Below are 52,608 nucleotides of genomic sequence, written 5' to 3'. Positions count from 1 at the left end.
ATCGAATATCGCTCGCCGTAAACAAAAACGGTAGAATCGCGACTAAATCAATCAAAGACGCAAGACTGAAGAAAAAGCGAACGCGATGCTCGGCACTCCAGAGGCGCAACAGATACTCGATCGTAAACAGAATCAGGATCGCCGTGTTAAGGAAATTCAGCTTTAGCCGCACCGGTTGGGGAATTGGATAGGTTTCTGCCACAAAGCAGGCGGAAGACAACAGCACTAGCCCCACGATCGTCAAATTAATTGCTTTACCGATCGCGGTTTCAATGTCTTCTAGATAAAAGCGAACCGTTTTTCGCAGTTCCGTTATTTGCAGTTTCATGGAACAGAGGCATCACTGGCAGAAGCTGGCGTTTCAGGATCTTTTGCAGATTTGCAGTCCAGCATCACCCCAAATCAATACAGCGAATGAATGCAGACTGATAATACCAGTTCTGATGACGATCAAGACGATCGCCCTTGCAGATGGCAATTTCATTGTTTCTGATTAAATGATGTCTTTTTACTTATCCGTTACTCATCTGTTACTTATCCGCAGGTTGCCACGTAGCTTACCTGACAGCCTGCCCTAGTCTGCTGTTCAAAGAGCGCGTCATCATCGATCGCCGATTCGAGCCAACTGCGCCTCACCAAAAATCGCAGAAGGATGAACATAATACTTAAATTCCATCAGATTATGAAAGGGATCTTGCAAAAAGAAAGTGCGATGCTCTAGGAGCGAATCTCGAAAACGGTGCTTTGGCTGCTGATAAAACATGAGCCCCTGCTGCTGTGACCGTGCTAGCAAGGCTTCCCAGTCAGACTCCTGCATGAAGACCAAGCCAAAGTGTCGTGGATAAATACCCTTCTGCGGAGTCAGCGGTTCTTCAGTGAGATGAGCAACAAGCTGATGTCCATAAAGGTTCAAAATGATCGATTGAGCATTCTCGCGTCCGGCAGTGCAGCCCAGACCCCTGACATAAAACGCTTTCGTTTGGGCAAGATTACCGACAGGGAATGCCAGGTGAAATAAGACAGAATCCATCGGGTTAACTCCTGATTAAAAGGGTGGGAAATTCAGGCAATCAGATTGCTTACTCTGCTGTTCTTGACTCTGCTGTTCTAAAGAGCACAAGCTGCCTTACATTTCTTTAGAACAGAAAACTCACTCAAAAAATTATTCTAAGCTTATTCATCAGGTCATTCTGTAGCCAAAATAAGTCTGATAATCCCGTTAGGCGATCGACCAAAAGAAGCACTCAAGGAAACAACTCATGGCAATTTCCCCTGTTCTGCTCAATACGCTAATGCCCTGGCTGGTCGCAATCCTGATCAACACGCTGCTACTCGGTGTGGCATGGCTGCTGCCCAAAAAATTGCTCACGCCTGCGGGATACGTTCATGCTTGGGTGCTGGGGGTTGCGCTATGGGGCACGCTAGGCTGGCGCGGCTATGGGCTAATGCTGTTTTACTTCCTGGTGGGGTCAGCCGTCACACGTATTGGCATGGCAGAAAAAGAAGCCGCCGGAATTGCCGAAAAGCGATCGGGCGCAAGAGGACCCGAAAACGTTTGGGGATCGGCTCTGGTGGCAACCCTCTGCGCACTAGGAACTTACGCGATGACAACCTTTTATGCCGGTCACAGCGATTTGTGGGTTAGAAATACCGTGCTGCTGCTGTATTTGGGCTACGTTGCCAGCATGAGTACCAAACTGTCAGACACCTGCGCCAGTGAAGTCGGTAAGGCTTATGGGAAGCGCACCTTTCTCATTACCACCTTTCAGCCCGTTGCTCGTGGAACCGAAGGAGCCGTCAGCTTGGAAGGAACGATCGCCGGAATTCTGGGTGCTGCTGCGATCGCAACAGTCGGTTGGGGCTTATCGCTGATTCCGCTGATTGGCATCCCGATCTGCTTGGTTGCTGCCCTGATTGCAACTAATCTAGAAAGCGTGATCGGCGCAACGCTGCAAACTAAATTTGACTGGCTCACCAATGAACTGGTGAACATTCTCAATACGCTCATTGGCGCAGTTGTGGCGATCGGTCTGGCGTTGCTGATTCAATGGGCAGGATTGTAACGCCAGGCAAAATTATGATGCCAGGCAAAATGGTCATGCTAAGCAGAATGATCATGCGATGCTGATTCGGTAAACTGCCATTCCCCTGAATTCGTCTTTTCCCCTGCACAAACCGAATTTTGTGTCTCGTCTGGATTTCCATCCTTCTTTGTGAATAGAGCAGCCTTCCCCACCCCGTTATTACTCAGTGTTTTGATAGAGAACGGACTCACTGCAACTATCCCTCTTGTGGGAAGGGTTTTATTTCTTCCGATAGTTCAGACAGCACTCGGTAGCTGTTAAATTTATGTGTAATGAAACGCAAAAGTTCAATCTTTCATTACTCGTTTTCACAAGGAGAATCAAGATGAATATTCTGGCTTGGATCGTATTAGGTTTGATCGCTGGCGCACTGGCTAAAGCAATTTATCCCGGTCATCAGGGCGGCGGCATTCTGGGAACCATGATTTTGGGAATTATTGGTGCTTTTGTTGGCGGCAGCGTCTACAATCTGCTCACGACTGGATCGCTTTCCCTTACCGCAGCAGGTTTGAGTATCCCTGGTGTCATTGTTGCAATCATCGGCGCGATTATTGCTCTGTTCATCTACTACTCGATCGCTCGTCGTGGTGCTTACTAAGCGAAATTGAGCTTTACCACTCAAATGCTGAATCGGACTGAATAAAAACGAACCAGAACATCATGCGTAACAATTACGCAGCATATCCTGCAGATGTCAAGGGTTAGCAGTCTACTTCAGCCGCATTCAGTAACAGCTTAGATAAATAATAGTTCAGCAATAATATAACTGGAGCCTCTGCAACTGCAGGGGCTTTTGCTTTGAATTGTTCCTTTATTTTGTTTATATTTTTGTGCTCCAGATAAGAGTAGATAATTTTTTAGGCTTAACACAATGCCAATGTATGCAATGTCGCGAGCTCAATAACTTAGAAACAATTAATATTGTGGTTGATTTTTTATAATGATTGTTTTTATAACAATTGCTTTTTCCATAAAAATTTAGCCCCCACCTACAGGCAGAGGCTAAAACATGAATATAACCTGGCTTGGTTTATTCGGTGTTCCTATAAACTAAAGGCTAGTAGTAAAACAATACCTCTATCCATAGTTAGGGAATAGGCAGAAAAAAACTTCTCTAGAAGGACTCAGAATTTCGATCGCGATTTTACTGTCTCAAGTGCGATCAAATGATTTATCCAAACATTTATCGTTCCTAGAATCACTCAAGACCGATCGATACGTCTTAACCCTTTCCTTTGTTCTACCTTTCTTCTAAAAGTTCAGCGATTCAGCAAGCAATCCACCAATCGGAGAGAAATCATGAAAGCTATTGCTTTGCCTTCAGGTCAATCGATTCCCGTTTTAGGCATGGGAACCTGGCAGATGGGAGAGCGATCGCGCGATCGCCAAACCGAAATAAATGCCCTGAAGCACGGCATAGAGCTGGGAATTACGCTGATTGATACGGCTGAAATGTATGGCGAAGGTAGCGCAGAGGAAGTGATTGCAGAAGCGTTCACGTCGTGGAGCAAAGCTAACGCGGGTCGTCGGGAGCAGGTTTTTCTAGTGAGCAAAGTCTACCCGCACAACGCCAGCCGTCAAGGAACGATCGCTGCCTGTGAACGCAGTTTGCGCCGTCTCAAAACTGATTATTTAGACCTTTACTTACTCCACTGGCGCGGTTCAGTTCCCTTGTTTGAAACCCTGGCCGCATTGCAGACGCTTCAGCAAGCCGGAAAAATCCGAGATTACGGCGTGAGCAATTTTGATCTGTCTGATATGCAAGAAGCTCGATCGCTGCCGGGTGGAGAATCGATTGCCACCAATCAAGTGCTGTACAACCTGATGCGACGCGGCATTGAATGGGATCTGTTGCCCTGGTGTCAGCAGCACGGCGTTCCGATCATGGCATATTCGCCTGTTGAGCAGGGTCGCTTGCTGAAAAACCGACAGCTTGCGGCAATTGCGGAACGGTTAGGCGTTACGTCTGCTCAAGTGGCAATCGCGTGGCTACTGCACCAGGATAATGTGATCGTCATTCCCAAAGCCAGCGATCTCGCCCACGTTGAGCAAAATCGAGCCGCACTTGACCTGAAGCTATCTGCCGCAAATTTGCACGAACTCGATGCCCTCTTTCCGCCGCCGTCTCGTCCAGTGGCTCTGGAAATGCTGTGATCTTTGGAAGCATTACTGCTCCGATTGCCCAGATTTTGCGGTCTGACCAAACAAAATCTTTTTGCTTTCTTCGGTCATTGCGCTCGGATTGCTGAAGGGTTGCCCTTTTTCGTAGGCACGCACCACCGCCGCTCGATCGCGAATTGCGTTAAACCATCGCTGCACGTTGGGGAACTCTTCCAGGTTTTGCTGCTGTCGCTCGTGGGGCACAATCCACGGATAGCAAGCCATATCGGCGATCGAGTAAGCCCCCGCCACAAATTCGTGCTGCGCCAACTGACGATCGAGAACCCCATACAGCCGATGCGTTTCTTTCACATAACGATCGATCGCGTAGGGCAACTTTTCCGGGGCATACTGTACAAAGTGATGGTTTTGACCTGCCATTGGGCCCAATCCGCCCATTTGCCAGAATAGCCATTCTAAAACTGCCTTTCGTCCGCGCAGCTCTGCCGGAATAAACTGTCCGGTTTTCTCTGCGAGATACAGCAAAATTGCCCCGGACTCAAATAAAGAAATCGGTTCACCGCCGTCTACAGGAGCGTGATCCACGATCGCAGGCATTCGGTTATTGGGCGCAATTTTGAGAAAGTCTGGCTGAAACTGATCGCCCGCACCAATATTAATTGGAATAATGCGATACTCCAATCCTGCTTCTTCTAAAAAGATAGTGATTTTGTGACCGTTGGGAGTGGGCCAGTAATACAAATCGATCATGGCAATGCCTGATAGAAAATTATCTTCACCTTAGATCATGGAGATAAAAAGCAGGATAAGGTGACAAGGTGACTTTGAAAGCCGTGTATCTAGAAGGCTGTTTAAGCAGGCTTTCAGTTGGAGTTTAAAGGCTTGAGCTCCCCCTAAATCCCCCCTTCCACCAGGGAACTTTGAGCCGTTAGAACGTTCTGTTGCCACGGGAATGCCTGCATCAATTCGGTTTCCTTTTTTAAGGGAGGGTAGGGGGAGTTCCCAGCACTTCTCACGCTCATCCACTCCTTCCCCACCCTTTCTTAAACCACCCCTAACGCTGACGCACCGCCCCAGCCGGAACTCGATCGGTTCTCTCGCGCTGGGCACGTCTACGGGCAACAGGATTCATTGCTCGCTCGATATAGCTGAACGCTTGCGACGACAGCAGCGTCAGCAACAGATAAATCAGCGCAACGGCGGCATAAATCTCAAACGGACGATAGGTGGTCGCTACGATGAGCTGTCCTTCCCGGAAGAGTTCCTCGAAACCAATCACGGCGACTAAGCTGGTGTCCTTGAGCAAGGTAATAAATTCGTTGCCTAGTGGAGGCAGCATCCGCCGCAGCGCTTGCGGGAAGATAATGTGGCGCATAGTTTGAGTTGAGTTTAGCCCCAGCGATTGTGCCGCCTCGGTTTGACCCACCTCGATCGACTGAATGCCACCGCGCACAATTTCAGCCATATAAGCTGCCGCGTTGAGACTCAGGGCTACGACCGCCGCTAGGAATCGATCGAACGAAAACTGAATGCCCAAGCCCTGAAGCACTGCCGGGATGCCAAAGTACACCATAAAAAGCTGCACCAGCAACGGTGTGCCCCGGAAGAAATCGATATATGCTCTGGCGAGCCAGCGAATCGGCTTCACCTTCGAGAGACGAGCGATCGCAATCAGCGACCCCAACCCTAGCCCTACAACCACTGAAATAGCAGCCAGCGCAACCGTCACCACCGCACCTGCCAGCAGCGTCGGCATCGCATTCAGGATTGTCCCGAGCCAACCGATCGATCGGGTGGTCTGCTGCTGTGACCCACCCTGCTGCTGGGAACCTGCCTGCTGCGCGGCGGCAAGAACAGGAGCTACTTGCGGCAATTGGGGCGGCGCGGTGTTAAACCATTTGCGATAGACTCGCTCATAGGCTCCGTTCTGAAGAATTTTGCCTAATCCCTGGTTAATGAGCTGAAGGTTTTCTGATCCTTTCGGTGTGGGAATACCGTAAAACTCCTCACTGAGCAAATCGCCCGTCAGTTTTAGTCCATTGATATTCCCTGTATTCAGAGCAAAGAGCATAATCGGCGCATCCGCTACCACCGCATCCACGTTGCCATTACTCAACTCTTGTAGAGCCAGAGCAGAGCCATTAAACGTGCTGACCCGTGCCCCTGGCACTTTCTTGATTTCCTCGGCTCCGGTTGTGCCAATTTGCACGGCTACTTTTTTGCCGTCTAAATCTTCAAGACGGGTGATATCCTGCGTGCCTTCTTTGACGGCAATTGCCAAACCTGCCTTAAAGTAAGGGCGAGAAAAATCAACGGATTCCGCCCGTTTTTGCGTAATCGTCATTGCCCCAATCGCGGCATCAACTGATTTAGCTTGTAGAGCCGGAATCATGCCGTCAAAGGCAATATTTTGAAACTCGACATCAAATCCTGATGCCTTTCCAATTTCCCGAATCACATCAACATCAAATCCCTGAAGTTCACCGGATTGTGATGTGAATTCAAACGGAGCATAAACAGGTTCAATGGCAACGGTTAAGGAGCGTGGCGCAGTTGCATGAGCCGTTCCTACAACTAAAATGAGCAGGAAACAGCACAACCCTGAGAGAAGCGATCGCCAGCGATTCAATCCTTTAATTTTCATAGAATTCGTTTTGTTTAATTTGATACAGAGTAGAGGTACAGCAACGGTTTCAACCGATCCTCAATCGCCCTTTAGACCAAAACAGGCAACGACAAAATCGTCATCATTACCTGAAAAACTGATCAAAATCCTCTCAAAATCCTCCTTCCAGAAGATCGAAATCATCAGTTACTTCTTCTATAAATGGTCTAATAGCAAAAAACTTTACTCCGTCTAAAGTCCAAATTGCTTCTGCCGTAGGTTTGAGTGAACCCATTTGAGTAATTGTTATGACAAATAGCCTGACAGCTACCCGCGCAATTCAATTCGACCAAGTTGAAAAAAACTTTGGTGCTCTTCAAGTTCTCAAAAGCATTAGTGGATATGTCAACCGAGGCGAAGTCCTTGCTGTGATCGGGTCTTCGGGCTGCGGCAAAAGTACACTGCTACGCTGTCTCAACCGTTTAGAAACCATTAACGGCGGACGAATTGAGATCAACGGCATGGATCTTTCCCATCCCAACCTGAGCAGTAGCCAGCTTCGGCAGCTTCGCTCGCAGGTCGGCATGGTGTTTCAGCAGTTCAACCTGTTTCCGCACCTGTCGGTGGTTCACAACCTGACGCTGGCTCCGCAGCAAGTTTTAGGACGACCCAAGCGCGAGTGCGTGGAGCGGGCGCACTATTACCTGGAAGAAGTCGGACTGTCGGAGAAAGCAGACGCCTATCCCGACGAACTTTCTGGCGGACAGAAGCAGCGCGTTGCCATCGCCCGATCGCTTTGTATGGAACCCAGCGTTATGCTATTTGACGAACCAACTTCTGCTCTCGACCCAGAACTGGTCGGCGAAGTGCTTGCCGTAATGCAGCAGCTTGCCGAAAATGGCATGACAATGGTGGTCGTGACGCACGAAATTCAATTCGCCCGCGAAGTCGCTCATCGCGTCATGTTCCTGGATAAGGGACGAGTTGCCGAAGAAGGCGATGCCAGAGCCGTGCTGACCAACCCCCAAAGCGATCGACTCAAGACCTTCCTGCAGAGGATGCGCCAGGATCAGATGCAAACTGTTTCTTGAAGATTTCAGGTGTTTTAGCCCCCCAAATCCCCCAATTATGGGGGACTTTGAGTTCTGCAAGCCTTCAAAGTCTGGAGTTTGATATAGATTTAGATCGTGATTCAGCGATGAAAATTTCTGGGGCGCTTAATGAGCAGTTGTCTACAACAATGATTGTGACGCGCTATCAATGTCCTCTTGCTTCTTCGCTGGGCAAATCAGAGTTTGGTGGATAGTCGTGATTCAAAGTGCATCAGATTCCTGGCTTAGCATCCCGCAGTTATAAAAGTGCATATAGTTCTTTGCCATCGCATCAGAAAGGCGAGTATCGCGCAAATCACGCCGCATTGCCAGGAAAATCTCTGCCATGCCCTGTTCGATATCGCGCCGCACAGTTTCGTCTTCGCGAATCAGCTTCTGGATGTCTCCTGATGCTGTTGTCCAGTGGCGATCGTAGGTCTCCATATACTTAAATAGGGCTGCCAGCACTTCATCAGAAGCAAACAGCCAGCCCTTTTCGATTTCTGCCAGAATGCGTCGCCGGTCCTCGATCGCCTTTGCCAGGATCAGCCCAAACAGCGCACTGTTCAGATCCTCATACAGCTTCTGTCGCCGCTCTACCAGTTCCGACTTGCGTTTGGTATTTTCCTGCCAAGAGTAGGTTGCTAGACCGATCGCCCCTGTCAGCAAAACTCCTAGCAGCGATCCGGCAAGAGGCAGTAACAGCTTCAGCGTTTCCAGATTGCCTGCGCTAAATAATTCTGCGGCCAAAAATACCATGCTACGCTGCTGAGGGAAGCGAATGCGCGGCTAACACTGATCGATAAAAGCCCTGAAGTTGTCTAGTCGCGGCCGCCCAACCCCAGCGTTCTGCCTCCTGGCGGGCATTTTGGCGCAGCAGTTCCCGTTCTTCCCGGTTGGCGAGAAGGCGTTGCGTGGCGACGATCGCCCCCTGATCATCGGTTGGGTCAAATAGATAGCCATTTACCCCGTCAGTAACGATATCGGGGATGCCGCCTGCGTTTGCTGCAATCACGGGACAGCCTGCCGCCATTGCTTCCAGTAAAACCAGTCCTAATGTCTCAGTGCGGGAAGGGAAGATAAACGCATCCGATGAAGCGAACGCTGCTCCCAGAGATTCGCCCGTGAGATATCCCACAAAATGAGTTGGCGTGTCGGCAAAAATTCGCTCTAAATCCTGCCGATAAGGGCCGTCGCCCACCAGAGCCAGTCTTGCGTTGGGAATTGCTTCCAGAATGGGTTTAATGCGATCGATTTCTTTCTCCGCCGACAGTCGCCCCACATAGAGCAGCAAAGGCGCGTCCGGGTTTCCTTGTGAGAGGTGCGATCGCATTTCCTGGCTAGCAAGATCTGGGCGAAAGAGTTCAGTATCGACGCCGCGCTGCCAGACTTCCACCCGCTCAATGTCATGACTGGTGAGGGCTTCTTCCATTGCAGTCGAGGTGCAGAGGTTGATTTGTGCCTGGTTGTGCACCATTTTCAGCAGCTCCCACATTAACCCTTCCAGCATTCCCAGCCCGTAATGCTCCAGATATTTTGGTAGGTGGGTGTGGTAGGAAGCAACAAGCGGTACTTCCAGCGATTTGGCATAGTACAAGCCACCCAGTCCCAGCACTGCGGGATTAACAATGTGAATCAGATCAGGCTGAAAGTCTTCTAACGCCTGCCGAATCGAGGGACGGGGCAGAGCCAGCTTCAATTCGGGGTAAAGGGGGAGAGGGAAGCCCGGAACACCGCAGATCCTGGCGCCCCGATATTCAGAGAGCCCGCCTTCGGGGGAAAACACCAGCACCCGATCGCCCATCCGTTGCAGGTGGTCAACCGTGTGGCTGAGGCGCGTCACAATGCCGTCAACTTTGGGTAGAAACGTTTCGGTGAAGAGGGCGATCTTCATAGGGTGATGATGTGAAGACAGGACTCAGGGAACAGAAATTTATCGCGATCGATCGGGCAAGGTACAAATTCCGTGAATGCCGATCGCCAAAATTGTACTGCCTAACAACACTCCAACGCCCTCAGCAAAGCAGTTGATGCGGTGTCGGTTTTCGGCGGCCTCGGCAATCATGAGATCTGTTGCAGTCACAGCAGGGCGATTTGCAAGTTCGGCATAGCGTTTTTGGCTTACCTGAAGCTGTGCCCAGTCGGGAAACAGCCAATAGGCACTTATACCAGCAAAGAATACACCGGGCAGTACCGCAAACAGCAGCAGTACCCAAACTCGCAAACCCATGCGGTTAGCCTTTCCACTTCACCTTGGGCAGGATTTGATTTTCGTCTACACGCTGCTTGTACTTGATGCTGAAGTTAAGCAGTGAATCGAGCAACGAATCGGAAAGGAAGTGCGGCTGCAAGCCCAGATCCAGCAGGTTGGTATTTTTGGCGTTGAAGTAGTGTTCTTCTTTTTCGACTCTGGGGTTTTCCAGGTGGTTGATTTCGACCTTCAAGCCCACTGAGGTTCCGGCCTTTTGCACCATGTTTGCCAGATCGCCAACGCTAAAGAGTTCTGTGAACTGGTTGAACACGCGAAACTCACCGCGATCGGCAGGATTGTTCACCGCCAATTCAATACAGCGCACGGTATCGCGAATATCCAGGAAGCCGCGTGTCTGTCCGCCCTTGCCGTAGACCGTGAGCGGATGTCCGATCGCCGCCTGAATGCAGAAGCGGTTCAGTGCCGTTCCAAATACGCCGTCATAGTCGAGGCGGTTGATCAGCATTTCGTCCATGCCCGTTTCGTCGGTCAGCACACCGTAGACCACCCCCTGGTTCAGGTCAGTCGCACGCAGACCCCAAATCCGGCAGGCAAAATGGATATTGTGCGAATCGTGAACCTTGCTGAGGTGGTAGAACGAGCCGGGCTGCTTCGGATAAGGCAGGGTATCTTTGCGACCGTTGTGCTCGATCGTGATGTAGCCTTCCTCGATATCAATATTGGGGGTTCCGTATTCGCCCATTGTGCCCAGTTTCACCAGGTGGCAGTCGGGGAAATGGTCGTGCATCACGTAGAGCAGATTCAGCGTGCCGACAACGTTATTCACCTGAGTCAACACGGCGTGTTCGCGATCGATCATTGAGAAAGGAGCCGACCGCTGTTCGCCAAAGTGAACGACCGAGTCTGGCTCAAACCGCAGCATGGCGTTCTTGAGAAACTCGTAGTTGTTGATGTCGCCAATGAAGAGATCGATCGTTTTGCCTGTGAGGTCTTTCCAGCGTTGAATACGTTGTTGGATGGAGGCGATCGGGGTCAGGGTTTCGATGCAAAGCTCATTGTCCCAATGCCGACGAATCAAGTTGTCGAGGATAGCGACTTCGTAGCCGCGATTTGACAGATAGAGCGCGGTTGCCCAACCGCAATAGCCATCGCCACCAATAACTAGGACTTTCATGCTGAGTTGATCTGCTTACGGATACTCCGCTAAATCTACCATTCTTGGTGACAGAATTCGACACTAATCTTCACCTGGTCTTTATACAGAAGGCAAATCCAATCAGTTCATCCGCCTGGGGGAAGTAGGAATCAGGGCAGGTGAGCCACGCTAGGCAAAGATGCAGAACTTCAGAAATTTGAGCACTCACTGAAGCATCATTAGCATCATTCCAGCGGCACGATCAGCGTTAGCAGAAACAGATGCAAACCTGCCCATCAGCAATGGATGCGTTTGAGGTGGTAGATATTACGGCAAGCTCTTCCCATCGTTTTTATCACTTGTTGAGATGGAATTTTTGGCTAGTGATTGGGTCGATCGCCCTGCTTTATTGCTGGACGGCTCAACTCTGCCTTGGACTTTTAAATCTGCAAGTCGATGCCTCACCGCTTTGGATTCCAGCTGGAATTGCCCTAGCCGCACTGCTGTGGTTTGGCGAACGAGTTTGGCTTGGGGTTGCGCTAGGTGCTTTGCTGCTGAATTACTCGCTGTCGGCTCCCTGGCTGCTGTCGCTGGGGTCGATTGCTGGAAGCACCCTGGAAGCTCTGGTCGGCGTTTACCTGCTGCGTCGCTTTAGGGTGAGCTTAACCCTTGATCGATCGCGAGATGCACTCCATTTTGTGGCGCAGGGCGTTCTGATTCCACCGCTGGTTAATGCGACGATCGGCTCCTTGATGGCTTACAGTGTGGGTTATCTTGACTGGAGCCAGGTTAGCCGCAACTGGTGGACGGTTTGGCTGGGGGATGGAATGGGCATTTTGGTCTTTACACCGCTATTGCTAAACGTCGCGCACTGCCTTACCGCAAGACCGCCGCTTCACAGTCTTTCCGCAGAGCCGCTTCAGAGGAATGACCTTCGCAGAGCAACCGATCGAATTCAGAAGTTTTTTGCGGCGGAGTCTGCGCTAGAGCAAAGTATCTGGGCAGGGCTGCTGATTTTGATCAGTGCCTTTGTGTTTTATTCCCGTCCGACCGAGGCGATTGCTCAATATCCTCTGGAATACGCGCCGTTTCCGCTCGTGGTCTGGGCAGCATTGCGGCTGGGGCAGACCTACACTATCATTGCCAGTTTGCTGCTGTCTGCGATTGCAATCGGGGGCACGGTGTCCGGGTTGGGTCCGTTTGTGACCAAGGCACAGGATTCGAGTCAGGTGGTATTGCTGCTTCAGGCGTTTATGGGCGTCGTCACAATTACTGCCCTGATTCTGGCGGCAGCAATGGCAGAGCGGCGACAGACAGAGGCACAGTTGCAGCTCACCGCAGAACGAAATCGATTGATTGGCGAAATGGCCCTCCGAATTCGTCGATCGCTGGATTTAAGCACCATTCTCAATACCACCGTGCAGGAAGTGCGGCAGTTTCTTCAAGCCGATCGCGTCTTTATTTGTCGGTTTGACTCCGATGGCGGCGGACGAGTAGTTGCCGAATCAGTTATCCCTGGCTGGGCATCCGCAGAGCAATGGACGACTGCACCAAGCACTTATGCCGAACTGCAAGACCTGTTTGAACGATGCCCGATCAGCGTGATAGATGATACCCGATCGATTAACGCCTCTCCGTTTATTCAGAGCTATCACGATCGCTATCGGGTGAAAGCTGGAATTGCCGTGCCGCTGTTTGTAGATGCACAGTCTAGCGTTTGCCCTCAGTCTTCTCCAGGGCAGATTCCCCCGAATAAGTCTGTGGCTCAAAATCAACCCTGTCTGTTTGGCATTTTGATTGTGAATCAGTGCAGTTTTCCGCGCCACTGGGAGCAGACCGAAATTGATTTGATCGAACAGCTTGGAACGCAGGTCACGATCGCGATTCAGCAGTCCCAGCTTTATGAACAGGTGCAGTCGCTCAACGCCACCCTGGAGCAGCAAGTCACGGAAAGAACGCTTCAGCTTCAGGACAACATGGCAGAACTGGAGCAGCTCAACCAGTTACGCGATGTGCTGATTCACGCTGTATCGCACGACCTGCGAACCACCGTGATGGGAACACTGATGGTGCTGCAAACGCTGCAAAAACAGCCCGGAGATGCCATTTCAGTGAGCCGATCGCTGTTAGAGCGCATGATTCAGTCGGGTGAGGTGCAGTTAAGCAAGCTGAATATGCTGCTGGAGGTCTACCAGAACCAGACGCAGGACGTGGTGCTGCACTGGGAGCAGGTCGATCTAGCGGATCTGGTGCGATCGGTTATCGAAGAAAGCGAACCCATCCTGCTGCAAAATCAGGTAACGCTGTGCCAACACATTCCCTCCGATCTGCCTGCTGTGAAAATCGATCGCGATAAGATGCGGCGCGTCCTGCATCAGCTTGTCACCAACGCTGCAAAACACAATCCGCCCGGAATCAAAGTGGTCATTCAGGCGGGCATCGAAGCCGGACACCTGCTCTGCACCGTGACCGACAACGGCAAGGGAATTCCCTTAGACCAGGGCAATCGACTGTTTGACCTGCGGCTGGGTCGCTGCGACGAGCGCAAGCGGATCGGGCTAAGTTTGGGACTACCCTTTTGTCAGCAAATCATCCAGGCACATCAAGGAAAAATGGGCGTAACCAGCTGTCCGGGAACCGGATCACAGTTTTGGTTTACTCTGCCAATTCAAGGCAGTTCGCTCTAGGCAGTTCATCCCAAGAAGTTAATCCTCAGAAAAGGTTTGAGGAGTAGCGATCGTTGCCCAACCTGTCTCCCTGCTCTCCAGGCTGGCGTATCCACGGTTTCTGATGGGGGCTTTAGGGGGCAATGCTTTAGGAGGCACCGTAGGAGATTTGTCGCTTCTCTAACAGGCTCCAACAAAACAGGCTCTGATCAGAACAAGAACCAGGGCAAGTAAAGTGCAGGTTCAGTCTCTCTATTCGTATTTTCACTGAGAATTCCGCCTTTATCCCTCATTGAATCTACGGACGATCGCCCAACCTTGATTAAAATTTCATACAAATAACCGAAAATAGTTTTGTATCATCAAATACCTTTCATAAAATCGGAGTCATAATAGGGGCATCCAAACCGTTCTGCCTTAGAACAGTAAGCAATCCAATTCAGGAGGTTGACCGATGCTTGATTCAATTCGTTCGGTTTCCATTCCACAAACCCTTCAGGAACTCGAACAGGCGATCGATCGCTACCGTAACAGCGAATGGAATCAGGACTTGTTTCAACAGTGGCAAGCAATCCGAATCGCGGCTCTTGCTCAAAGCACTGAATCTCAATCTGGCGATCGCATTGCCGGAGACGATAGTTACTAAATTGCCAGGAAAAACTGTGTTTAGTAACGTGGGAATGGTCGTTGATTACTGGGAAAGAACGTCCATTTTCCAGTCAATTCGATAAGATTAGACGGCAGATAGAATTATTATCGGTTACTCGCCACGAGTTACCGCCTGTTCAAACGGCTCATGACCAATAACCAAGCCAAATTCCATTTCTGCCACCCTAACTCATCGCGTCTATTTGTATTCCCTACATGACTCAGCTTCAGCGTCTTGCTGTTTCTCCAAGTCAGATTGAAGCCAATCGAATTCTATTAACCGATCGTCAGCAGCATTATTTGGGGCGGGTGCTCCGCTTGCAGGCTGGCGATCGTTTTATTGCAATGGATGGGGCAGGTCATGGGTGGCTTGCGGCTCTACGAGGAGCGGGTTCAGAAGCCGATTTGCTGGAGCCAATTTCAGTACAAACCGAGCTGCCGATCGCTGTAACGCTGCTGATTGCCTTGCCCAAAACTGGAATGGATGACATTGTTCGCCAAACGACTGAACTGGGCGTAAGCCAGATTGTTCCGATCCTGAGTGCTCGTAGCCTGCTCAATCCCAGTCCGCAAAAGCTCGATCGCTGGCAGCGCATTGCCCAGGAAGCCGCCGAACAGTCTGAACGACAGATCGTTCCCGCCATTTTGCCGCCCCATCGCTGGCAAGAAGCTTTACAACAGTGGCAGAAGGCAGGCTGCTACCTCTGCGAACCGCGAGGCGATTCCCCCTCTGGGGAACTGCAAAGCAACCGTCCTCATTTGCTCTCCTACCTGGAATCTCAACTAATCAATCAACTCAATCCGCTCCCGGCTGTGACGCTGGCGATCGGTCCCGAAGGCGGATGGACTGAAGCTGAAGTGCAGGAGGCGGTCGGGGCAGGGTATCAGCCCGTGTCGCTGGGGGCACGAATTCTGCGGGCAGTCACCGCGCCGATCGTGGCTTTATCGCTGGTGGGGGCTGTGATAGAAGCAAACGAGTTGGTTGTAAGAGATTTAGAGAAGGATGATCACCCAAACCGCTCCCTTGACGAGTCAATTCTGGACGGAATCTAGCTCTCTTTTAGGCTTTAAAGCTCATTATGAATGAGGGATTGACTGCAAAACCTGGAACGTTAGCACGATCGACTTGTGAATGCCCCGTAGCCCTAATACGTCCGCTACACTGCTAAAGAAGGGATTTTCCCATTAGATCTAAAGGGATTATTGCTCATGCTCGATCAGGTGGCTGCTGCCTTTGCCCGTCAGGATTATGAAACGGCTGCCCGTTTGGTGAAGCAACTGCAACAGCAGTCTCCCGATCACCCCTGGGTGAAGCTTTATGTAGCGCGGCTTCAGGAAGTGAGCGGTCAGTTTGCCTCGGCAGAGCAGATTTATCGTACACTGCTGCGAGACACTACCCATCCCAAAATTGCGCTTCAGGCGCGGCAGGGCTTACACCGTTTAGAAGCCGAGGCTCATCAGACTCCGTCTCATCCGACGATCGCAGAAGCAAAAGCTGATTTAGCGAATCCAGTGAACGGAGCACTGGTGCTAGAAGCCATTTCCCCAGAGGCACGACAAACCGCTGCCCAAAACTTTGCCCGCATTATGCGGCTGGATACTTATGCGGCACGTTTACTGTTGCCCAGTCGCGGCTGGCGGCTTTATCGGCTGGGGGTGATCGACCAGTTAGAAGAATGGGGTCAACAGCTCGTTGCCGCCGAAATTCCCGTATTTTGGCTTCCGCTGACTGCCATTCAAAGAATTCGCGTATTTCGAGTCGAGTCGCTTCAATCTACTTCGCAGCAGGCAACGGTAATTTGCCAGAGTGAGACGAACCAGAAAGGGGCTTTGCGGTTTAACTGGTCAGAAGTTGCGGGTCGAGTCGAGGGTAGACTGCCGATTTTTGAACAGGTCGTGGATAAAAACATCCACAATCAGCTCGTCCGAAAAGAACAAACGCAGGACTACGCTCAGGTGCTTGATCTGCATCTGCCGCACCGAAATAGCATTTTGCGCTTTGGCGACTGGAGCTATCAATTTGAGCAGGGTCAAGAAGCTGCCCCGTTTGACGCAGTTCGATCGACCCCCCTGACGAGCAATCGCCTGAAGTGGAATCAGCTTGTGCGATCGATCGAGGCTGCTCTGGGGAATGTCCCGGTCTGGTCTGACTTTCCTGCCTTTGGTGAAAGTGCGATCGAGTCTCTGGCAATGGTGCGACTGCCTTCCCACATCGATCTATTTCGCCAAGCCCCGACTGCCTGGGATACTGCCTTTCAGCTTTATAGCGGATTGGTGTTTGAGCAAAAGTCGAAGCGATCGGCTTAAGAATTCGGGCGATAGAATTCGGGGGATCAAAGCACTTCAATCTGGTCTATTCGGCGCATTTCCCGATCGACCTCATACCAGAGCGATCGATTCTGAGGATCGGTGCGGAGTGCCTTTTGCAGGTAAATCCGGGCTTTGTCGGGCTGCTTGTCATTGATCAGGTATCGTCCAAACCGCTGATAGGTAATTGCCTGCCACTGCCGAACTTCCACGTCGTTAGGCAATCGCTGCGCCAAACCTTCGATCACCGTCACTGCCATTGCAAACCGCTGATCGCGCAAAAGCTGCTGAAGCTGCTCGTAGATTCGTTCCTTCAGCTTGCGATCGACAACGGATAAATTGGGGTCATTCTGCAGCGGTGAAGGTGGGGCAGAGTTTTCGGCGGCAGGCTCAGAAAGATTGTTTGCTGTAGGGCGATCGGGGTGGGCAGTGGGTTTAGCAGAGGTTCGACCCGATGGTTTGGCAGTGGATGATTGAGCCCCAGATCGAGTTTGCCGCCTGAAAGCCGTTCCACTCTGGGCATGCTCGCGCCCTCGCTTCAAGTCAACGGTGGGCGTATCAGACTGACCTGGGGGAACGGCATTAATCAGCAATCGGTAGGCATTGGTCAGCTGAATAAATTTTTCTTTCGCAAAGATTAGATCGCTCGGATTAGCATCTGGGTGATACTGTCTTGCCAAACGACGATAAGACGATTTAATTTCGTCGTGAGAAGCACCCTTCCTCAAGCCCAGTACGCGATAGCAATCAGCCAATTCCATTGGGAACAACGATACAAAAAAGGCAGAGTTACTTCGATTCTGCCACTGACTGCGGGAAATAGATAGACCTTGATAGTGAAATCCCGCTTTTTATTTCTTTCAAAAAATCGATCGAATCGCTAAAGAAGGTTGATCTTAACCCCTAAACCTACCGCCCCAGGAAGCTTTGAACGATCGGTTTTCCCAAAATCGCAGGTACCAAAATCGCAAATTAGAAGGCAGTTCACCAGGCAATTGGATAATGCCAATGACCTGTGGTTACAAAAGCCCCCCTCAAAGTAGAACTAAGCAGAACGTAATTCTCTTTAAAAACTCAAAGTCCCCCAAAATTGGGGGATTCAGGGGACAATGTAAGACTTCTGAGACGAATCCAACAATCCCTTATCGAACAAGTGCCTGGCTTTCAATCACCTGATCGATCAGCCCGTACTCTTTCGCTTCTTGAGCCGACATAAAATTATCGCGATCGGTATCCCGCTCAATTTGCTCAACGGGTTTGCCTGTGTGATACGCCATCAGCGCATTCAGACGAGTCCGGGTTCGCAGGATTTCTCTAGCTTCGATGTCGATATCAGTTGCCTGCCTGCGCCCCGTGCCGCCGAGAGGCTGGTGAATCATGATGCGAGCGTGGGGCAGGGCGAGCCGTTTGCCTTTGTTGCCTGCAGTCAAGAGAAATGCCCCCATCGAAGCAGCCAGACCAACGCAGATAGTAACGACTTCCGACTTGATGTGCTGCATCGTGTCGTAGATTGCCATGCCTGCGGTGACAGAACCACCGGGCGAGTTGATATAGAGATAAATTGGCTTACTCTGGTCTTCGGAGTCGAGATAGAGCATATAGGCGACGATCGCATTCGCAATGGCATCATCGACTTCTTCAGCTAGGAAGATAATCCGCTCCCGGAACAGCCGTTCGTAAATGCTGATCCACTGCTCGTAGGAGCTTCCGGGGAGGCGATAGGGGACGCTGGGAATTCCAATGGGCATAGGGGATGTGTGGTAGGGGTGTGGATGGGTGAGTGGGTTACACCAGGGCAGCTTGGGGTTGAGCAATTTTATTGCTTTCGGCAACGCGATCGATCAGTCCGTATTCTTTTGCCTCATGAGGCGTCATATAGAAGATGCGATCGGTGTTTTTAGCAAGTTTCTCAACGGGCTGTCCGGTGTTCTTCGAGAGAATGTCTAGAATCAGGGACTGCTTGCCCAGCACTTCTCTGGCAGTGACCTCAATATCGGTTGCCTGTCCTTGAGTTCCGGTGCGAGTGGGCATCAGGGCGATCGAGGCGTGGGGAAGGCTTGCGCGTTTACCCTTGGTTCCCGAAGACAGCAAGAGCGCAGACATTCCGACTGCCTGACCCATACAGATCGTGATAATCTCCGATTTGATGTGCTGCATCGTGTCGTAGATTGCCAGCCCCGCCGTCACCGAAATCATGCCTGCCGTGATCGAAGCCATGCCTGCGGCAAGCGGGTCGCCCAGCGAGTTGATATAGAGGTAGATGGGCTTGTTCTGGTCGTCGGAGTCCAGGTAGAGCAGTGCCGAGACGATCGAATTTGCTAAACCGTCCGTAATCGGCTGATTCAGAAAAATGATCCGCTCCTGGCTCATGCGCGTGTAGATGTTAACCCACTGCCAGTTCGGACTGCCCGGAATGTTATAGGGAACGCGCAAAATAGGATCAACGGACATAGAGCTTTGCCAATAAAGTTTGCCAGTTAGGTCAGAGCAGGGATCGGTTTCGGCAGGTCTTTAACGCTTTCCAGAACTCGATCGAGCAGTCCATATTCCTTCGCTTCTGCTGGAGTCATATAGAACATCCGATCGGTGTCTTTGGCGATCTTTTCTGAAGTCTGACCTGTGTTGTGAGCCAGGATGTCAAGCATCGCGGCTTTGTTCACCAGCACTTCTTTTGCCCGAATTTGAATATCCGTTGCCTGACCCTGTGCGCCTGTACGCGGCTGGTTGAGGACGATCGTGGCGTGAGGCAAGCTAGCGCGGAAGCCCTTTGTTCCGGCAGAGAGAATCATGGCGGCAGTTCCCATCGCCTGACCAATGCAGATGGTGTGAACCGGAGGCTTGATGTAGCTCATCGTGTCGCAGATGGCAAATGCTTCGGTTTCGTAGCCGATCGCGTCTCCGGTGTACCAGGAAGTTCCGGTAGAGTTAATGTAGAAATAGATCGGCTTATCGGGATCGTCAAATTGCAGATAGAGCAACTGAGCAATGATCAGCTTGGTCACGTCGACGCCCATCTGTCGCTTAAAATCATCAGACGACACCAGCGGCAAGCCGAGATAGATAATCCGCTCCTTCAGCAGCAGGGAAGGGAGGTCTGGCGGCGGAGTCCGGTAAAAGGAATCTCCTCCGTAATAAGTCGATTGAACAGCTTTAATCGGTGACATAGCGTGCAGTTGAGCGCGGCTTTATTTCTACCATAGTATCGTGAACCTCTGGGGATCGGTTCAGTCCTGGGGTTGTGGCGAATTAGGGATAACCGATCGTCCCTAGCGACAGACCGATTCACTTAGGGTGAGCTGAACCAGCTTTGCAGGCTGCAATTCTCCATTAAGGGGAGCGAAAACACCCCCATTGCTCACGACATAGAGGTGGTTACGATCGCTTCCTACACCAAACGCAACGGCTGTACTGCCCACGACTCCCTGTGCTGCCTCTGCAATCACACGACGGCTTCCATCACGGCAAAATGCAACCACTGTGTTTGTCGGATGGGTTGCAAGATAAAGGGTGCCATCTGGGGCAAAGGCAAAATCATCAGCGAACGTATCTGATGCAAATAATTCGGGCTGTCCGGCGGCTCCATCTGCCTGAATTGGCACACGCATAATATGTCTGCGATCGGAGTTAGAAACGTAAGCCGCACCGTCAAAAATCTTGATCCCATTCGCGCCGGGAAAGCGGCTATCGGGAGTTTGTGGGCTGAGCGATTCATCTTGCAACCAAACCGTTGCAGTCCGACTTCCAACATCCACACGCCACACGACTCCAACCGTGCTATCTGCCACCAGAAATACTCCGGGCTGAAGTAGCGTCATACCATTGAGAAATTTTGCGTCAGGAATGGTCATCAGCGGCTCCATTGAACCGGCTGCACCGATGCGATAAACCGTTTTCAGGGGCTGTTCTTTTTGCCCTCCCACGGCGTACAGCGTTTCGTCCCTATCCAGGGCTAATCCAACAATCATTCCGTTAGAAATGGCTGCCAAAGTTGAAAGCGTTCCGTTGGGCGATCGTTGAATGATTTCCCCCGTTTCATGCCGAGAGATATACATTGTTCCAGACGAATTGATCACAATGCTCTCTAGAAACGATCCCTCCGGGTAGCTTGCCAGCGTTTGGGCAGGAACAAGCTGCACTGAGGATTGGGCGGACTGGGCGAAACCAGGTCGGAGCAAGAGTGGGGTTGAAGCAATGAGCGTTACGCCAGACAAAACGACTGAAGCCCAGCAAGAAGCCAGAACAGAACTAAATCTCTTGTTTGCGCCTGTCTTGTTTGAACCTGCCCTATTTGCGCCTATCTTGTTTGCGCCTGTAATTAATCCAGCTTTATTGTTTAGTCCGCTGTTGCTCATGAGCCTGCTTTCCTCCTAGTAGAGACTAGTGCAACCTTAGCGAATCTCTCAAAATGTTGATCCTGGAAAATCGGCTAGTTTCTGCCGTTGCTTGCCCATTTGTTAGAAAATTCTCACATAACTTCCTGTAAAAGCAGGCTAGCGATCGACCTAGCAATCCATCCCTCTGAGTTCTCTCTTTGGGGGTAATTGAGGCGATCGAGAAGTCGGTAGAATCCATACAAACCAATTTTTCTACTGCTAGCAAGTTTTATTGACAAATCCTATGCCGATCTCTAAATCTGAAGCCCGACAGCTCCTTGAGCGTCTGATTTTTGCTGATGATCCGCCTGACGAGTGGGTGCAGGATGTGTGGGGCATGAGTCCGACGCTGGGCGATACGGCAGCGAAACTGCTGGAAGTATTTGGGGATTTGGTCGAGATTTGTTCAGAGGATGAGCTGGAGATGATGCTGCAATCCTATTACCAGGATCAGTTAGGTCAGTCGTAGGGTGAGGGAAACCGGCAGTGATTCAAGTTTTATCTGATTGGCAAACGGTGCAAGCGGTAACGGAAAAGCTTCAGCAACGAGGCTTACCAACCCACCTGACACCGCAAAAAAACTGGGATCAGGGTTTGCTAGCTCAGCTTATTGAACCCTTCGATCGCCAGATCAGCATTCTCGATATGGGCTGCGGTGACTGCTGCACATTGAACTTTTTAGCAGCACTGGGGTTCACAAATTTGCACGGAATTGATCTGCACATCAAGGAGCCACAAGTCTCCGATCGCTATCAGCTTTTTGAGGGCGATCTGATGCACACACCTTTTGCAGATGCCGCCTATGATGTTCTGACCAGTATTTCCGTGATTGAACATGGTGTAAATTTAGACGCTTTCTTTGCAGAAGCCGATCGGCTGCTCAAACCCAACGGCATCTTGTTTGTTACCACAGACTACTGGGAAACTAAAATTCCGATTGATTCCGCGATCAAGCCCTTTGGGCTGTCCTGGCAGATTTTTTCAAAAGAGGAGATTCAGGAGGCGATCGATCTCGCCCAACCACACGGACTCAGCCTGATTCAAGAAACTGCCTTCCCTGCCTGTCAAGAGCCACCCGTAAGCTGGTACAACCGGGACTATACATTTATCGCGCTGGCATTTCGTAAACTCACTTAGGTTAAGTCGCTCAGGTTTCGGCAGGTATTCGCCTCGGATTTCTTCTATGGTGAAGAGTAACTTCTCCTGATACGAGGCAACGATTTTGTCAAACTCTCTTACCACCCCTCGATCGGGTGGGTTAGGCTTGGCGGCGATCGCACTGGCAGCTTTTCTTTGGTCAGTGGCGGCAATTGTGGCAAGCAATCTGTTTCGATCGGGGGTGACTCCGGTTCAGCTTGCGACTGCGCGGGCAACGATCGCGGTGATTGGTTTAGCAGTCCTCACCTGGAGAGGGCAAAAACTGAAGTGGGATACGAGATCGATCGGTTTAGGAATCTCACTGGCAATGGTGACGTTTACCTATTATGTGGCGATCGATCGGCTCTCGGTGGCGATCGCGCTGGTGATTCAGTACACGGCTCCGGCGATCGTGGTTTTAACCAGTGCCCTTCGGAAGCAAAAACTGCCCGACCTCACCATGTTGATCGCGGCGGGGATTGCGCTGCTGGGGGTTGCGCTGGTGTCGGGTGTAGGTGCGGGTGAACTCAAGCTCGATACACTGGGGCTGATTGCGGCAGTTCTCAGCGCGATTTTCTTTGCCGGATACACCCTGTTTAGCGAAGCGATGGTGCATGATTACGGGGCGATCGGGGTGATGTTTCGCGGCTTTTTGATCTCCAGCTTGTTCTGGCTAGGCGTTCAGTTCAGCCAGGGCGTTCCAGAGGCAGTCTTTCAGCCCAGCAATCTTCCCGGCATTGTGTTCACGGGCATTGGGGGCACGCTGATTCCGTTTTGTTTGCTTTGCTGGGGCATTCAGCAAGTCTCGGTGGAACGGGGCACGATCGCCGCAACGCTGGAACCCGTAATAGCAGCAATTCTCGCCTGGCTCCTGCTGGGTCAAACGCTCACCGTTCTGCAAATTCTAGGTAGCGGATTGATTCTGGCGGCAGTCACTTCCCTGCAAATTCAGCAGTCTCATCAGCAGTCGTTCGATCGCAATTAACATCATCAGAAGGGGTTAGAGCGGGAGCGATTCGTCATGGTTCTGTCTTTGAGAATTTAAGCCCATCTTTGAGACTTGAAGAAAGATAGTCAGGTTGTCTACCCGGCTTCCTGATTACATGCGGCTCTAGAACCCTAACCCTAATTTGTGATTCCTAATTTGTGATTACAGTTTTTCTAGGAGCCTATCCCCATCCCTTCTTCACGATTCCAGCTCAAACTGATTACAACACTTCCCAGAACCCTTTCCCATTTCCCGCAAAATCCACTCTATCTCTAAGCTGATTACAACGGTTCCTGAGCCGCTCTTCCTGATGTTGCAAGGGTTTCAGGTTGCACCAACCCGGTATGATTACAAAGCCGTCTAGAACCTTGCCCCCAAGCCTGTGATTACAAAAGGCTCTAGAACTACACCCCCAAAATGATTACAAGAATTTCTAGATCCCTGACCCAAACTTTCTAGATCCCTGCCCCTCAACTTTCTAGATCCCCCCCTCTGATCTCAGCGGACACGATCGACAGAATAAGGCGTTGAGTCCTTTTAAGAAGATAGTTTTGTAATCAGGTTGATTACAAATGCGGCGATCTCAAGGCGAACTATAATTTTTGAGTCTGATATAACCGATCCGATCGCAATTAGGATGATTCTGTGATCGGGTTAAATGATCAGGTAAACGATCAGGCAAGCAATCAGGCAAACATTAAAAGCCTGCAAAATTTACGATCGATTGAGACAAGTTGTTGGAGTCACAAGACCGCAGCAGACCATGTTCAAGAGTGGTTGGATAGCGGAGTTGACCCCGGCATTATTGCGCTTAATGTCGAAACGCTGATTGATACTGCCGTCAATGGCTACGCAGAGAGCCTGTTTCCGATCGCCGAGCGACTGAACTGGAACATTACCCGATTTGGACAGAAAACCCGATCGCATCTGCGCGGCTGGTGGGTGAGCGGAGTTGACCCTTTCAACGCCTGGCAGCGCATGGCATGGGGACGCTTCAAACCCGATGCTGCAACGCCTGTGCTCGATCGCACCAAAGGCAAACCCGCAAAATACCTCAGTCCCCGGCTCGGTGCTGGGTCTAGTCGCCTTGTTCTGCTGGATGTACCGCAGTCGATCTGGGATAAGGTTGCTCAACGCTACAACACTCCGATCACCCCTGCGGATCGCCCCTGCGGATTCTGGTGCTGGGTCTGGAAGTGGAATATTCCCGTTATCGTCACCGAAGGGGAAAAGAAGGCAGGTTGCTTGTTGACGCAGGGATATGCAGCGATCGCCCTGCCAGGAATTTTCAGCGGCTATCGCAAAGAAACTCAGCAGCTTATTCCCGAACTGGCTTATTTTGCGACGGTCGATCGATCGATTTATATTTGCTTTGACTACGAAACCAAGCCCAAGATCATTAAAAATATCAACCTGGCAATCACGAAGCTTGGCACACTGCTTGATGCTGCTGGATGCTCGGTTCAGGTGATCACGCTGCCCGGTTCACAAAAAGGCGTGGATGATTTTATCGTCGCGCACGGGCAGCAATCCTTTGAGGATCTCTATAAGGTTGCGCTGCCGCTTCAGTTCTGGCTGGCATCAAGACTTTGGGCACTGACTTATCCTGCGGCGATCGCGCTGAACACTCCTTATGTGAGCGATCTGCCCTATCCTGATTCGGGGTTAGCCTGCATCAAAAGTGCTAAGGGAACAGGCAAGACCACTGCACTCCAGCCGCTCATTCAAAAAGCAGCAAGCACCGGACGCAAAGTGCTGGTGATCAGCCACCGAATTCAGCTCGGACGTGCGATTTGCAAAGATATTGGGATTGATTGGATCGAAGAAATCAAAGGATTGGAGATCCAAAATCTACAAAATTTATCAGGATATGGACTTTGTATTGATTCACTCCATCCAACGTCTCAGGCACGCTTTAACCCACAAAATTGGAAAGGCGCGATCGTCATTCTAGATGAGGTGGAGCAGGTGTTATGGCACGTTCTCAATTCCAGCACTTGCTATCAACATCGAATCAAAATCTTGGAGACGCTGCGAGAGCTGGTGCAGGTTGTGCTAAGCAGCGGAGGATTGATCATTGCTCAGGATGCCGATTTATCGGATGTCAGCATTGACTATTTGAAAGGATTGGTTGATGAATCGATCGATCCCTGGATTGTTATCAATGACTGGAAGCCAGAAACCGGATGGGCGGTCTCGTTTTACGACACCAAAAACCCAGCTCCGCTGCTGTCCCAGGTGAACGAGTTTATCCAGAAGGGCGCAGTTTATATTGCAGTAGATTCCCAAAAGGTCAGCGGCAAATGGAGTTCTAAAAACCTCGAAACCTATTTGCAATCTTGCTACCCGCACAAGCGCATTCTTCGCATTGACTCCGAGAGCGTTGCCGACCCTTTACATCCTGCCTATGAAATTTTGAAGCGGCTGAATCAGGTGATTTCCACCTACGATATTGTGCTGGCAACACCAACGATCGGAACGGGAATTTCGATCGATATTAAAGGGCACTTTCAAGCCGTTTTCGGCATCTTTCAGGGCGTTACATCCGACACAGAATCACGGCAGGCATTAGCACGGGTGCGGGAGCCAGTTCCCCGGTTAGTTTGGGCAGCACGCTTTGGTCCTCGAAAAGTCGGTAACGGCAGTTGCAGCTATCAGGATGTCATTCATTCCACAACAAAAGCGGTAAGGTACAACATTGCACTGCTGAAAGAAGTCGATTTTGATATTGATGTCCAGACTGATCCAATTACATTGCGAAGCTGGGCAAAAATGGCAGCGCGGGTCAACTTATCGCTGTGGAGCTATCGCAACGAGTTTCACAATGGCTTGGTCATGGAAGGACACAAAGTTACCACAATCACTAACGATTCCCTGAACCTGCCACCTGACATTCGATCGCTTGATGCTGAGCAATTTGACACCGAACAACCTGACACCGAACAGCCTGACATCGAACAACTCGATTCCAAACAGCTTAATTCCCAACAAACTGAAAAATCTAAAACTCAATCGATCGAACAAATTATTCAGGAAGACCTCCAAGGCAATGTCCTAAAACTGTCTGGAGCCGAACCGTTACAAGAACAGAATGATGAAGCGATCGCAAAACAGACCATTGCAGAAATCCTTGCACAAATCAAAGCAATTCAGCAGCAGAGCCGCATCAGAGAAGCACAGGCAATCTCCAGCGCAGTCGATTTGACTTTTACAGAATACAATCGCCTCAAAGACCAGCGATCGAAGACGATCGACGAACGCTATGCCCAAACTAAACATGAATTGCAGCAACGCTATCCCATTCCGGTAACGCCAGAGCTAAAAATTAAAGACGACGAGGGATGGTACGCCCAGCTTCGACTGCACTATTACTTGAGTCACGATTTGAGCTATGTGCAGTTGCGCGATCTGAAGGAATTACAGGAACACCTCGATCACGGCAATGGCAAGGTAGCACTCCAGGACGTAAAACTGCTCACAGCCCAGGTTGAAACCCTGCGAGTTTTAGGCATTCTAAATTTCCTTGATCCCGATCGCCGAGTTCGCGCAACCGATGCCGATGTGCAGCAGCTTTACGAACGCGCTAACCAATACCGTCACGACATCAAAACCATTCTCAACCTGACGATTTCAAACAAAATGAAACCGATCGAGGTCATCCAAGCGCTGTTAGGCAAACTGAGGTTGAAATTAACCTGTGTAGGGCGCGATGTGGCACAAGATGGGCGACGAGGAGGGTTGAGAGTTTATCAGTATCGCCAACCTGAGGACGGACGAGACATAATTTTTGCTCAGTGGCAGCACCAAGAGACGATCGCTCAGGCAACTGAAACTACTGAAACCAAAGAAGCAAGCCAGCCTGCTGCAACATCAGCATTGATTTCAATGATTCCGATCGCCGACCCTGATCCACCCTCTGATATAGATCAATTCGATCGATCAAAAGCTGGATCAAACCAGTTACAAGGAAAAACCCAAAAGCAATCCTCGTTGAATTCTTATCGTCATAGAATCAACATTGATATAGCCCTTGATTCCTTATTGCCCGATTCCCTCGCAAGTCATCAGCATCATGAAGTCCTTGCAATTAAATTACTAACGCTCATTAGGTGAAATTCGATCGCAGCTTCTTTAAGCTTTGCTGTATAACCCAAGGCATTGCCACCGGGTTTTGTAGTCTAGTGGTCAGTCAATGAGTACAGGCATTGCTCACTCTAGATATTGCAAAGGGCGAAGGACAGTAAATGTCTCTACTGCACGTTAATCATCGATCGCTCCCAACTCATCCCCAGAACTTTGCGTTTTGTAACAGCAATCATGAACATTTTCTCTGAACTTGTTTAGCTTGCCCGCAACAGAACAATAGCTTCTAAATCAGGGGGAATTGAGGGCGATCGTTTTTCTTAATTGTTTCTTTTAATCCAAGTGCCAGTTCGGATTCTGGCTCTATCTATCGCTTAAAAAATTGTTCAAATTATAAAATCAACCGCCTTTCTTACGGAATTGGAGCAGGGGGGATTGTTACTTAGGATATCAAGCACATTCACTCCCGTTCTCTCGCTCGAAAAGCCGTCAGCCCCCTTACCGTTTTCTGTAAAGCAGATTCCCTTTTAGGGGAATGACTTACCGAGCTCCTGCGATTATGATGATTTGCAAGGTTTACAAAATGTTATAGATCGTCCTCGCAAAAACAGCAGATCCAGAGTAAAGTTTCATTTTTCGTTTAGATCAATTCGTCTAGTAATTGGTATATTTACTATCAATTATTAGTCTATTTTCCTAATCGAAACAAGGCAGTTCAGTAATTGCTTGTCCGCAAACTTCTTGCTGCCCTGGTTTGAAATGCTTTGCTTGGAACATTCTGCTTGAAGCACTGTATCGAAAGCATTTGCCTGAATTGTTTTTTGGCACTCGATCGATTCTAGCTCAATGTTTTCCAGCCTGATATTTTCCAGTCCGATGTTTTCCAGGCAAGATATTTTTCTGAGCAGTGTAAATGTCTTGAAACAAAAAGATTAAAACGATCGATTTTGTTGTTTTGATTTGATCAGGTTCTTTGCTTGATCAAAAAGTACATTTCTCATCTCAGCTTCCAGTTTGGAGGAAAGTTTGTCCTACAAATTTAGATTTAACTTTTCCAACGGTGGGAAATTGAGCGGGCGGGTACAAAACAGCAAACTCTGAGCGTTTTTTCGAGTCGTCGTTCGTCCATTCTCTTTAGCCTCCACTGGTTTTAGTTTTATGTCTCACCTCACCCTAGAGTGGCGCGTTTTAAGCCAGAACCTTTCTCAAACGCTGTCGCCAACTGAAAACACAAAGGAGCCGGGATCAATTCGGATTGGTCGGGATGAAACAAAATGTGATGTTGTTTTGAAACATCCTGATACGGCGATCGAAAGAACAGTTTCTGGACTTCATGCAGAAATCTTTTTTGATCCTCGCTCCAATCAGTTTTGCGTAAGAAATTTAACACGCGATCGTCAGCCCCCCAGTGCCGCCAATCCGGTTTTGGTAGACGGACAGACTGTGATTGGTCAGGAGTTGCCGATTCATTCGGGCAGTCATATTCAGCTGGGCAAGATGCTGCTGCATGTCAAAACGATCGAAGTAGAGCTTGCTCAAGTCAGCGCATCTCCCTCGCGTCCGCCTCAATCACGATATGCCCTGCGATGCAGCAATGTCCGAGAGTCCCACTTTTTCCCGATGGACTACAAAAAGCTGACTTGCGAAGTCTGCGGACGTGCCATCCTCGGTGCAACGCTCATTTTTGAACAAGAATAGTCCCCGTTTCATCGCCCCCTTTTTTGGTGAACCGCAATGGAAATCCAACTAACCTGGAATGATCCTGTTACTTCAGAGCCTCAGCAGCAAATTGCACGCTTGCCGATCGCGATCGGACGAGACCAGCCCTTTTTGCCCGCAATGCTGGACGACCAGCCCGTTTTTCCGCTACTGCTGCTCAACGCAGATCACGAAGTTTCGCGGTATCACGGCTTGCTGTTCGAAGTCGAAGGACAGGTCATCTATGAAGATCGCAGCACCAACGGCTCCAGCGTGAATGGACAGTCTATCTCCCGTGATCGGCTCCGGCTCTATCCGGGCGACAGGCTGCAAATTGGTGCTTATCTGATCACCATCGCGTTTGCTCGCCTTGCTGCTCCGACTCAAGTCATTAATCCACCGCTTGCTGCCCCCCAGTCTACGATTATTATTAATCCGCAGGAAGCTTCCATTCCGGTTCCCCCAGCCCCAGCGCGACTCTCGACCATTATCTTTAATCCAGAAACCGATCGCATTGAATCTCGCGTTGAATCGAACGTGACTCCGTCTCGTCCTACGGTGACGACGCGCAATGTGTTTCCTCCCGCCGACGTGTTTGCCGCCGATCGGGTTTCGATTTCTGCGCTGCACGCCACGGGTTATCCAGTTGAGGAAATTGATTATGCAGCTCTCGGTGGTGGAATGGGATCGTTTGTTTGGGTGGATACGCTGCGAGTTTCAGGCGTGAAGCCCGATCGCATTGCCGTTCTCAGCATTCAGAAAAAACCCTACGGACGCTACGCAACCCTGCTGAATAACTGCCAAATTCCCCGCTATAAGCGAATTCGATCGGGTTCAGATTCTTGCCCAGATAATATCTGGGGTTTCCCTGGATACGCATTGCGTGAGGCATGGCGCGATACCTTCTCCGGTCGAGTAGGTGCAGCACTGGGCTATCTATGGCAGGTGTTTGCAGAACCCGTCGCGGCAGATACCTATACGCCGATCGCGGATAATGTGTTCAAATCAATGGATCGAGAAGCTGAGCGGATTGGCTGGGATCGGATGGTGCGCTATGGCAGTATTCGCAGCATTCGCAAAACCGAAGACGGACGCTATGCGATCGCTTACTCGGCTACCCGACCTCCCGGCGCACCCGACTATCGCTTTTTGTTGGCAAAGTATGTGCATCTTTGCACGGGTTATCCGGCAATCAAACTGCTAGACGATCTGCAAGAATACCGCGAACGCACAGGCGATACAAAATCAGTGGTACATGGCTACGAGCCACACGATCATGTGTTTGAGCAGCTCGAACGTAAAGGCGGGACGCTAGTAATTCGCGGATTTGGTATTGTGGGGTCGCAAATCATGGATCGCATTGCCAAAGCCCGTAAAGTGAATCCGCGCATTGCGGTGGTTCATCTGAGCCGATCGCCGCGTTCGGGCAACAAATTTGGACGGGCAAAGCGCAAAGTCGAAAACCACTGGGAGTTTCAGCCCTTTAACTGGCCCAAAGGAACCTGGGGTGGCGATATGCGATCGATGCTGGAAGCTGCCGACCCCCTTCGTCGACGCGAACTGCTAACGGCCTGGGGCGGAACCACCACTGCCAGTCGTGGACCCTGGCGACGCACGATCAAGCAAGGCTTACAGGAAGGCTGGTACACGATCAAGTTTGGTCAAGTGGATAAGGTCGATCGCAGTCCCGACGGCAAAGTGATGACCTACATCCGCAGCCGCGACTACGACGGCATCGACAAAATCGAAGCAGACTTTGTGATTGACTGTACCGGACTGATCTCCGATCCCAAAGAACACCCCCTGCTGAATGATTTGATCACCCATTACAACTTGGATCTCAATCCGCAAAAACGGCTGAACGTTGCCAACGATTTCGAGATTCAGCAAATGCGGAACGATCGCGCCAAAATGTACGCGGCAGGCGTGATTACCCTTGGTGGACCCTACGCCCCCGTCGATACGTTTCTAGGCTTGCAGTACGCTGCTCATCGCTCGATCGAATCCCTTGCTCGCCACCGCGCTCCCGGAGTTCACTACATCGAAGGCCTTAACTCGATCGTGCAATGGCTCCGATGGCTCGGCAACCAATCCCCTTAATTTCTCTAAATTCCTCCTCCCTCAGGCTTAAACGGGCAGGTTCAGCAACCCAGTTCTCCCAAAATTTCCAGAACAAACAGCAAAGCTTGCCCCCATCCCTACTCCCCTGCTATCTTCTACCTCCCTCCTCCTATGACCCCCACCCTTTACGGACGCTGGCAAACTCGAATCTTCCTCCTTTGCACGATCGGCTTACTCGTCACCTGGATTTTTGCTTCAGGCTGGGCGGGCACTCCGGCAGGCTCAATCTATTACTGGGTGCTGCTCTACGTCGGCATCATTGGCTTAGCCTGGGACGTGCTGTATAACTTTTTGCAGCAATATCTTTGGGATCACGACTGGCCCGGACTGCTTCAGTTTTTCGCGGGCATTGCCGAAGGAATTTTGATTGCAATTCTGTTTCAAGTTGATATTTTGCCCCATCTCGATCGCGCTGCTTTTCACTTCAGACCATTTGTGCTGCACTATGGCGCAGTTTGGCTGGCGGTCTATCTCACCTCCTGGATGGTGATGCGCCTGCTGTTTCCGCGCTGGCGATTTCGCGGTGGTGAATGGATGGGCAAATGGCGGAGAGCTTAGTTTGATGTTGCTTTTAGATGGGTTCGGCAGTCGTGTGTTTGATTGAAATCGTTTTCCCTCTGGTGTTCTCGGCTTCAGATTGTTTCACTGCTTAATGTGCTTGCTAGTGGTTTGCGATCGTCTCTGAAAAATCTTTTCCTCCTGGTTTGCGATCGCATTCCTTGATTCAACCAATATAAGTTCATTGTTTTGTGCTTCAGTCATTTACGGCTTGTCAATTAGCTGTTCATCTACCCATTAAGCCGATCGTTTTTACTCTTTCGTGCAGTCTATTTCGCTTAATGTATTTTCTCTTAACAGATTCTTGCTTAATTTCCTGTACATCGCTTCATTGGCAAAATGATCTAAACAGGTGAAAGAAAATGACAGACTATAACGAAGCTATTAATGGGGATTTGTCTAGTAATTCGGCAGTACCAACGAATATCGCTCTGTCTCCCGGCTCTAACGTGATTACCGGAACCACAATAGGCGGGGGCAATCCGCCAGGCGATCGAGATTTCTTTACGTTTGTGGTTCCTGCTGGCTCTACGGTCACTGCGATTGGTTTACAGAGCTATAGCGGAGCAAGCAACTCCTACTTTGCTCTAACTCCGGGTAGCGCGTTCCCTTCACTCACAGACGCGAGTACTTTTTCGGTGAGCAAGTTAATTGATACCGATGAGATAGGGCAAGACTTGCTTGAGCCATCGGTAGGAGTGGCGGCTGGTCCTGCTGGAACAGGTCAGCTTGGTCCGGGCACTTACTCAGTGTGGTATCAGGAAACTGGAGCAAACACAGCCTATGCGTTCAACGTCGTGCTGGATACTCCTCCTCCGGGTCAAATTCAGTTTGGTTCAAATACGATTCAAGTGAATGAAGCAGACGGAACGGCTAGCATTACTCTGACTCGCACAGGCGGCAGCAGTGGCGCAGTGAGTGTTCAGCTCAACTCAACTGGTGGCACTGCCCAAAACTTGCTTGACTATAATCTTGCAGCTCCGCTAACGGTTAACTTTGCTAACGGAGAAACTCAACAAGTTGTCAGCGTGCCCATTGTTAATGACATCCTGGTGGAAGGCAACGAAACTGCTCTCTTCACGCTAACCAACCCAACCGGAGGAGCGACTTTAGGTGCAACAACCCAAACCACCCTGACCGTTGTTGATAATGAAAAAATCCTTATGGGTACAGATGCCCCTGACATTCTTGTTGGAGGATTAGAAAATGACTACATCTTCGGAAAAAGAGGGCGCGATCGGCTCACAGGTGGCGGAGGCAATGATCAACTCACGGGTGGGAGCGGTAAAGACCGATTCATATTTGATATCAACAGTCCGTTTAATGCAGTGACAATGGGTGTTGATGTGATTACAGATTTTAGGCGCGGTAAAGATAAAATTGTTCTCGATCGCACGACCTTTACTCAACTGGACAGAAGAATTTCTTTTGCTACCGTCAGAAACGAAACCAGGGCACAGAACAGCAACGCCCTGATCACCTACGTTCGCTCGTCCGGTAATCTCTACTACAACGAAAATCGATCGGCAGCAGGCTTTGGGACAGGCGGTTTATTTGCCACGCTCAGCAATTTCTCATCGCCCGATGCGGCTCTGTCTCGCTCTGATTTTGGTGTTTCATCCTAGTTCATCTGCGCTCTACCTGGAGTTTGGAGTATGAGATCACGTCTGGTTCGTCTGGTTCTGTGCTTCCTGCTGGGGCTAATCGTCGCAAGCTGTAGCGGCAATCAGTCGGTGCTGTCTGAAGAAATTACGATCGGCATGGTCAGCTATGGCGAAATCGCAACTTCGACCGCAAAGTACGAGCGGTTTCAGGAATATCTGGCAGAACGTACCAAAGCAGTTATCCAGCTTGAACCTGCCTATAACGAACTCCAGGCGATCGATCAGGTAACAGGTCAACGATGGGATGTGGTTTTTGCCCCACCCGGTCTGGCAGCGATCGCGATTCGAGAACAGCAGTATAAACCCCTGTTTCCGCTCGAAGGCTTGAGCAACACGCAGCGCTCGTTTTTGATTGTGCGCGCAGATAGCCCGATGCAAGCGATCGCTGACATCTCCCAAAAAACCGTCGCCCTTGGACAACCTGGCTCTGCCGCAGGCTACTATCTGCCCCTGTATGATCTATATGGGCTGACCCTTGCCGGAGTTAAGTTTGCCCCAACGCCCAAAGATGCCCTAACCTGGCTCAACGATCAATCCGTTGATGTCGTTGCCCTCTCTGAAAAAGACTTCGAGCAATATCACCGAGAATTCCCCACCACCCCCTTCCGCGTCCTGCACAAAAGCCGCTGGATTCCTCCCGGAGTCGTGCTGATTAACCCCAGCCTTGATCCTGCCCTTCAGCAGCAGATTCAGCAGGCAATGCTCGAAGCTCCTTCCGATATTGTTTCTGATGCGGGCTACTTATCGATCGGCAAACTTCCTAACTATGACCAGTTCATTCAGCTCGTTGCCAAAATTCGCCCCCTCGAAGACGACATCAAACAAACCCCCATCACCCTAATCAACCGCCTTTAACCCAGCCCCTACCCCTCCCATGCTCAAAAAACTCAACCCCCGCCAAAAATTTACTGCCCTCCTCCTCGTCATCCTCCTGGGCGGACTGGTGCTCAGCGGCATGGCACTCTCGGCAGTGCTGCGACAAAACGCCCGTCGCGATATCACTTCAACTGCGCTGATTTTGCTGGAAACGATGTCCTCCGTTCGGGACTACACTACCAATCAAATCAACCCAGAGCTGATTCAACAGCTAGACGAAAAATTCCTGCCGCAAACCATACCGGCCTACTCGGCGCGAGAAGTGTTTGAACTGCTGCGAAAAAATCCGGAATACCGCGATTTCTTTTACAAAGAAGCGACGCTAAATCCCACTAATCTGCGCGACAAGGCAGATACTTTTGAAGCCAAGCTGGTCGAACAGTTTAGAGCTAACGACAAGCTAAAAGAGCTGAGCGGCTTTCGAGCGACTGCAAGTGGAGAAACATTTTATATTGCGCGTCCCCTCGTGATTGGTAAGGCAAGCTGTCTTCAGTGCCATAGCACCCCTGAAGCTGCTCCCCCAACAGTGATCGAACGCTATGGCTCGGGCAATGGCTTTGGCTGGCATCTCAACGAAATTGTAGGCGCGAAAATGATTTCGGTTCCTGCAGATACGGTAATTCATAAAGCCAATCAATCTTCACTGCTGATTCTTGCGATCGTGTTTGCTACGTTCATTGGCATTATTCTTTTGATCAACCTATTGCTCAATCGCTATGTCATTCGTCCGCTCAAACACATTACCCGACTTGCCGAAGAAGTGAGCACCGGACAGACAGGCGTTGAGTTCAAGCAACTGTCTGACGACGAGATCGGCAGCTTAACTCGCGCATTTCGTCGGATGCAGCTGAGTCTGGAAATGGCACTGCGACGGCTCAATCGGGCTGATAAGGGCAGAGAAATTGGCAAGGATATGAGTCAGGAAATCAGTTCTAATTCCAATTCCTGATCTGGGGGACGAATCGAAGCGGCGATCGCGATCAAACCTGGGTTTATCCTGACCGCACGATTCATTTGCGCCTAGATTCTGCTTTGCATCGATTTTTCACTGATCCTCTCGTCTACCTGCGGAATGCCAGATACTTACATCCTGGTTTCGGGAATACTTGACCCGTATCGATGATGAGTTTTGGGGTTGATGAGTTTTGAGCTGTCATTGCCCCGAAACCTCTTCGGAATACTTGGATGTTAATTTTGTAAACCGAATGAGTGTAGTTTAGCGATGGCTGAAAGCAGCAAGGCGATCGATTCTCTCTGTTTTTGTACGTCTGCCTTCGGTGAGAAATATAATCTGATGGCAAAACTTTTGGCACAGGATTTGAAGCAGTTTGCTCCAGATGCTTCCTTTGTGATTTATACAGATAGACCTCATTGGTTTGAAGGCAATTCTAATGTTTGTGCAGTGAAACATTCATGCCGGGGCGTACTGCCTTATCACGAAAGAAGATTTGCGATCTGGCACGCGCTCTCGATCGCTTCCACAGTCATATATTTAGATGCAGACGTAAGAATTTGTGCCCCCGTGCCTAAAACCCTGAGTTTTCTTCCCGGCTTAACCGCACGCAGCTGTGGAAGTTTTCAGAAACACATTCAGGAACAGTTTAATAAATATCCTAACTCGTCTAAGCTTCACTATAAAAAATCTGTAATTGAAAGAATGGCGCGTCGAGTCGGTGTTGATATCGATCGCCCGGATTTGAAGTTCATTAATGAATTCTTGTTTACCGTGAATGCCTGCGAGGAGCGTGAACTTGAATTTTTGAAGATTTGGGGCGAACTAGCAATCTACGCTGATACTTTAGGAATGCATCAGCATCCAACTTACGCGATGGCTTTAGCAGCAATTAAAAGCGGATTTCCAATTCATCATAGCGAGATGAAAGGCTTAGATTTCTTTGATGACAGAATCGAAAAAGTGAGAATTAGAGAAGGTCAATCGACCCCAGAAGCAAAAGCACAATATTTTCATCAGCAAAGCAGCATTGAACAAGGAAATCACAATCTTCTTCAACGTTCAGCAAAGCGAGTTGCAATGCAATCTGCATTTTTATATCACCGCACTCGCGTTCAGCTATTCGCTAGAATGCGACCGTCTTCTCTGATCAACTACCCTGCTTTTAACCCAAACCCCTAGCATCTAGAATAAGCGACGCTTAAATTCCTGGGCTTCCTGAGGGTCGGGAATTTCTTGTGCCAGTGTTTCCACAAATTGATGCTGAGAGCTGTAGCTGCCCTGCTCCAGTGCCTCCTCAACGACAAATCCGGCGATCGGTCCAATGTAATAGGCCAGAGCTTCCCGGCAGCGCACCAGAAAATCTGCGGTCAGTCCTGATTGGGGAGCAGCAATCCGAGTCAGAGGAGCCTCAGGTGGCAGAGGATTACCCTGCGGTTGAACTGTTGTTGGCAACACGGGCGGTGGGGCTTTCGGGGGAATGATCTCCGGTTTTGGTTTCTGGAATGAGGTTGCAGGAGGTTTGACGATCGTGGCATTTGGATCGACAGGGGCTTCTGCTTTTTGATTGGTTGCCTGATTGGCTTTTTGATTGGTTGCCTGATTAACTGCCTGATTCGCCACCGGGCTAGGCAAGGGATGGGCAGCACCATTCGTAGACTGAGCCACGATTGTGGCATTGTCGTCTTGAAAGGGCAAAGTTGTATCCCCAGCATTGAGCAAAGCTGCTGGATTTTTAGCCTGAACCATTGACTGACCGTGACAGGGCAACAGCTCTGGAAACAGCACCCCCATGACTTCAATCGCAGTTTGATACCGTTGCTTGGGCATGGGCTGAAGCATTCGATCGAGGACTTCTCCCAGCCGATCGCTCACCTGAACGTGCAATTCCTTGGAGGTTGCGCTAAGTGCCGATCGCCAGCTTAGCGGATTGCCATAGGGCTGAAAGAGTTCCTGGGGATCGCGGGCTGTGAGCAAACAGAGCAGCGTCACTGCCAGCGAATACAAATCTGAGGCAGGAAAGACCTGTCGCCCTGCAACCTGTTCGGGTGGAGCAAATCCCAGCGTACCGAAGACGATCGAGTTTTGCATCGGCATCCCAGTGGTAACTTGCTTGACTGCCCCAAAATCAATCAGAAAGATGCGGTTATTTTGGTCGCGCATGATGTTGCTTGGCTTAATATCTCGATGAATCACATCATGCTCATGGATAAACTGAAGCACGGGCAAAATTTGCCGTAAGACTTCCAGCACTTCTGCCTCGGACAATGGGCCCTTCTGGTTAATTTCTTTAGTCAAGTCTTGCCCATCGATGCGCTCCTGAACTAGATAAAAATACTCTTCTGAATAGCTGGACGCTGTTTGGTGAAACTTCATCCCCATAAATTCAGGGGTCGTCAGCTCAAAGTAGGCATACAGCGACGGAATTTGATGATGCTCATCGCCCAGGGTTTCCAGGGTTTCGGCTTCTCGGCGAAAGGCGCGTTTGACGGCTTCGAGTTGGCTGGGAGTTAGTTCGCCTGTGGGTTGAAGCTGCTTGACAATGCACTGCCGCCGCTTTGCCGATCGCAGATCAAGTGCCAGAAAAGTCAGGCCAAAGGCTCCCCGTCCCAGTCGCTTCAGGGGCAGATAGCGATTGTCCAGAATCAAGGGCATCGTACAGGCTGCACAATACCGCTGCTGCACCGCCTTGAATGTGACACTGTTGTCGAGCGCAGAGAAGGAGTTGACCGGATCTGGACAACTGGGACGAGTACAGTAGATGTCCATGCAAAGCCTCTTCGATCAGTGCTGTCAAGCCGTAGCTTTACCTTCTAATATCTTCGTCCGAATTCCCGATTCTGGGGCAGGCTTTTTGCGAAATTTTAAGCAACTTGACCCTAATTCGTTTCTCTGTACTTTTTCTGCTCCTTCTGTGCAGCGTTAGCAAAGTGGATGAAATGAGCAATACAAAATGATTGTTTCTTAGAAGCAAACTGCTTTCTAAGGATGTCTTTTGAAACCTCACACAGTCTTTTGCACAGTCTTTTTCATGGTTTCTTGCACGGTTCCTCGCCTGACTAAACTACGGAATTAGTTGCGGAATTGATTGAGGAATTAGTTACGGAATCGATCGCCCTTCCCAAATTGTCCATCAATCAAGAAAACGGGTCTGGAGACTTGAACTGGCGAAAGTTTGGGGAACTATTAAGATCTCGAACAAATGCTCTAGCCTCTAAGTTCCGGGGAAAAACCTTGCTCACTCTGGGTTCCAAAGTCCCTCACGGTTGGGGATAACGGGAAATAGCGGGGGCAGCGTCGGAGATTAGTGATAATTCAGATATTCCCCGGAAGAAAATTGACTAATCATTAAATTAGGAAACTACAATACGAAAGAAAACAATCACGGATGAAAATGGAAATTCGGGAATCAATCCTTTAACCAATCTAAAAACTTAAAACTAATCGGCAAGCTTCTAATATTGATTGGCAAATTTATTAGCACAGAGTCCTAATCTGGGTTAGGTAATGAATAAATAATATTCTGGTTATTCTGCTTTCATTGGCAGCAGACGGATTGAGGATAACCATTTCAAAACGATCGCGCTTATCCTAAACCCTCATTTGAACCCCGCTTCAGTCGATCGCCTCAACTTCTCAAGTCAGGTCTACCCCACCTGCCGCGAAGATTTGCGCGATCGATTGCTCATTGCCTTCCCGATCGTCACATTCATTTGTGCCCCCAGCAGCACAATGAGCGAACTCCAGTTCAGCCAGAGCAGCAGCACAATCCCCGCGCTCAGGGTTCCGTAGGTGAAGTTGAAATTGGCAAAGTGGCGAACGTAGAGATTAAACGTCTGCGACATTAATGCCCAGAGGAAAGCAGCAATCATCGCTCCGGGTAATAGCGGCGTGCCGGGTAGCCAGCGGCTCGGTCCCTGACGATACAAAATGCTAAAGGCGATCGTCACAATTCCCAACGCTACCAGCCAGCGCATCCAGCTGCCAATCAGTGTGCTAAACGCCTCCACTACCGCCGATGTATTGTATCGCTCCAGTCCCAACCGCAGCAGCCAATCGCTGATCATCACCAGATAGGACGCGCTCATTGTAAAAGCAAGCATAACGACGGTCAGGATGAGGGCGACTACCTTTGCTTGCCAAAACGATCGCTTCACGGCAGGCGGCGTTTGATAAATTTGATCCATTGCGTTCATTGCCGCGCTAACCGCCCCTGATGCAATCCATAGGGCAATAATGATACTGATTGAAATGACGACTCGACCCTGCGGTAGCCGAGTTTGGTTAATAAACCCCTGAACCAGAAAGATGACTTCGGGCGGCGCAACGGGCAGGAGCTGACGCGCCACAAAATCGACCCGATCTTGAGGAATTTTCAGCGAACCGATCGCCGCCAAGATGCCGAGCAGCATGGGAAACAGTGCCAACAGATTGTTGTACGCCATCTCTGCCGACAGTCCAAACAGCCGTCGATCGCCAACTTCTTGAAGCACCTGACGCAGATTGCGAAAATTAATATGCAGAAAGAATCGAACAAAGCGCGAAGAGAGCATGGGTTGTGAAATTACGAGTGGCGGATGGGAGTCTCCAGCAAAATTATCCCCAATTGCAGGCGATCTGTGGGTAGGGATGCCGTACGCTAAACTGACTTAGATTAATCTTTCCTCAAAATCTTCTGATTGAATCCGCTGCTATGTCGAGCGTTATGTCGAGTGCTGAAATTCAAGGGTTGCAAACCGCAGGAAAATTACTGAGCGGAGCTCTAAGCCTGAATTCTGAGACATACCGTAGCGTCAGTCAGTTTATAGACGCACTCGCTTTGCCGCTGTCTTTGTCCAGCGAATTCTGGATTGCCCTGCTCACCGTTCTCCTAGCGGGTCTGTCGTTGTCACTGGGGCAGGCGATCGTTCTGTTTGTGAATCGGGTGCAGCCTGCCCGCTTTGTGTTTAGTTTGCTGCTGAATGCCATTCTGTTTACGTTTGGCTTTTTGTTTCTGGTGGCAAGTACCTGGCTGATTTGCTGGGTCTCCTGGGCAGTGAGCTTCCCGCTCCTGACCCTGATTAAAGTGCTGGGACTCAGCTACGCGCCGCTGCTATTTAGCTTCCTGGGCGCGCTGCCCTATCTAGGGGTTCCAATTCTCACGGTGCTGTCAGTGTGGCGATTGCTGTCTGCGGTGGTAGGCTTCTCGGCAGTGGCAGGCGTGACGGCAGGAACCGGGTTTGGCTATGTTGCGATCGGGTGGATTGTGCTTCAGCTCCTAGAAGGAACGATCGGACAGCCCATTGCCCGATTAGGAAAGCTGCTCGCCGAGCGGGTGGCAGGTGTACCGCTGCGACTGAGGCAGGCAGAGCTAATAGAATTGGTGCGGTCGAGCTTTTCCCAGGCAGCCTCCCCGATAATCCCGGCAGCTCGAACACCACAGGCAAATCAGGAGCAGCCAATTCAGCAGGGCGTTACCAGGCTACGTGGCAATCGAGTAGAACCCGATCGGGTTCGATCGCTGGCAGAGGCGGCTCAAGCATCGGCAATCGTGGCTTCCCAGTCTCTTAAAGGGAATGTGCCAGCACGGGAACCGTTCTCGATCGAAGAACCGATGGCGGTAAATGCGATCGGCTCGAGTGAGCCGCAATCTTCTGCACAAAGTTCATTTCAGCAAATTAAGCTGCTGTCGCTGCTGGCAATGGCGATTTTGTTTGTCGTCATTGCGATCCTGCTGCGTCCGGTCAAAGAAGCCCTGTTTGGCTGGTATAACACGCTGCCCAGTTTGCTGATTTTTCTGGTCGACCTGCTCTGGATTGGCGTAGTGGCGATCGTCTTTGCTGGAATCCTGGCTCCTCTGGAAACGCTGGGCTGGTGGGCTGGCTGGTATGGCGATGATTTAGACACGAGTTCTGGCAATACCGCACTGCGAGAACCGGAAACAGCGGACACGGCTTCAGCCGCCCCAAACGTTTCGCGCTACATCGTTTATCTGGATGGCATCGGGCAATCGGGCGACGAATACACGCCGGACGTGATGGACTTTCTAGATGCCCTGGAATCTGCCCTGCCCAGGGACGTGATGCTAGTGCGGGGGCTGATGATGTACTCGGTATTGAACAAGCCGCTGAACGAAGACCGTCCCCTCGCGTTTCTCTGGCAGTTGGCGGATAAGGTGCGGTTCAGCAATCCGACTGCGCTGCTGGGAATTTTGCTTAACCTCCGCAATGTACTCATCGTCGCGGTTTCCGCCGACAAACGCTATGGACCGATCTACAACCAGGGCATTGCTCAAGTGCTGTTTAACGGCTTACAGGAGCGAGGCTATGTCGTCGGAAGCGGGGTTCCGATTACGCTGATCGGCTATAGCGGCGGCGGGGAAATGTCGATTGCAGCCGCTCCGTATCTGACCAGAGCCACGAGCGCACCGATCGATGTCATTTCCCTTGGCGGCGTAATGAGCGCGAACAATAATATCCTCGTCCTTGAACACCTTTACCATTTGGTGGGGGATAAGGATTTTGTCGAGCGAATTGGTCCTGTCATGTTTCCCGGTCGCTGGAAGCTATTTTTCTTGTCCTACTGGAATCGGGCAAAGCGGCAGGGCAAAATCAGCATGATCTCGATGGGGGCAATGGCGCATCAAATTCCGGGCGGAATGATGGACCCGGAGGCTTTACTTCCCGATGGGCAAACCTGCCTTCAGCAAACGATCGCATCGATTCTCAAAATCCTGCGCGGTGAATTCATTCCGGCGATCGAGCGAGTTCCACATCAGCTCAGCAATTATCAACGATACAAACGCGCCCCCTTTAATTCGCCCGACTATTACCCGATTGAGCAATCCCTCGATCTCGATCGCTATCAGCCGATCGGCAACTGGATGGGACGGCTCATCCTCCCTCAGCATTCCGAACGGCAGCAGGTGCGCGGCGTCTGGTTCGAGGTTTATCACACGCCCCCAGAGTATGAATCGCTCATTGGACAACGGGTAAAACTGCGCTGGTCAACCGATCCCGAAGTCCAGCAGTTCGTCAAACGAGTCACCCGCGACGTTCACTTCAGTCCCAACGCCGAGTTCAGCAGCGAATATGGCGGACTCGTCCACCCCGAACGCCTCAACCACTGGCAGCAAGTCGATCCCCTCGAATCGATCCCAGGCTCGCATCCAGCCGATGATGTTATCGTCCTCCTCAACGACCCCGTCCAAATCGACCCCGTCCAAATTAGCCCTCCCAACCCCGCATCCCCGCATCCCCTCCCCTCTACATCCACCTCCACCCTCTATATCCGCACCCAACCCGTCCAGATTACAGGTCGCTTCTACGCACTCGTCCAATTTATCCAGCCCATTGCCGGAACCGATTGCTTCCAGGTTGTTCACTTTAACCGCGCCTCACGCCAATTTGACGGTGGAACCGAAATTGTCAGAATGCCGCCTGTAATCGCTGATCAAAACGGCTGCTTTCCTTCCACGACTCAAGGCATCGAACAGTCTTACCTGAACGAAACCGGCTGGTATATCTACGGGGCACAGAACAAGACCGGAATGTTTGTCGTGCAGTCGATCGCCCCTCGATCGCTGTTGCGGCTCCAGCCCGATCGCGTTTTATTTGGACGAAATCGCGCCTATCGCTATATCCACCGCGAAGCCTGGGCAGATGTCAAGGCACAGAAAGGCAAAATTAGCTCTGTGCTGCTTGAGGCGTCCGAGGAAGTTAAAGACGGAACAATTCAGGATGCGGTGAATACCTGGAAAGCAGGCGATCGAGCACTCGTGCTGCACAGCTATGGCGGCATCGGTGGCAAAAAGCGAGAGCCAGCGGCAGCAACACCGATCTTCTTCGGGCACTTTGCCTATGGCGTCGCAGAAGTGGTTCGTGATCCCTTAGCTGACGAGCTGCGGTTTGACATTCGCTATCATCAGGTCTACACCCACAACACCGACGGACTGATTGCCGGAACGCTGCACTGGTCAAGATATCTAGGCGATCGTCAGTTTGGCTGGGTGGGGGTGCGTCCGGTCTGCGATATTTTGATCAAGCTGGAGGCATTTACGGGCTATTTTGACTACAACGGCACAAAGCCTTCCCCGCTCGATACTATGCTGCGCCAACTCCAGGTGATGACCGCTCGCTATCGCATCGGCGACGGCACAGGCGGAACCTATGTTGGCCCTGCCAACAACTGCTCCCAAGATTCTAATCAAGCGTTGTTTGCCAGTATTCGCGCCATTCAGCACGTCGTACGGACCAATCCAGACATTATCAAGGCATGGATCGAGACTCACCCCGCACAAGCCGATCGCTACGACCAGCTCATCCGACTCGGCAAAGCACTCCAGCGACAATTGCAGCCCTTAGGCGATGCGCGATCGGACTGGAAACGCGGCGAATACAACCTCGGCTGCACCCTGGAAGATAGCCCCCTCCGTAACCTCTGGATGGGTTTAACGAGCTGGCGTACCCTGCTGCCCCGGCTGGCAAACGATGCAGTCGTCCGGGTTTTCCTGCGCGAAGGAGCCTCGGTCTGGGTACTGCGAACCAATCAAATCGGCGGCAACGATCCTGACATTGAGCCGATCGCCCCCATGACCCTTTAACTTCAAACAGACAATTGAAAGATATTGAGGTTTGCCCAAACTGCTCACAGCCCTTCAACTCTGGAGAAAATTAGCTTCTTCTAAGTTTCAAAGTCCCCCCTCGCTCTTTTAGAGCGGCAAGTTAAAAGTTAAGGAATTTAGGGGGCAATGTAGGAGAACTGCCACTCCTCAAATAACCTCCCAAATCTCACGACCACTATTCCTGATAACGCTTTAACAGCTCCGGCACATAATCAAATCCATCCACCCCAATCACCCCCACGATCGATCGCCGCTCTTGCTCCAGCAGGTTGTGAAACTCGGTTTTCCCAAGCTGTCCGCGAATCACAATCAGCAGTCCGGCAGTTTGTCGCCAGCTTGTCGAGCCAATTTGCTCGAGCAGATACATCCCCAGTGAACCCGTGAGAATCGCTTTGCTAAAGTTTTGCAGGCGATAGTGTGCCTCTGCCAGGTACGCCAGATTAATGCCCTGCAAATAAACATCGCCCGTGAACTGGGCGGCGGAAATTCCCTTTTCCAGGTCTTCCAGGGCTGCCTGCGGCTGGTCTGCCAATACCTGAGCAATGCCTAAACTGCTGTAGCACAACGCCTGGCTCTGCCGATCGCCTAACCGCTCTGTAAGCTGAAGTCCTTGCTGGAGCCGCTCGATCGCCATTTCGTAAACCTCTGGCTCAACGTATTCCTGCTGTCTTGCCTGAAACACTTCGCTAAAGCCCAAATTTGCCAGAGCATTTGCTTCTCCTGATCGATCGCCCGCCTGACGGCTCAGGATTACGGCACGCTGGCTGTAGTTGATTGCCTCGTTGAAGTTTGCCTGCGCGACATAGGTGCGACTGAGATGATTCAGATTGGCAATTTCGCAGATCGTATCGTTTGCAGTTCGCGCAATCTCTAACGCCTGCTGATGAAACTCGATCGCCCGATCGACCTGCCCCATTGCCCTTGCAGAAGATCCTAACAGCGTTAAAATTCGGGCTTTTTCCTGGGTTCCTTCTGCCTGCCGCAGCGGTTCATCCAGATAGCTGAGGGCATCCCGCAGATATTCACCTGTAAAGGACGCAAAAATGCCGCCATAGAGCGGAAAGTAAGACTGCTGAGCAAACGTTCGCAAAATTTGCAGCGTGATTTGAAAAGATGCCTGCATCAGGCGGTGATGTCCGGCAAATGAAGCGCGACTCCAGCCATCCCCAAGCTGTGACCAAATCAGGGAAAATCCGAGGAATGTGGCGATCGAGAGCTTTGCCCCCACCTTTGAGTTATAGACCAGCTTATCAAACCAGTTCACTAGCCCTTGCTGAAGGCAGCGCAAAATCACGACCAGCTCTACAAAATCCGCCAGCGTTGTCGGCTGGGACTCTGCCCATTCGATCGGGGCTTGACTCATTGCCAGCGCATTAAACAAACTCGCCGGATGCGATCGATTCACCTGCTTTGCCCACACCCTCCAGGGTCCGCGCTGCCCCGGAACGCCCTCAAACCCAATCTGTCCCTGGCTCTGGTCATAGATCCAGCTCACCAGATGATTTTCTAACCGCTGCCAAGATTCCAGCCCCTGAATCAAGCCCTGCCCAAGCTGCTGCAAATCCTCGGTGTCAGGTGACTGCCGGAGCCGTTTGCCAAGCTGCTGCCACTGCGAGAGACTTAAGGGCTGCGATCGGTTCGGATCAGTGACGCGAATTAGCTCCCGCAACGCATCTTCAGTTTCTGCGCCACTTGCCATTACGATTTGCTGAACGGCACTTTCCAGGGCAGCATTTACCTGATTCTGCACCTGCCAGCGTTCCCACTCGCTGCGAATCGTCTGGAGTGCCCGCAGAATTCGCCCCGCCTTTGCCTGCTTTAGCTCATTGCCGGAGGCTGCCTGCTGCTCGGTTGCCGTGATTCGATCGCTCAAGCATCGCTCAAACAGTTCGCCTGTGCCTGCCTCGATGCCCTCGGCCAGCATTTGCAGAACTTGCTCTTTCGAGCGAATGTTGCCCTTGAGGGTCATCTGCACGATTTGCTCAATCAGAGCAGTATAGCGATCGCTGAGGGAAACATCGGACATAAGAGATTATCAAATGAAGGATTCATTAGGCGACGAGAGGCATCGCCGTGCCTTCATCATAATAATTTTTCTCCTTGCTCTTTTTCCGCTGAGCTTCCAGCCAAGTTTTCCGTAGAACGAGAGTTAATCCACAGTCCTTCTTGTGGGATGGACATCTTGCTCGTCTAGTTTGGTAGAGAACACCCAGCAAAAATTCGATCTGCAATCCTTAGTTTGCAGTTACCATCAACTTTTTGAGCAGCTTCAGCCCTCGCTTAACCCGGCGAGATACCGTCACTGCACTAATCCCCAGCCGTTCTGCCGTTTCTTTCTGGGTCAGGTCGTATAGAAACACAAATTCCAGGACTTCGCGGGTGCGGTTCTCAAGCTGATGCAGTGCTTGCTGAAGCCGAATCTGGTCTTCCTGCGCGAGCTGAAAACTCTGGTATTGTGCATCAGGAACCAGATCGCCCAGAGAAGTTGAACCTTCCTCTTCGTCGCGCATCGGGGCATCGAGGCTAAGCGGCGCACGATTGCGATAAGCCAGCTTGATTTCCTGCCATTCGGTTAGGGGAATTTGCAGTGCGTCTGCGAGTTCGGCATCGGTTGGTTGGCGGTTCAGCTCGGTTTGCAATTGGCGAGTAATGTTAGCAGCCTGGTGCTGCAATGCCTGCCAGCGACGCGGAATTCGCACGGGTGAGCCTTTATCACGCAGGTAGTGCTGAATTTCACCGCGAATGTAGGGAATGGCGAATGAGCTAAAGGCGTGACCCTTTGACATATCAAACCGCTCAATCGCTCGAATTAAGCCCAGGCTTCCCACCTGAAGCAGATCTTCGTAGCTCTCAGTGCATTGATTAACCCAGTGGTGAGCTTCTTTTCTGACTAAGCCAAAGTTTAACTGAACCAATCGATTGCGGAGTGCAGCAGAGGGCGATTTTTGATATTCCCGCAGCAGTTGCAGACTCTCACTTTTAAGTTCGGTAGCGACAGGAGTTTGCATGACGAGTTTCAGGGTAGATGAGGCAGACAACTGAATCAACTCACAACACCCGCCAAAATGCACGCTCAGGAGCGGCAGCAAGCAGATCTTTGGAGTACAGAGATAGAAGCCGTCTCTTAAATAATCACGTTAGACATCGCACCCTTTTTAACCCGAGTCATCAGCCAATTAAAGCAGGAACACACATTTTAGATGGGGCAATTGTTCAAACCGAGACCGACTTCCATACCTGCATTCCACAAGGTATTCGGTTGGACAAAGTAATCACAACGGCAATTTCACGGAACATCTGGAAGCCTGAATTTGCAGTCTCCCTTCACAAGTCTCTAAGTCAATTTACCAGCAGCACTTGCACAGGCACAATTTTTAAGCGGAAATATTTTGAAGTTCGCGTTACGTAGAAAACCTCATTTTTAAATGAATATTGCGAATTCTACAGATAAACAACCCGGAAAAACTTAAGGAGAAATAGAAGATCTCTGCTTATTTGTGAAAAGGTCTTGAAGATTGGCAGAATTAATTAGTCGAGCATGGTAGTAAAAACATGTGTGTTATGGATTGCGTGCAAATTCTCTAATCAATTCATCGATTGCATCAGTTTGATCGGTTCGCTTTAGAGGTGCTTGACCAGTAGCAAGTGTTCTACATCACCCTTCAATTTCTTGCTATGCAAAATTTTAAGAGCAAGGTGTCTTGAAACAAAAAATCAGGGCATATCGTTAACATACGCCCTGAGCCAGTCTATTTTGAGCAAACTCTTTGCTGAATTAAGCTTGAGCAGGCTCAACTCTGCCGTAGAACAGTCCCCGAATTTTCACGTCAACGGGTTCTTTGCCGCCCATATCTGTATCAGAGGGCTGAACACTCTCAAAGGTTCCTGCGATCTCGCCTGTCGCGCTGTTCACTTTTGCGATTTGCAGCGAGATTTTGCCCTGTCCGGTCTTGAAAGACTTCATATTCTCCCGTAGCAGCTCTTCGCTGTCTCCGCGAGAAGGCAGCGCGACCGCAGTATCATAACCTGCTGTTAAGCCACGCCCTTTAGGGTCAAGGAAGTTTGACGTGCGGTAAGACGGAACGCGAAACTCTCCTTCAAAGTCAGTGGAAGTATTGATGCTGTCTGGTGTTTGTGCTGCTGCAACCAATCCCTTCACCGTAAACAGGAACGGATACATTTCGCCACCCGGCAACTTCACGGTGATTGCCTGGAAGTCGAAGCCATCCTCTTCGGAGAAGACTAGCTTACCGTTGTTGCTCTTCAGTGAGCCTTTCACCTGGTCTAGCGATGAGGTGTACCGGGTCAAGGGCTTTCCGGTGACGAATTGTGCTGCCTGACGCTTGTTGGTTGATTCTTCTTTGACGAAGAAGTTAGTGGGTTCCAAGCACAGGTCGGATATAACATAGGTTTGATTGGAATCGATCGGAATTGCACCCCGGCTCGTTTCGGAAAGCTGAGGACAGGTGTTTGCTAGACCCGTGCCTCTAATTTGCTCGTAAGTGAGTGCAACGTTCGCATTGGAAGAACTATCGCTGCAAGCCGTGAGCAGCCCTATGCACACAGCCAGGAATGCAGCGATGAAAGCGCGATACCTCATGGTCAACCTCTAGCTTCTAATTGTGAAAACCTTACAGTATTTTGTTAAGGAGTATCTATGACAAGCGGGTCAATCCCGTTCATACTGAATTCTACAAGACCTTGTTACCTTTCTTTTGCAGAATCTCATAAATTCCCTGTCGAGGGACAGAAGATCTGTAAAAGTCGTTTGAATTGGGTGGCGACGCGGACGGTGATGATGGGGTGACACAGCGCAGATGAGAGATGCAAATGAGAAATGAATTGCTAATTGTTGCGGTATCTGCTTCCCGTTCTGATGCGATGGCAATCTAGTTGCTATGGCATTTGCAAGAAAGCTGGGCATAAACAGGTGTGGTAACTGTGGCTGGGGCAGGGGGTTAATCTTACTCATGCAGCTCTAGTTATTTGGGAATGTGAGGAACTCAGGGATTGCGATCGCAAAGTGAGCTTTTTTGATGATGCTTCAATGCTGCCAGAGTGTCTCACGATTTTGGAGTCTGTATGGAAGTCGATCGAGCCGATCGTCTCACTGGGGAAACTGCTTCGCATCGCAAGCTTAGGCTGCAAAGAAAAATCGCATCTCCTGATACAGACAGGGCTGTCGGAAAGCGAAAAGGTGGTCGAAAGGGTTATTGAATCCGTTTGGGTGCTTTGGGCTGAAACTCGAACTTGGTAATCTGTTCAAGCATTCGTTCGGACATCGCAAGGAAAACAGGAGGGCACATGGCAGAATGGCAAAATGGACACTCAGAGCTGGAATTGGAAGCGCGAGTCGAATTAACAGAATCAATTGCTTCGCAGTCTTTCGAAGGAGGAATCGCTGATCAGCTTGACATGCTGGCTGCGGTGGTTCGTGCTGTTGCCCAACAACATCAGGGACAGGGAATTGAGCTGCTCGCCCTGCTGCGACAGCTAGAGGCACTACACCGGGAAATCCGAGATGGCTTATTTCAATCTGCTCTGCCAGAAAACCGTCAAGCCCTTTATGCCCTCCTGCGCGATATCGAAGCCAATGGCGGCTGGCCCTATATCCACCGTATGAAACTCCAGGCTTTTCTGAAAAAACTGCCTGTGGCTGATCAGGAAACGATTAACCGCATTCTCGGAAACTCCCTTTCTGGCGGTAATCCGCACTCCTCATGTTCTCCAGCCGAACCGAAATCGCTAGAATGGTAGGAAAAATCAGAGAGAGCAAGCATGATTCCTACCGTTATCGAACAGTCTGGTCGCGGCGAACGCGCCTTTGACATTTATTCCCGACTGCTGCGCGAACGCATTATCTTTCTGGGACAGCCGATCGACTCTGATCTGGCAAACCTGATCGTGGCGCAAATGCTGTTTCTGGAAGCCGAAGACCCCGAGAAGGATATCTATCTTTACATTAATTCCCCCGGTGGCTCGGTGATGGCAGGACTGGGCATTTATGACACAATGAACCACATCCGCCCTGACGTATCTACCATTTGCGTCGGTCTGGCTGCCAGCATGGGTGCGTTTCTGCTGAGTGCGGGTGCAAAAGGCAAACGGATGAGCTTGCCCCATTCGCGGATTATGATTCACCAGCCGCTGGGTGGCGCACAGGGTCAGGCAACAGATATTGAGATTCAGGCAAAAGAGATCCTTTACCTGAAGCGGCGTTTGAATGAGTGCCTATCTGACCACACCGGACAACCGCTTGAGCGAATCGAGCAAGACACCGAGCGCGACTTTTATATGTCTGCGAAGGAAGCGGCTGACTATGGCTTGATTGATCAGGTGATCGATCGAAAGGCGATCGGGGGTCGTCCGATAGCGGTTGCAAGCCAGGTCTAGCTCACACTGATTCGGCAAATCAGCTAGAAAGGCATCTGCGCCGAGGAAGGCTGCGTTTCCAGGTATTGCAAGAAATCCATCAGCTCATCATCATTTAATTCCTGACGCGATCGTTTGCCGTAAGTTTTCTGCAAATGGTCGCGTCCTTTTTTGGTGTCCCAGCCCAGCCGTTTCATCTCGACTCCGATGCGAGCAATTTCCCCAGAGCGATCGATTTCCACAGGGGGAGCGATCGGAAGAGGCTCTGGTTCGGGGGGAGTGATTGTGGAAGCTGTGCCTTTGCGTCGGGCTGATTTTGCTGCTCCAGCAGAGGCTGCGGCTTCAGACGGATCGGTGTTGGGCAGCGTTAATTTCGTCAGATTTAAGTCAGCCAGGCTGACTGGTGGATCGAGCGGAGTCGTCAGATCGGAATTGACGGCTGCAAAAAGATCGGCTGCGGCAGGTTGGAAAGTTTCCTCGATCGGAGCATCGGGGAGAGCCTCTGGCGGGGGGCTGTCCTGCAACAGGTTGTTCAGGTCAAAATCGAGATCGAGATTTGAGCTGGGAGAAGATCGCAGAGGATCATCCCAATCCGTCAGGGCATCTGAGGAATCGGTGCTGCCTGACGAGTTTGTTTGAGGCGAATTTGTTTGAGGCGATAGGTCTGCGATCGGGGAAGCGGCGGTGCGGAGCAGTTCTGGCTTCGGGGCGATCGGACTGGAAACAGTGCTGGTAAGCGAAGGCAGGGGTGAAATTGCAGGAGAACCAGTTCTTTCAGAAAGATTGGCAGCTCGACCGGGCGAGGGAGCGGCGGTAGGCTCAACCGCAGAGATGGCCGGGGAAGGGATTGAAGCGTTGACCGCAGACGGCAGCAGGGTTTCGATCGCCCGACATTTCGCCCGATCTTCTGCGGCTTCTACCTCGGCAGCGGCAGCTAGCCCCGTCGCTAACGTCACCGAACCGATTTGAATCAGGGCACGTACCACAAATCGATTTGACTCGACCGCTAGCAGTTCGGATATTAGGCTAGCAGCCGGGTAAGTGGTATGAAGTTGGGTAATCAGCGCAGGCAGTGATAAAGACATAGCGGTAATAGCGGTGACGCGGCAAAGTCTGGAAATTGTGAGGAATGCCCAGTGGCAGGCAGCAAGTGCTTTGGAAGTAATTGAGTAGTGCGGGGATTAGAATTGCGATCGATGGAAAGCTAGTATAGCTTACCTTTCAAAATTTGCATTTTGCCACAACTAATCGCGATAGAGGCAATCGCGGTAGAGGCGAAGCGTTCGTCTCCTGAGTAGGAGGAAGCAAGCTAAGCTGGGGAAAGACGATAGTTTAAGATAGGCTTGAAGGGCAATTGTCTTCAATACAGATTTTGCGCTTCGCCGATCGCCTTGTTCTTCTCTTGCTTGTTGCCAATTAATGCTAGACCAACTGCTTGATCAATCCCCCAACTTTGGGAGTGATACGCTTATTCTCCTTCCGGTTTTGATCGCGCTGGAGGCAGTTTTATCTGCCGATAATGCGATCGCCCTGGCAGCTATTGCTCAGGGGTTAAACGGACAGCGGCTTCAGCAACGCGCTCTAAATTTTGGCTTAGTCGCAGCCTTTGGCTTAAGGGTGATTTTGATCCTGACAGCAACCTGGGTGATTCGCTACTGGCAATTTGAGCTGCTGGGCGCAGGCTATTTGCTGTGGTTGGTGTATCAGCATTTCTTCTCGGCAGGAGACGATGAGGCCTCTGGTGAAACGCATTCCGTTCACCGTCCCCGTTTTGAGTCCCTGTGGCAGGCGATCCCCATGATTGCCCTCACTGACCTGGCATTTTCGCTGGACAGCGTCACGACAGCGATCGCCGTTTCCCAGAATCTCTGGCTAGTGTTAACGGGTGGATTAATTGGAATTGTTGCCCTTCGCTTTATGGCGGGGCTGTTTATTCGCTGGTTAAAAGTCTATGAGCATCTGGAGGATGCTGGCTTTGTGACCGTGGCGTTGGTGGGCTTAAGGTTGCTAGTGCGGGTAGTTAATCCGTCTTTTGTGCCGCCTGAATGGCTGATGGTACCGATAATTGCGCTGATCTTTGCCTGGGGTTTCTCAAAGCGAGCCGTAGAAGAGCTGACCCAAAGCAATGCTTTAAAAGAAACGATCGCACCCTCCGAAATGACTGCAAGTGTAGCCGAACCCGTTGACCTGGAAACCGCCAGTTTAGAACCCAGAGCTGCGCAAGAGCTTTCTGCCGATTAGCTGTATTGTCTACGCTTATCTTCTATCTGCCTGCTTGGTATGAAGGATTGGGTGAATTTATTTCAATTGTTTCT

Annotated in this window: 43 protein-coding genes and 1 pseudogene; 25 read left to right on the top strand and 19 right to left on the bottom strand. The window is 50.7% G+C overall.

Annotated features, from left to right (window positions below; all coding sequences use genetic code 11):
- Together H6F80_RS18240 and H6F80_RS18235 are read right to left on the bottom strand one after the other, a co-directional pair.
- Positions 1 to 328: ion transporter (locus H6F80_RS18240; RefSeq protein WP_190792947.1), on the bottom strand; the 328-nt coding region annotated here is incomplete at its 3' end.
- 273 nt (positions 329 to 601) lie between these two features.
- A complete protein-coding gene (locus H6F80_RS18235; protein ID WP_190792946.1) occupies positions 602 to 1,030 on the bottom strand; it encodes a VOC family protein in 429 nt (142 codons plus the stop codon).
- 229 nt (positions 1,031 to 1,259) lie between these two features.
- Here H6F80_RS18235 and H6F80_RS18230 point away from each other — a divergent pair, with 229 nt between their 5' ends.
- The 3 genes from H6F80_RS18230 to H6F80_RS18220 all read left to right on the top strand — a co-directional run bounded on the left by H6F80_RS18230 (position 1,260) and on the right by H6F80_RS18220 (position 4,238).
- Positions 1,260 to 2,063, top strand: a complete 804-nt coding sequence (locus tag H6F80_RS18230; RefSeq protein ID WP_190792945.1) for a TIGR00297 family protein — start codon at positions 1,260 to 1,262, stop codon at positions 2,061 to 2,063.
- A 346-nt stretch (positions 2,064 to 2,409) separates the two neighbouring features.
- Positions 2,410 to 2,682 carry a GlsB/YeaQ/YmgE family stress response membrane protein gene (locus H6F80_RS18225; RefSeq protein ID WP_190792944.1) on the top strand — a complete coding sequence of 91 codons (273 nt, stop codon included), beginning with the start codon at positions 2,410 to 2,412 and terminating at the stop codon, positions 2,680 to 2,682.
- A 701-nt stretch (positions 2,683 to 3,383) separates the two neighbouring features.
- On the top strand, positions 3,384 to 4,238 hold the full coding sequence (locus H6F80_RS18220) for an aldo/keto reductase (RefSeq protein WP_190792943.1): 855 nt from the start codon (positions 3,384 to 3,386) through the stop codon (positions 4,236 to 4,238).
- 12 nt (positions 4,239 to 4,250) lie between these two features.
- Here H6F80_RS18220 and H6F80_RS18215 read toward each other — a convergent pair whose 3' ends face one another.
- Positions 4,251 to 4,955: a glutathione S-transferase N-terminal domain-containing protein gene (locus tag H6F80_RS18215; RefSeq protein WP_190792942.1), complete on the bottom strand. Its 705-nt coding sequence runs from the start codon at positions 4,953 to 4,955 to the stop codon at positions 4,251 to 4,253.
- 304 nt (positions 4,956 to 5,259) lie between these two features.
- Complete coding sequence (locus tag H6F80_RS18210; RefSeq protein ID WP_190792941.1) at positions 5,260 to 6,849, bottom strand: ABC transporter permease subunit; 1,590 nt, start codon at positions 6,847 to 6,849, stop codon at positions 5,260 to 5,262.
- Between the two features lie 269 nt (positions 6,850 to 7,118).
- Between H6F80_RS18210 and H6F80_RS18205 the strand changes: the two genes are divergently transcribed.
- Both H6F80_RS18205 and H6F80_RS18200 read left to right on the top strand, forming a co-directional pair.
- Entirely contained in the window at positions 7,119 to 7,901 is a 783-nt protein-coding gene (locus H6F80_RS18205; protein WP_190792940.1) for an amino acid ABC transporter ATP-binding protein, read from the top strand.
- Complete coding sequence (locus H6F80_RS18200; protein WP_190792939.1) at positions 7,898 to 8,116, top strand: hypothetical protein; 219 nt, start codon at positions 7,898 to 7,900, stop codon at positions 8,114 to 8,116. The genes H6F80_RS18205 and H6F80_RS18200 overlap by 4 nt, the downstream gene beginning before the upstream one ends.
- A gap of 7 nt (positions 8,117 to 8,123) precedes the next feature.
- Here the strand turns inward: H6F80_RS18200 and H6F80_RS18195 are convergent, their stop codons facing one another.
- The 4 genes from H6F80_RS18195 to H6F80_RS18180 are packed head-to-tail and all read right to left on the bottom strand — an operon-like array spanning position 8,124 to position 11,287.
- Complete coding sequence (locus H6F80_RS18195) at positions 8,124 to 8,660, bottom strand: hypothetical protein (protein WP_190792938.1); 537 nt, start codon at positions 8,658 to 8,660, stop codon at positions 8,124 to 8,126.
- A 1-nt stretch (position 8,661) separates the two neighbouring features.
- A complete protein-coding gene (locus H6F80_RS18190; protein WP_190792937.1) occupies positions 8,662 to 9,795 on the bottom strand; it encodes a glycosyltransferase family 4 protein in 1,134 nt (377 codons plus the stop codon).
- 39 nt (positions 9,796 to 9,834) lie between these two features.
- Complete coding sequence (locus H6F80_RS18185; protein WP_190792936.1) at positions 9,835 to 10,131, bottom strand: hypothetical protein; 297 nt, start codon at positions 10,129 to 10,131, stop codon at positions 9,835 to 9,837.
- 4 nt (positions 10,132 to 10,135) lie between these two features.
- Positions 10,136 to 11,287, bottom strand: coding sequence for an NAD-dependent epimerase/dehydratase family protein (locus H6F80_RS18180; protein WP_190792935.1), 1,152 nt, complete (start codon positions 11,285 to 11,287; stop codon positions 10,136 to 10,138).
- 242 nt (positions 11,288 to 11,529) lie between these two features.
- Between H6F80_RS18180 and H6F80_RS18175 the strand changes: the two genes are divergently transcribed.
- From H6F80_RS18175 to H6F80_RS18160, 4 genes are all read left to right on the top strand, one after another.
- A complete protein-coding gene (locus tag H6F80_RS18175; protein WP_190792934.1) occupies positions 11,530 to 13,935 on the top strand; it encodes a sensor histidine kinase in 2,406 nt (801 codons plus the stop codon).
- A gap of 433 nt (positions 13,936 to 14,368) precedes the next feature.
- Positions 14,369 to 14,560 carry a hypothetical protein gene (locus H6F80_RS18170; RefSeq protein ID WP_190792933.1) on the top strand — a complete coding sequence of 64 codons (192 nt, stop codon included), beginning with the start codon at positions 14,369 to 14,371 and terminating at the stop codon, positions 14,558 to 14,560.
- A 218-nt stretch (positions 14,561 to 14,778) separates the two neighbouring features.
- Positions 14,779 to 15,615, top strand: coding sequence for a 16S rRNA (uracil(1498)-N(3))-methyltransferase (locus tag H6F80_RS18165; protein WP_190792932.1), 837 nt, complete (start codon positions 14,779 to 14,781; stop codon positions 15,613 to 15,615).
- Positions 15,616 to 15,771: 156 nt separating this feature from the next.
- Complete coding sequence (locus H6F80_RS18160; RefSeq protein ID WP_190792931.1) at positions 15,772 to 16,869, top strand: tetratricopeptide repeat protein; 1,098 nt, start codon at positions 15,772 to 15,774, stop codon at positions 16,867 to 16,869.
- Positions 16,870 to 16,895: 26 nt separating this feature from the next.
- On the opposite strand, the gene H6F80_RS18155 is transcribed toward H6F80_RS18160, so the two are convergent.
- From H6F80_RS18155 to H6F80_RS18135, 5 genes are all read right to left on the bottom strand, one after another.
- On the bottom strand, positions 16,896 to 17,630 hold the full coding sequence (locus H6F80_RS18155; RefSeq protein WP_190792930.1) for a J domain-containing protein: 735 nt from the start codon (positions 17,628 to 17,630) through the stop codon (positions 16,896 to 16,898).
- A gap of 381 nt (positions 17,631 to 18,011) precedes the next feature.
- Positions 18,012 to 18,617, bottom strand: coding sequence for an ATP-dependent Clp protease proteolytic subunit (locus H6F80_RS18150; protein ID WP_190792929.1), 606 nt, complete (start codon positions 18,615 to 18,617; stop codon positions 18,012 to 18,014).
- 37 nt (positions 18,618 to 18,654) lie between these two features.
- A complete protein-coding gene (locus H6F80_RS18145; RefSeq protein WP_190792928.1) occupies positions 18,655 to 19,320 on the bottom strand; it encodes an ATP-dependent Clp protease proteolytic subunit in 666 nt (221 codons plus the stop codon).
- A gap of 26 nt (positions 19,321 to 19,346) precedes the next feature.
- Complete coding sequence (locus H6F80_RS18140) at positions 19,347 to 20,033, bottom strand: ATP-dependent Clp protease proteolytic subunit (protein WP_190792927.1); 687 nt, start codon at positions 20,031 to 20,033, stop codon at positions 19,347 to 19,349.
- 102 nt (positions 20,034 to 20,135) lie between these two features.
- Positions 20,136 to 21,044, bottom strand: coding sequence for an SMP-30/gluconolactonase/LRE family protein (locus H6F80_RS18135; RefSeq protein ID WP_190792926.1), 909 nt, complete (start codon positions 21,042 to 21,044; stop codon positions 20,136 to 20,138).
- A 16-nt stretch (positions 21,045 to 21,060) separates the two neighbouring features.
- On the opposite strand from H6F80_RS18135, the gene H6F80_RS18130 reads away from it, so the two are divergent.
- From H6F80_RS18130 to H6F80_RS18075, 12 genes are all read left to right on the top strand, one after another.
- Entirely contained in the window at positions 21,061 to 21,240 is a 180-nt protein-coding gene (locus H6F80_RS18130) for a hypothetical protein (protein WP_190792925.1), read from the top strand.
- A 246-nt stretch (positions 21,241 to 21,486) separates the two neighbouring features.
- Positions 21,487 to 21,711 (top strand): hypothetical protein, encoded by a 225-nt coding sequence (locus H6F80_RS18125; RefSeq protein ID WP_190792924.1) that lies wholly within the window; start codon positions 21,487 to 21,489, stop codon positions 21,709 to 21,711.
- Positions 21,712 to 21,728: 17 nt separating this feature from the next.
- Positions 21,729 to 22,379, top strand: coding sequence for a methyltransferase domain-containing protein (locus H6F80_RS18120; RefSeq protein WP_190792923.1), 651 nt, complete (start codon positions 21,729 to 21,731; stop codon positions 22,377 to 22,379).
- A gap of 85 nt (positions 22,380 to 22,464) precedes the next feature.
- Complete coding sequence (locus tag H6F80_RS18115; protein ID WP_199296662.1) at positions 22,465 to 23,364, top strand: EamA family transporter; 900 nt, start codon at positions 22,465 to 22,467, stop codon at positions 23,362 to 23,364.
- A 648-nt stretch (positions 23,365 to 24,012) separates the two neighbouring features.
- Entirely contained in the window at positions 24,013 to 27,480 is a 3,468-nt protein-coding gene (locus H6F80_RS18110; protein WP_347277895.1) for a plasmid replication protein, CyRepA1 family, read from the top strand.
- Between the two features lie 1,128 nt (positions 27,481 to 28,608).
- A complete protein-coding gene (locus tag H6F80_RS18105) occupies positions 28,609 to 29,148 on the top strand; it encodes an FHA domain-containing protein (RefSeq protein WP_190792922.1) in 540 nt (179 codons plus the stop codon).
- 36 nt (positions 29,149 to 29,184) lie between these two features.
- Positions 29,185 to 31,248 carry an FHA domain-containing protein gene (locus tag H6F80_RS18100; protein ID WP_190792921.1) on the top strand — a complete coding sequence of 688 codons (2,064 nt, stop codon included), beginning with the start codon at positions 29,185 to 29,187 and terminating at the stop codon, positions 31,246 to 31,248.
- A gap of 132 nt (positions 31,249 to 31,380) precedes the next feature.
- Positions 31,381 to 31,827 carry a hypothetical protein gene (locus tag H6F80_RS18095; RefSeq protein ID WP_190792920.1) on the top strand — a complete coding sequence of 149 codons (447 nt, stop codon included), beginning with the start codon at positions 31,381 to 31,383 and terminating at the stop codon, positions 31,825 to 31,827.
- A 362-nt stretch (positions 31,828 to 32,189) separates the two neighbouring features.
- On the top strand, positions 32,190 to 33,452 hold the full coding sequence (locus tag H6F80_RS18090; RefSeq protein ID WP_190792919.1) for a Calx-beta domain-containing protein: 1,263 nt from the start codon (positions 32,190 to 32,192) through the stop codon (positions 33,450 to 33,452).
- Positions 33,453 to 33,482: 30 nt separating this feature from the next.
- Complete coding sequence (locus H6F80_RS18085) at positions 33,483 to 34,346, top strand: phosphate/phosphite/phosphonate ABC transporter substrate-binding protein (protein ID WP_190792918.1); 864 nt, start codon at positions 33,483 to 33,485, stop codon at positions 34,344 to 34,346.
- 19 nt (positions 34,347 to 34,365) lie between these two features.
- On the top strand, positions 34,366 to 35,316 hold the full coding sequence (locus H6F80_RS18080) for a c-type heme family protein (RefSeq protein WP_190792917.1): 951 nt from the start codon (positions 34,366 to 34,368) through the stop codon (positions 35,314 to 35,316).
- A gap of 273 nt (positions 35,317 to 35,589) precedes the next feature.
- On the top strand, positions 35,590 to 36,501 hold the full coding sequence (locus H6F80_RS18075; protein WP_190792916.1) for a hypothetical protein: 912 nt from the start codon (positions 35,590 to 35,592) through the stop codon (positions 36,499 to 36,501).
- A gap of 3 nt (positions 36,502 to 36,504) precedes the next feature.
- Here H6F80_RS18075 and H6F80_RS18070 read toward each other — a convergent pair whose 3' ends face one another.
- A complete protein-coding gene (locus tag H6F80_RS18070; RefSeq protein ID WP_190792915.1) occupies positions 36,505 to 38,088 on the bottom strand; it encodes a serine/threonine-protein kinase in 1,584 nt (527 codons plus the stop codon).
- A gap of 878 nt (positions 38,089 to 38,966) precedes the next feature.
- Positions 38,967 to 39,872 (bottom strand): YihY/virulence factor BrkB family protein, encoded by a 906-nt coding sequence (locus H6F80_RS18065; RefSeq protein WP_190792914.1) that lies wholly within the window; start codon positions 39,870 to 39,872, stop codon positions 38,967 to 38,969.
- 140 nt (positions 39,873 to 40,012) lie between these two features.
- On the opposite strand from H6F80_RS18065, the gene H6F80_RS18060 reads away from it, so the two are divergent.
- A complete protein-coding gene (locus tag H6F80_RS18060; RefSeq protein ID WP_242067430.1) occupies positions 40,013 to 43,900 on the top strand; it encodes a CAAX protease in 3,888 nt (1,295 codons plus the stop codon).
- 196 nt (positions 43,901 to 44,096) lie between these two features.
- Here the strand turns inward: H6F80_RS18060 and H6F80_RS18055 are convergent, their stop codons facing one another.
- From H6F80_RS18055 to H6F80_RS18045, 3 genes are all read right to left on the bottom strand, one after another.
- The gene (locus tag H6F80_RS18055; protein ID WP_190792913.1) at positions 44,097 to 45,947 is read right to left on the bottom strand and encodes a tetratricopeptide repeat protein; all 1,851 of its coding nucleotides are present in this window, start codon (positions 45,945 to 45,947) and stop codon (positions 44,097 to 44,099) included.
- Positions 45,948 to 46,155: 208 nt separating this feature from the next.
- Positions 46,156 to 46,929 carry an RNA polymerase sigma factor SigF gene (locus H6F80_RS18050; protein ID WP_190792912.1) on the bottom strand — a complete coding sequence of 258 codons (774 nt, stop codon included), beginning with the start codon at positions 46,927 to 46,929 and terminating at the stop codon, positions 46,156 to 46,158.
- A 767-nt stretch (positions 46,930 to 47,696) separates the two neighbouring features.
- Positions 47,697 to 48,521 carry a photosystem II manganese-stabilizing polypeptide gene (locus tag H6F80_RS18045; RefSeq protein WP_190792911.1) on the bottom strand — a complete coding sequence of 275 codons (825 nt, stop codon included), beginning with the start codon at positions 48,519 to 48,521 and terminating at the stop codon, positions 47,697 to 47,699.
- Between the two features lie 704 nt (positions 48,522 to 49,225).
- Here H6F80_RS18045 and H6F80_RS29970 point away from each other — a divergent pair.
- Both H6F80_RS29970 and clpP read left to right on the top strand, forming a co-directional pair.
- Positions 49,226 to 49,678: a hypothetical protein gene (locus H6F80_RS29970; protein WP_242067429.1), complete on the top strand. Its 453-nt coding sequence runs from the start codon at positions 49,226 to 49,228 to the stop codon at positions 49,676 to 49,678.
- Positions 49,679 to 49,696: 18 nt separating this feature from the next.
- Positions 49,697 to 50,314, top strand: a pseudogene (gene clpP, locus H6F80_RS18035) (ATP-dependent Clp endopeptidase proteolytic subunit ClpP); the annotation flags it as partial.
- 23 nt (positions 50,315 to 50,337) lie between these two features.
- Here clpP and H6F80_RS18030 read toward each other — a convergent pair.
- Positions 50,338 to 51,378 (bottom strand): slr1353 family protein, encoded by a 1,041-nt coding sequence (locus H6F80_RS18030; RefSeq protein WP_190792909.1) that lies wholly within the window; start codon positions 51,376 to 51,378, stop codon positions 50,338 to 50,340.
- A 334-nt stretch (positions 51,379 to 51,712) separates the two neighbouring features.
- On the opposite strand from H6F80_RS18030, the gene H6F80_RS18025 reads away from it, so the two are divergent.
- Positions 51,713 to 52,534, top strand: coding sequence for a MeeY/MeeF family manganese export membrane protein (locus tag H6F80_RS18025; protein WP_190792908.1), 822 nt, complete (start codon positions 51,713 to 51,715; stop codon positions 52,532 to 52,534).
- The last annotated feature ends 74 nt before the right edge of the window (positions 52,535 to 52,608 follow it).

The sequence above is a fragment of the Leptolyngbya sp. FACHB-711 genome (genome assembly GCF_014695615.1).
Taxonomy (GTDB): domain Bacteria; phylum Cyanobacteriota; class Cyanobacteriia; order Elainellales; family Elainellaceae; genus Leptolyngbya_A.
The sequence above is the reverse complement of the archived record's forward strand: the minus strand, read 5'-3'. Positions and strand labels throughout refer to the sequence as shown.

Coding starts and splice junctions, on each gene's coding strand:
- H6F80_RS18105 (WP_190792922.1), top strand. CDS start 28,609: ATGTCTCACCTCACCCTAGAGTGGCGCGTTTTAAGCCAGAACCTTTCT.
- H6F80_RS18235 (WP_190792946.1), bottom strand. CDS start 1,030: ATGGATTCTGTCTTATTTCACCTGGCATTCCCTGTCGGTAATCTTGCC.
- H6F80_RS18185 (WP_190792936.1), bottom strand. CDS start 10,131: ATGGGTTTGCGAGTTTGGGTACTGCTGCTGTTTGCGGTACTGCCCGGT.
- H6F80_RS18220 (WP_190792943.1), top strand. CDS start 3,384: ATGAAAGCTATTGCTTTGCCTTCAGGTCAATCGATTCCCGTTTTAGGC.
- H6F80_RS18070 (WP_190792915.1), bottom strand. CDS start 38,088: ATGGACATCTACTGTACTCGTCCCAGTTGTCCAGATCCGGTCAACTCC.
- H6F80_RS18145 (WP_190792928.1), bottom strand. CDS start 19,320: ATGTCCGTTGATCCTATTTTGCGCGTTCCCTATAACATTCCGGGCAGT.
- H6F80_RS18060 (WP_242067430.1), top strand. CDS start 40,013: ATGTCGAGCGTTATGTCGAGTGCTGAAATTCAAGGGTTGCAAACCGCA.
- H6F80_RS18175 (WP_190792934.1), top strand. CDS start 11,530: ATGCAAACCTGCCCATCAGCAATGGATGCGTTTGAGGTGGTAGATATT.
- H6F80_RS18155 (WP_190792930.1), bottom strand. CDS start 17,630: ATGGAATTGGCTGATTGCTATCGCGTACTGGGCTTGAGGAAGGGTGCT.
- H6F80_RS18095 (WP_190792920.1), top strand. CDS start 31,381: ATGACCCCCACCCTTTACGGACGCTGGCAAACTCGAATCTTCCTCCTT.
- H6F80_RS18075 (WP_190792916.1), top strand. CDS start 35,590: ATGGCTGAAAGCAGCAAGGCGATCGATTCTCTCTGTTTTTGTACGTCT.
- H6F80_RS18140 (WP_190792927.1), bottom strand. CDS start 20,033: ATGTCACCGATTAAAGCTGTTCAATCGACTTATTACGGAGGAGATTCC.
- H6F80_RS18230 (WP_190792945.1), top strand. CDS start 1,260: ATGGCAATTTCCCCTGTTCTGCTCAATACGCTAATGCCCTGGCTGGTC.
- H6F80_RS18125 (WP_190792924.1), top strand. CDS start 21,487: ATGCCGATCTCTAAATCTGAAGCCCGACAGCTCCTTGAGCGTCTGATT.
- H6F80_RS18130 (WP_190792925.1), top strand. CDS start 21,061: ATGAGCGTTACGCCAGACAAAACGACTGAAGCCCAGCAAGAAGCCAGA.
- H6F80_RS18190 (WP_190792937.1), bottom strand. CDS start 9,795: ATGAAGATCGCCCTCTTCACCGAAACGTTTCTACCCAAAGTTGACGGC.
- H6F80_RS18065 (WP_190792914.1), bottom strand. CDS start 39,872: ATGCTCTCTTCGCGCTTTGTTCGATTCTTTCTGCATATTAATTTTCGC.
- H6F80_RS18215 (WP_190792942.1), bottom strand. CDS start 4,955: ATGATCGATTTGTATTACTGGCCCACTCCCAACGGTCACAAAATCACT.
- H6F80_RS18045 (WP_190792911.1), bottom strand. CDS start 48,521: ATGAGGTATCGCGCTTTCATCGCTGCATTCCTGGCTGTGTGCATAGGG.
- H6F80_RS18080 (WP_190792917.1), top strand. CDS start 34,366: ATGCTCAAAAAACTCAACCCCCGCCAAAAATTTACTGCCCTCCTCCTC.
- H6F80_RS18205 (WP_190792940.1), top strand. CDS start 7,119: ATGACAAATAGCCTGACAGCTACCCGCGCAATTCAATTCGACCAAGTT.
- H6F80_RS29970 (WP_242067429.1), top strand. CDS start 49,226: ATGGCAGAATGGCAAAATGGACACTCAGAGCTGGAATTGGAAGCGCGA.
- H6F80_RS18025 (WP_190792908.1), top strand. CDS start 51,713: ATGCTAGACCAACTGCTTGATCAATCCCCCAACTTTGGGAGTGATACG.
- H6F80_RS18030 (WP_190792909.1), bottom strand. CDS start 51,378: ATGTCTTTATCACTGCCTGCGCTGATTACCCAACTTCATACCACTTAC.
- H6F80_RS18055 (WP_190792913.1), bottom strand. CDS start 45,947: ATGTCCGATGTTTCCCTCAGCGATCGCTATACTGCTCTGATTGAGCAA.
- H6F80_RS18210 (WP_190792941.1), bottom strand. CDS start 6,849: ATGAAAATTAAAGGATTGAATCGCTGGCGATCGCTTCTCTCAGGGTTG.
- H6F80_RS18090 (WP_190792919.1), top strand. CDS start 32,190: ATGACAGACTATAACGAAGCTATTAATGGGGATTTGTCTAGTAATTCG.
- H6F80_RS18100 (WP_190792921.1), top strand. CDS start 29,185: ATGGAAATCCAACTAACCTGGAATGATCCTGTTACTTCAGAGCCTCAG.
- H6F80_RS18160 (WP_190792931.1), top strand. CDS start 15,772: ATGCTCGATCAGGTGGCTGCTGCCTTTGCCCGTCAGGATTATGAAACG.
- H6F80_RS18050 (WP_190792912.1), bottom strand. CDS start 46,929: ATGCAAACTCCTGTCGCTACCGAACTTAAAAGTGAGAGTCTGCAACTG.
- H6F80_RS18225 (WP_190792944.1), top strand. CDS start 2,410: ATGAATATTCTGGCTTGGATCGTATTAGGTTTGATCGCTGGCGCACTG.
- H6F80_RS18170 (WP_190792933.1), top strand. CDS start 14,369: ATGCTTGATTCAATTCGTTCGGTTTCCATTCCACAAACCCTTCAGGAA.
- H6F80_RS18165 (WP_190792932.1), top strand. CDS start 14,779: ATGACTCAGCTTCAGCGTCTTGCTGTTTCTCCAAGTCAGATTGAAGCC.
- H6F80_RS18085 (WP_190792918.1), top strand. CDS start 33,483: ATGAGATCACGTCTGGTTCGTCTGGTTCTGTGCTTCCTGCTGGGGCTA.
- H6F80_RS18180 (WP_190792935.1), bottom strand. CDS start 11,287: ATGAAAGTCCTAGTTATTGGTGGCGATGGCTATTGCGGTTGGGCAACC.
- H6F80_RS18195 (WP_190792938.1), bottom strand. CDS start 8,660: ATGGTATTTTTGGCCGCAGAATTATTTAGCGCAGGCAATCTGGAAACG.
- H6F80_RS18150 (WP_190792929.1), bottom strand. CDS start 18,617: ATGCCCATTGGAATTCCCAGCGTCCCCTATCGCCTCCCCGGAAGCTCC.